The 55,604-nt window shown below is 70.4% G+C and carries 53 protein-coding genes (2 of these 53 cut by a window edge); 35 read left to right on the forward strand and 18 right to left on the reverse strand.

Translation table 11 applies throughout. The features are described 5' to 3' along the window. The 16 genes from AB8810_RS15915 to AB8810_RS15990 form a co-directional block, all read left to right on the forward strand. Window positions 1–341, forward strand: partial view of a VOC family protein gene (locus tag AB8810_RS15915; protein ID WP_191824772.1) — the 3' portion only. The gene continues 55 nt to the left of window position 1, outside the view; 341 of the gene's 396 nt are visible here — the last part of the coding sequence; its start codon lies beyond the left edge, outside the window; it ends in the stop codon at window positions 339–341. Window positions 342–586: 245 nt separating this feature from the next. After that, on the forward strand, window positions 587–1,039 hold the full coding sequence (locus AB8810_RS15920; RefSeq protein ID WP_191824773.1) for a DUF2147 domain-containing protein: 453 nt from the start codon (window positions 587–589) through the stop codon (window positions 1,037–1,039). A 173-nt stretch (window positions 1,040–1,212) separates the two neighbouring features. Further along, on the forward strand, window positions 1,213–3,282 hold the full coding sequence (gene metG / locus AB8810_RS15925) for a methionine--tRNA ligase (RefSeq protein WP_369914175.1): 2,070 nt from the start codon (window positions 1,213–1,215) through the stop codon (window positions 3,280–3,282). A 104-nt stretch (window positions 3,283–3,386) separates the two neighbouring features. Continuing rightward, window positions 3,387–3,977, forward strand: a complete 591-nt coding sequence (locus tag AB8810_RS15930) for an HAD family hydrolase (protein ID WP_369914176.1) — start codon at window positions 3,387–3,389, stop codon at window positions 3,975–3,977. A gap of 43 nt (window positions 3,978–4,020) precedes the next feature. After that, window positions 4,021–4,437, forward strand: coding sequence for an Rnf electron transport complex subunit RnfB (gene rnfB, locus AB8810_RS15935; RefSeq protein WP_369914178.1), 417 nt, complete (start codon window positions 4,021–4,023; stop codon window positions 4,435–4,437). A gap of 294 nt (window positions 4,438–4,731) precedes the next feature. Then, complete coding sequence (locus tag AB8810_RS15940) at window positions 4,732–5,520, forward strand: hypothetical protein (RefSeq protein WP_369914179.1); 789 nt, start codon at window positions 4,732–4,734, stop codon at window positions 5,518–5,520. A gap of 88 nt (window positions 5,521–5,608) precedes the next feature. Then, on the forward strand, window positions 5,609–5,980 hold the full coding sequence (locus tag AB8810_RS15945) for a DUF4345 domain-containing protein (RefSeq protein ID WP_369914180.1): 372 nt from the start codon (window positions 5,609–5,611) through the stop codon (window positions 5,978–5,980). Between the two features lie 58 nt (window positions 5,981–6,038). After that, window positions 6,039–6,596: a sigma-70 family RNA polymerase sigma factor gene (locus AB8810_RS15950; protein ID WP_179563760.1), complete on the forward strand. Its 558-nt coding sequence runs from the start codon at window positions 6,039–6,041 to the stop codon at window positions 6,594–6,596. Continuing rightward, window positions 6,593–7,375: an anti-sigma factor domain-containing protein gene (locus AB8810_RS15955; RefSeq protein WP_206259863.1), complete on the forward strand. Its 783-nt coding sequence runs from the start codon at window positions 6,593–6,595 to the stop codon at window positions 7,373–7,375. The genes AB8810_RS15950 and AB8810_RS15955 overlap by 4 nt, the downstream gene beginning before the upstream one ends. Window positions 7,376–8,187: 812 nt before the next feature. Beyond that, entirely contained in the window at window positions 8,188–9,180 is a 993-nt protein-coding gene (locus AB8810_RS15960) for an acyl-CoA desaturase (RefSeq protein WP_179563758.1), read from the forward strand. Continuing rightward, complete coding sequence (locus AB8810_RS15965) at window positions 9,177–10,439, forward strand: NAD(P)/FAD-dependent oxidoreductase (protein ID WP_179563757.1); 1,263 nt, start codon at window positions 9,177–9,179, stop codon at window positions 10,437–10,439. The genes AB8810_RS15960 and AB8810_RS15965 overlap by 4 nt, the downstream gene beginning before the upstream one ends. Continuing rightward, window positions 10,436–11,299, forward strand: coding sequence for a DUF1365 domain-containing protein (locus tag AB8810_RS15970; RefSeq protein WP_369914182.1), 864 nt, complete (start codon window positions 10,436–10,438; stop codon window positions 11,297–11,299). The genes AB8810_RS15965 and AB8810_RS15970 overlap by 4 nt, the downstream gene beginning before the upstream one ends. After that, the gene (locus AB8810_RS15975) at window positions 11,296–12,642 is read left to right on the forward strand and encodes a class I SAM-dependent methyltransferase (RefSeq protein ID WP_369914183.1); all 1,347 of its coding nucleotides are present in this window, start codon (window positions 11,296–11,298) and stop codon (window positions 12,640–12,642) included. The genes AB8810_RS15970 and AB8810_RS15975 overlap by 4 nt, the downstream gene beginning before the upstream one ends. After that, the gene (locus tag AB8810_RS15980; protein WP_369914184.1) at window positions 12,639–13,190 is read left to right on the forward strand and encodes a DUF2878 domain-containing protein; all 552 of its coding nucleotides are present in this window, start codon (window positions 12,639–12,641) and stop codon (window positions 13,188–13,190) included. The genes AB8810_RS15975 and AB8810_RS15980 overlap by 4 nt, the downstream gene beginning before the upstream one ends. Further along, window positions 13,187–13,969, forward strand: coding sequence for a DUF1295 domain-containing protein (locus AB8810_RS15985; RefSeq protein ID WP_206258469.1), 783 nt, complete (start codon window positions 13,187–13,189; stop codon window positions 13,967–13,969). Before AB8810_RS15980 ends, AB8810_RS15985 begins: the two co-directional genes overlap by 4 nt. 23 nt (window positions 13,970–13,992) lie before the next feature. Continuing rightward, window positions 13,993–15,069, forward strand: coding sequence for a cyclopropane-fatty-acyl-phospholipid synthase family protein (locus AB8810_RS15990; protein WP_185820547.1), 1,077 nt, complete (start codon window positions 13,993–13,995; stop codon window positions 15,067–15,069). A gap of 171 nt (window positions 15,070–15,240) precedes the next feature. On the opposite strand, the gene AB8810_RS15995 is transcribed toward AB8810_RS15990, so the two are convergent. Both AB8810_RS15995 and AB8810_RS16000 read right to left on the reverse strand, forming a co-directional pair. Continuing rightward, window positions 15,241–15,585 carry a RidA family protein gene (locus AB8810_RS15995; RefSeq protein WP_179563752.1) on the reverse strand — a complete coding sequence of 115 codons (345 nt, stop codon included), beginning with the start codon at window positions 15,583–15,585 and terminating at the stop codon, window positions 15,241–15,243. Then, window positions 15,582–16,268: a DUF998 domain-containing protein gene (locus tag AB8810_RS16000; protein WP_179563751.1), complete on the reverse strand. Its 687-nt coding sequence runs from the start codon at window positions 16,266–16,268 to the stop codon at window positions 15,582–15,584. The genes AB8810_RS15995 and AB8810_RS16000 overlap by 4 nt, the downstream gene beginning before the upstream one ends. Window positions 16,269–16,549: 281 nt before the next feature. Here AB8810_RS16000 and mprF point away from each other — a divergent pair, with 281 nt between their 5' ends. Next, a complete protein-coding gene (mprF, locus tag AB8810_RS16005) occupies window positions 16,550–19,120 on the forward strand; it encodes a bifunctional lysylphosphatidylglycerol flippase/synthetase MprF (protein ID WP_191824784.1) in 2,571 nt (856 codons plus the stop codon). 219 nt (window positions 19,121–19,339) lie between these two features. Here mprF and AB8810_RS16010 read toward each other — a convergent pair whose 3' ends face one another. The 5 genes from AB8810_RS16010 to AB8810_RS16030 form a co-directional block, all read right to left on the reverse strand. Continuing rightward, entirely contained in the window at window positions 19,340–20,791 is a 1,452-nt protein-coding gene (locus AB8810_RS16010; RefSeq protein ID WP_179563749.1) for a virulence factor family protein, read from the reverse strand. A gap of 133 nt (window positions 20,792–20,924) precedes the next feature. Further along, window positions 20,925–21,113, reverse strand: coding sequence for an oxidoreductase-like domain-containing protein (locus AB8810_RS16015; protein WP_191824786.1), 189 nt, complete (start codon window positions 21,111–21,113; stop codon window positions 20,925–20,927). Between the two features lie 70 nt (window positions 21,114–21,183). Next, window positions 21,184–21,789, reverse strand: a complete 606-nt coding sequence (locus AB8810_RS16020; RefSeq protein ID WP_179563747.1) for a hypothetical protein — start codon at window positions 21,787–21,789, stop codon at window positions 21,184–21,186. Further along, window positions 21,786–22,427 carry a 2'-5' RNA ligase family protein gene (locus AB8810_RS16025; protein ID WP_191824787.1) on the reverse strand — a complete coding sequence of 214 codons (642 nt, stop codon included), beginning with the start codon at window positions 22,425–22,427 and terminating at the stop codon, window positions 21,786–21,788. Before AB8810_RS16025 ends, AB8810_RS16020 begins: the two co-directional genes overlap by 4 nt. A gap of 223 nt (window positions 22,428–22,650) precedes the next feature. Continuing rightward, the gene (locus AB8810_RS16030) at window positions 22,651–23,106 is read right to left on the reverse strand and encodes a PA2169 family four-helix-bundle protein (RefSeq protein WP_179563745.1); all 456 of its coding nucleotides are present in this window, start codon (window positions 23,104–23,106) and stop codon (window positions 22,651–22,653) included. A gap of 573 nt (window positions 23,107–23,679) precedes the next feature. Here AB8810_RS16030 and AB8810_RS16035 point away from each other — a divergent pair. Next, window positions 23,680–24,675 (forward strand): tetratricopeptide repeat protein, encoded by a 996-nt coding sequence (locus tag AB8810_RS16035; protein WP_369914186.1) that lies wholly within the window; start codon window positions 23,680–23,682, stop codon window positions 24,673–24,675. Window positions 24,676–24,802: 127 nt separating this feature from the next. Here AB8810_RS16035 and AB8810_RS16040 read toward each other — a convergent pair whose 3' ends face one another. Further along, on the reverse strand, window positions 24,803–26,011 hold the full coding sequence (locus tag AB8810_RS16040; protein WP_369914187.1) for an MFS transporter: 1,209 nt from the start codon (window positions 26,009–26,011) through the stop codon (window positions 24,803–24,805). A gap of 432 nt (window positions 26,012–26,443) precedes the next feature. Here AB8810_RS16040 and AB8810_RS16045 point away from each other — a divergent pair, with 432 nt between their 5' ends. After that, window positions 26,444–27,532: an alkene reductase gene (locus AB8810_RS16045; protein ID WP_206228670.1), complete on the forward strand. Its 1,089-nt coding sequence runs from the start codon at window positions 26,444–26,446 to the stop codon at window positions 27,530–27,532. A gap of 45 nt (window positions 27,533–27,577) precedes the next feature. Here the strand turns inward: AB8810_RS16045 and AB8810_RS16050 are convergent, their stop codons facing one another. Further along, complete coding sequence (locus tag AB8810_RS16050; protein ID WP_369914188.1) at window positions 27,578–30,085, reverse strand: alpha/beta hydrolase family protein; 2,508 nt, start codon at window positions 30,083–30,085, stop codon at window positions 27,578–27,580. A gap of 83 nt (window positions 30,086–30,168) precedes the next feature. Further along, entirely contained in the window at window positions 30,169–31,047 is an 879-nt protein-coding gene (locus AB8810_RS16055; RefSeq protein WP_369914189.1) for a LysR family transcriptional regulator, read from the reverse strand. A 112-nt stretch (window positions 31,048–31,159) separates the two neighbouring features. Here AB8810_RS16055 and AB8810_RS16060 point away from each other — a divergent pair, with 112 nt between their 5' ends. Together AB8810_RS16060 and AB8810_RS16065 are read left to right on the forward strand one after the other, a co-directional pair. After that, the gene (locus AB8810_RS16060) at window positions 31,160–32,353 is read left to right on the forward strand and encodes a serine hydrolase domain-containing protein (protein ID WP_369914190.1); all 1,194 of its coding nucleotides are present in this window, start codon (window positions 31,160–31,162) and stop codon (window positions 32,351–32,353) included. Then, complete coding sequence (locus tag AB8810_RS16065) at window positions 32,350–33,561, forward strand: MFS transporter (RefSeq protein ID WP_369914191.1); 1,212 nt, start codon at window positions 32,350–32,352, stop codon at window positions 33,559–33,561. Before AB8810_RS16060 ends, AB8810_RS16065 begins: the two co-directional genes overlap by 4 nt. A gap of 134 nt (window positions 33,562–33,695) precedes the next feature. Here AB8810_RS16065 and AB8810_RS16070 read toward each other — a convergent pair whose 3' ends face one another. Further along, a complete protein-coding gene (locus AB8810_RS16070) occupies window positions 33,696–34,037 on the reverse strand; it encodes a zinc ribbon domain-containing protein YjdM (protein ID WP_179563738.1) in 342 nt (113 codons plus the stop codon). Between the two features lie 101 nt (window positions 34,038–34,138). On the opposite strand from AB8810_RS16070, the gene AB8810_RS16075 reads away from it, so the two are divergent. From AB8810_RS16075 to AB8810_RS16115, 9 genes are all read left to right on the forward strand, one after another. Continuing rightward, on the forward strand, window positions 34,139–35,095 hold the full coding sequence (locus tag AB8810_RS16075) for a cation diffusion facilitator family transporter (RefSeq protein ID WP_179563737.1): 957 nt from the start codon (window positions 34,139–34,141) through the stop codon (window positions 35,093–35,095). A 123-nt stretch (window positions 35,096–35,218) separates the two neighbouring features. After that, window positions 35,219–35,689, forward strand: a complete 471-nt coding sequence (locus tag AB8810_RS16080) for a peptidylprolyl isomerase (RefSeq protein WP_179563736.1) — start codon at window positions 35,219–35,221, stop codon at window positions 35,687–35,689. Between the two features lie 170 nt (window positions 35,690–35,859). Further along, window positions 35,860–37,218: an Hsp70 family protein gene (locus AB8810_RS16085; RefSeq protein ID WP_369914192.1), complete on the forward strand. Its 1,359-nt coding sequence runs from the start codon at window positions 35,860–35,862 to the stop codon at window positions 37,216–37,218. Window positions 37,219–37,460: 242 nt separating this feature from the next. Then, on the forward strand, window positions 37,461–38,141 hold the full coding sequence (locus tag AB8810_RS16090; RefSeq protein WP_179563734.1) for a methyltransferase: 681 nt from the start codon (window positions 37,461–37,463) through the stop codon (window positions 38,139–38,141). Beyond that, complete coding sequence (locus AB8810_RS16095) at window positions 38,138–38,473, forward strand: YkgJ family cysteine cluster protein (RefSeq protein WP_179563733.1); 336 nt, start codon at window positions 38,138–38,140, stop codon at window positions 38,471–38,473. Before AB8810_RS16090 ends, AB8810_RS16095 begins: the two co-directional genes overlap by 4 nt. Before the next feature lie 16 nt (window positions 38,474–38,489). Next, a complete protein-coding gene (locus AB8810_RS16100) occupies window positions 38,490–38,687 on the forward strand; it encodes a hypothetical protein (RefSeq protein WP_179563732.1) in 198 nt (65 codons plus the stop codon). 97 nt (window positions 38,688–38,784) lie between these two features. Further along, complete coding sequence (locus AB8810_RS16105; protein WP_191824796.1) at window positions 38,785–39,579, forward strand: EAL domain-containing protein; 795 nt, start codon at window positions 38,785–38,787, stop codon at window positions 39,577–39,579. A gap of 132 nt (window positions 39,580–39,711) precedes the next feature. Continuing rightward, window positions 39,712–40,290, forward strand: coding sequence for a mechanosensitive ion channel family protein (locus AB8810_RS16110; protein ID WP_179563730.1), 579 nt, complete (start codon window positions 39,712–39,714; stop codon window positions 40,288–40,290). A gap of 104 nt (window positions 40,291–40,394) precedes the next feature. Further along, window positions 40,395–40,667, forward strand: a complete 273-nt coding sequence (locus AB8810_RS16115) for a DUF2789 domain-containing protein (RefSeq protein ID WP_179563729.1) — start codon at window positions 40,395–40,397, stop codon at window positions 40,665–40,667. Window positions 40,668–40,673: 6 nt separating this feature from the next. Here the strand turns inward: AB8810_RS16115 and AB8810_RS16120 are convergent, their stop codons facing one another. Together AB8810_RS16120 and AB8810_RS16125 are read right to left on the reverse strand one after the other, a co-directional pair. Then, window positions 40,674–40,940 (reverse strand): DksA/TraR family C4-type zinc finger protein, encoded by a 267-nt coding sequence (locus tag AB8810_RS16120; protein ID WP_179563728.1) that lies wholly within the window; start codon window positions 40,938–40,940, stop codon window positions 40,674–40,676. Window positions 40,941–41,115: 175 nt separating this feature from the next. Beyond that, a complete protein-coding gene (locus AB8810_RS16125; protein WP_369914193.1) occupies window positions 41,116–42,048 on the reverse strand; it encodes a LysR family transcriptional regulator in 933 nt (310 codons plus the stop codon). A 271-nt stretch (window positions 42,049–42,319) separates the two neighbouring features. On the opposite strand from AB8810_RS16125, the gene AB8810_RS16130 reads away from it, so the two are divergent. Then, a complete protein-coding gene (locus AB8810_RS16130; protein WP_369914194.1) occupies window positions 42,320–43,099 on the forward strand; it encodes an SDR family NAD(P)-dependent oxidoreductase in 780 nt (259 codons plus the stop codon). 172 nt (window positions 43,100–43,271) lie between these two features. On the opposite strand, the gene AB8810_RS16135 is transcribed toward AB8810_RS16130, so the two are convergent. After that, window positions 43,272–43,808 (reverse strand): DUF2058 domain-containing protein, encoded by a 537-nt coding sequence (locus AB8810_RS16135; RefSeq protein WP_179563725.1) that lies wholly within the window; start codon window positions 43,806–43,808, stop codon window positions 43,272–43,274. Window positions 43,809–43,932: 124 nt separating this feature from the next. Between AB8810_RS16135 and AB8810_RS16140 the strand changes: the two genes are divergently transcribed. The 3 genes from AB8810_RS16140 to AB8810_RS16150 all read left to right on the forward strand — a co-directional run bounded on the left by AB8810_RS16140 (window position 43,933) and on the right by AB8810_RS16150 (window position 46,477). After that, window positions 43,933–44,439, forward strand: a complete 507-nt coding sequence (locus tag AB8810_RS16140) for a YgjP-like metallopeptidase domain-containing protein (protein WP_179563724.1) — start codon at window positions 43,933–43,935, stop codon at window positions 44,437–44,439. A gap of 70 nt (window positions 44,440–44,509) precedes the next feature. Next, entirely contained in the window at window positions 44,510–45,220 is a 711-nt protein-coding gene (locus tag AB8810_RS16145; protein ID WP_369914195.1) for an rRNA pseudouridine synthase, read from the forward strand. Window positions 45,221–45,379: 159 nt separating this feature from the next. Beyond that, entirely contained in the window at window positions 45,380–46,477 is a 1,098-nt protein-coding gene (locus tag AB8810_RS16150; RefSeq protein ID WP_369914196.1) for a S41 family peptidase, read from the forward strand. Window positions 46,478–46,586: 109 nt separating this feature from the next. Here the strand turns inward: AB8810_RS16150 and AB8810_RS16155 are convergent, their stop codons facing one another. Further along, the gene (locus AB8810_RS16155) at window positions 46,587–47,357 is read right to left on the reverse strand and encodes an SGNH/GDSL hydrolase family protein (protein WP_369916679.1); all 771 of its coding nucleotides are present in this window, start codon (window positions 47,355–47,357) and stop codon (window positions 46,587–46,589) included. Window positions 47,358–47,666: 309 nt separating this feature from the next. Continuing rightward, a complete protein-coding gene (locus AB8810_RS16160) occupies window positions 47,667–48,803 on the reverse strand; it encodes an ATP-binding protein (RefSeq protein ID WP_369914197.1) in 1,137 nt (378 codons plus the stop codon). Window positions 48,804–49,606: 803 nt separating this feature from the next. Between AB8810_RS16160 and AB8810_RS16165 the strand changes: the two genes are divergently transcribed. After that, window positions 49,607–51,340 carry a PQQ-binding-like beta-propeller repeat protein gene (locus AB8810_RS16165; protein WP_369914198.1) on the forward strand — a complete coding sequence of 578 codons (1,734 nt, stop codon included), beginning with the start codon at window positions 49,607–49,609 and terminating at the stop codon, window positions 51,338–51,340. 167 nt (window positions 51,341–51,507) lie between these two features. Here AB8810_RS16165 and AB8810_RS16170 read toward each other — a convergent pair whose 3' ends face one another. Next, window positions 51,508–52,257, reverse strand: a complete 750-nt coding sequence (locus AB8810_RS16170; protein WP_191824805.1) for a FadR/GntR family transcriptional regulator — start codon at window positions 52,255–52,257, stop codon at window positions 51,508–51,510. 243 nt (window positions 52,258–52,500) lie between these two features. Further along, on the reverse strand, window positions 52,501–55,604 hold the 3' portion of the coding sequence (locus tag AB8810_RS16175; protein WP_369914199.1) for a glycoside hydrolase family 2 TIM barrel-domain containing protein. 112 nt of this gene lie beyond the right edge of the window; only the last 3,104 of its 3,216 coding nucleotides appear in the window; its start codon lies off the right edge, out of view; it ends in the stop codon at window positions 52,501–52,503.

The raw sequence follows: 55,604 nt of genomic DNA on the forward strand, positions 1-55,604 counted from the left end.
CCCGCTCGAAGGATTTCTACTGCCGCATTCTCGGCCTGCGCGTGATCGCCGAGGTCTACCGCGACGCGCGCGACTCCTGGAAGCTGGACCTGGCCCTGCCCGACGGCACCCAGATCGAACTGTTCTCGTTCCCCGCGCCACCGCCGCGGCCCAGCCGTCCGGAAGCCTGCGGCCTGCGCCACCTGGCGCTGCGCGTGGCCGACCTGGACGCCGCCGTCGCCCATCTGCAGGCCCACGGCGTGGTGACCGAGCCGATCCGCATCGACGAATACACCGGGCGCCGCTTCACCTTCTTCGCCGACCCGGACGACCTGCCGCTGGAGCTGTATGAGATCGCGTAAGCGACGCAAGCCCACGTCAATTCGACTGCGTACTCCTAGCGCGCTGCGTTCGCGTCGCATGTTACGCAAGCGACTCCGGGGCGCCGCGACCAAGCAACCCGGCTTCCACTGCCGAACCCTAAGAGCGCTGCCGACTCGCTGAACCGCCCGCGTCCGGCGATTCCCAGCACCATACGCTTGGGTATACAGTCGGCTCCAGGTCGGCATCGCGCCGGCCGCTTCGCACACACCCTGGGAGGGGACACATGCGCACCACCTTCAAGACCCTGCTGCTGGCCCTGCCGCTGAGCGTGGCCGCGTTCGTCGCGCAGGCCGCCGACACCTCGCCGGTCGGCCGCTGGCAGACCATCGACGACGAAACCGGCAAGCCCAAGTCCATCGTGCAGATCGAGCAGGCCGGCAACGGCACGCTGAGCGGCAAGGTCGTCGAGATCCTGCAGTCCAACCACGGCCCGAACCCGATGTGCGACAAGTGCGACGGCGCGCAGAAAGGCAAGCCGATCAAGGGCATGACCATCCTGTGGGGACTGAAGCCGGACGGCACCGCGGTGTGGAGCGGCGGTTCGGTGCTGGACCCGGCCAAGGGCAAGACCTACAAGGCCAAGGTCACCCTCACCGACGGCGGCAAGAAGCTGCAGATGCGCGGCTATATCGGCATCGAGGCGCTGGGGCGGACGCAGACCTGGATCAGGGAGTAAGAGCCGGGAATCGAGAACCGGGAATCGGGAATCGACACGGCAGGCGCCCGCGAGGGCGCCTTTTTTTGTAGCCATCAGCCAGCGGCCTGCGTTTGCTTCGACCAATTCCCCATTCCCGATTCCCCATTCCCCAGTAATGCGATAATCGCGATCCCCCAGGATCGCCGTTCGCCATGACCCGCACCGCTCTCGTCACCACCGCCCTGCCCTATGCCAATGGTCCGCTGCACCTGGGCCATCTGGTCGGCTATATCCAGGCCGACATCTGGGTGCGCGCGCGGCGGCTGCGCGGCGACCGCACCTGGTTCGTCTGCGCCGACGACACCCACGGCACGCCGATCATGCTCGCCGCGGAGAAGGCCGGGGTCACCCCGGAGAACTTCATCGCCAACATCCAGGCCAGCCACGAGCGCGACTTCGCCGCATTCGGCGTGGCCTTCGACCATTACGACTCGACCAACTCGGCCGCCAACCGCGCGCTGACCGAGGCGTTCTACGCCAAACTCGAGGCCGGCGGCCACATCGCGCGGCGCTCGGTGGCGCAGTTCTACGATCCGGCCAAGGGCATGTTCCTGCCCGACCGCTACATCAAGGGCATCTGCCCGAACTGCGGCAGCGCCGACCAGTACGGCGACAACTGCGAGGTCTGCGGCGCGACCTACGCGCCGACCGAGCTGAAGGAGCCGAAGTCGGTGATCTCCGGCGCCACTCCGGAATTGCGCGACTCGGAGCACTTCTTCTTCGAGGTCGGCCGCTTCGACGGCTTCCTGCGCGAATGGCTGGCCGGCGACGTGGCCCTGCCCGGGGTCAAGGCCAAGCTGATGGAGTGGCTGGACAGCGAGGGCGGGCTGCGCGCCTGGGACATCTCGCGCGACGCGCCGTACTTCGGCTTCGAGATCCCCGGCCAGCCGGGCAAGTACTTCTACGTGTGGCTGGACGCGCCGATCGGCTACCTGAGCAGCTTCCAGACCCTGTGCGCGAGCCTGGGCGAAGCGTTCGAACCGCACCTGGCCGCCGGCACCGCCACCGAACTGCACCATTTCATCGGCAAGGACATCGTCAACTTCCACGGCCTGTTCTGGCCGGCGGTGCTGCACGGCACCGGCCACCGCGCGCCGACCCGGCTGCACGTCAACGGCTACCTGATGGTGGACGGCGCGAAGATGTCCAAGTCGCGCGGCACCTTCGTGATGGCGCGCACCTACCTGGACGTGGGCCTGGAGCCGGAAGCGCTGCGCTACTACTTCGCCGCCAAGTCCTCCGGCGGCGTGGACGATCTGGACCTGAACCTGGGCGACTTCGTGGCGCGGGTCAATGCCGACCTGGTCGGCAAGTTCGTCAACCTGGCCAGCCGCTGCGCCGGCTTCATCGACAAGCGCTTCGGCGGCCGGCTGGCCGACACGCTGCCGGACCCAGCGCAGTACGCGCGCTTCGCCGCCGCGCTGGCGCCGATCCGCGACGCCTACGAGCGCAACGACGCGGCCAGCGCGATCCGCCAGACCATGGCCCTGGCCGACGAGGCCAACAAGTACATCGACGAACACAAGCCGTGGGTGATCGCCAAGCAGGACGGCGCCGACGCGCAGTTGCAGGCGGTGTGCACGCAGGGCCTGAACCTGTTCCGCGTGCTGGCCGGCGCGCTGAAGCCGGTGCTGCCGCGCACCAGCGCCGAGGCCGAAGCCTTCCTGTCCGCGCCGCTCACCGCCTGGGAAGATCTCGACGCGCCGCTGCTGGCGCACGTCATCCAGTCCTACACCCCGCTGTTCACCCGAATCGACCCCAAACTGATCGACGCCATGACCGACGCCTCCAAGGATACCCTCGCCCCCGCGCCCGCCGCCGCCAAGCCGGCGCCGGCCAAGACCGAAGCGAAAGCCGCCGCGAATCCCGAATCCCCACTCCCCAATCCCGGCCTCATCGGCATCGACGATTTCGCCAAGCTCGACCTGCGCATCGGCAAGGTGCTGGTCTGCGAATTCGTCGAGGGTTCGGACAAGCTGCTGCGTTTCGAACTGGACGCCGGCGAACTGGGCAAGCGGCAGATCTTCTCCGGCATCCGCGGCAGCTACGCCGAGCCGGAAAAACTGGTCGGCCGCAGCGTGGTGTTCATCGCCAACCTGGCCCCGCGCAAGATGCGCTTCGGCCTGAGCGAAGGCATGATCCTGTCGGCCGGCTTCGACGGCGGCGCGCTGGCGCTGCTCGACGCCGACAGCGGCGCACAGCCGGGGATGCCGGTGCGCTGAAGGCCGGGAATGGAGAATCGGGAGTCGGGAATGGGAAAAGGCAAAGCCTCGTCCGTGCCGATAGATCGGCTTCCACCATTCCCGTTTCTCCATTCCCCATTCCCATGCACTTAGCCCTTTTCGACTTCGACCACACCGTCACCACCACCGATACCTATTCGCGGTTCCTGCGCCGCGTCGCCACGCCGCGGCAGCTGGCGCGGGCGAAGTGGTCGGTGGGGCCGTGGTTGGCCGGCTATCGGCTGGGCCTGGTCTCGGCGCAGGCGATCCGCAGGCGGGTCACCCGGATCGTGTTCGCCGGCCGGGCCGTCGAAGAGATCGCCGCGCATGCCCAGGCATATGCGCACGAGGTGCTGCCGACGCTGCTGCGCCCGGAGACGATGCAGCGCATCGCCTGGCATCGCACGCAGGGCCACAGCCTGGTGCTGGTGTCCGGATCGTTGGACCTGTACCTGCAGCCCTGGTGCGAGCAGCACGGTCTGGCGTTGATCTGCAACCGCCTGGAAGCGCGCGACGGCCGGCTGACCGGCCGCTACGCCGATGGCGATTGTGGGCCGCACAAGGCGCCCCTGATCCGCGCGCGCTACGATGTGGCCGCCTATCCGCGCGTCTACGCCTACGGCGACAGCCGCGAAGACCGGCCGATGCTGGCGCTGGCGCACGAGCGTTGGTACCGCGGACGCCGCATCGCCTGACCCTTGTCCTGCAGCGCGCCGCATCCGGCACGCCGAATCCGCCATGAAGCCCGCCCAAGACAATCTGCTGGAACGCCTCGATCGCCTGCTGCCGCAGACCCAATGCGGCCAGTGCGGCTTCGATGGCTGCCGCCCGTACGCCGAGGCAATGGCGCGTGGCGCGGCGCAGGTGGACCGCTGCCCGCCCGGCGGCGATGCCGGCGCGCGGGCGCTGGCGCGCGTGCTGGGCACCGTGTCGCTGCCCTACGACCGCCGCCGCGGCACGCACAAGCCGCCGCAGGTGGCGTTCGTGATCGAGGCCGACTGCATCGGCTGCACCAAGTGCATCCAGGCCTGCCCGGTGGACGCCATCGTCGGCGGCGCCAAGCACATGCACACGGTACTGGCACCGCTGTGCACCGGCTGCGAGCTGTGCCTGCCCGCATGCCCGGTGGACTGCATCGAGCTGCGCCCGGTCTAGGCGCCGACGCCCCGCACGGATCGCGCCACGTTTGCGCGTGCATGGTGCAAGCAAGCGGAAAGGGATGAGCACGTGTCCGCGCCCGCGAGATGCCGCAGCACCGTACCGGCGCGGGAGCGCGCTTGCGAACCGGGCTTGCCAGGACAGCCGCCGGGTCCGCGCCGCGTGACCTGACGCGGCCTGCCCGGAATGGATGACGCGCCCCGGCGTCCGGCGTCGGCGCGGCCGTCAGCGCATCCGGATCGGCGCCCGCTGCGTATTGCCAGCTGTCACCGACTCGCGGAAGCGCCACGCATGCCCATGCCGATCGCCCTTTCCCCACTCGCCCGCGCGCGCCAGCCGCTGGCCGCCGCTGTGTACCTGACCGTGTTGGGCGTCGCCGCCCCGGCGCAGGCGATGCTGCACTACGACGGGCTGGCCTATGCGCCGAACGGCCAGCAACTGCTGTACCGCGAGAGCCACTGGGTGCGCGACGACGGCGCGCGGCTGGTGCTGTACCGCTGCGCCGACGGCACGCCGTTCGCGCGCAAGCGCATCGCCGACGGCAGCACCGCCCCGGATTTCGAACTGGTCGACGCGCGCAGCGGCTACCGCGAAGGCGTGCGCCGTGCCGGCGGCGGCCGAGTGATGTTCAGCCAGCGCGACGGCGAGCCGGAACGCAGTGCGCCGTTGCCGGCGACGGCGGCGCCGCAGGTGATCGATGCCGGATTCGATGCCTTTCTGCGCCTGCACTGGGACGCGTTGCGCCAGGGCACACCGCAACGCGTCGCCTTCGTGTTGCCCAGCGCCCTGCGCACGCTGGAGTTCCAGATCAAGCCCGCGGCGGCCGACGCCGGCGTGCAGCGCTACACCCTGTCGGTGGACGCCTGGTACGGCGGCGTGCTGCCGAATATAGCGGTCGCCTACACGCGCAACGACCGCCGCCTGCTCGAATTCCGCGGCATCGGCAACGTCCGCGACGCGCGCGGCCGCTACGCGCAGGTGCGCATCGATTTTCCCGAGCGGCTGCGCGGCCAGGCCGACGCCGCCGCATGGAACCAGGCGCTGCAGCAACCGCTGGTCGCGCAATGCGCCGCGCGCTGAATCGCGCCGGCGCCACCTTCACGTCCGTCTGCGTCGCGGCCGCTACACCTATGCAGCGGTCTCCCACACCTCCCGACAAGGAACATCCATGGCCAAGGCCTATCTATGGTTCAACGCTGCGCTCTACGCAGTCCTCGCGCTGTGGTGCACGCTGTTGCCGGCGCAGACCGCCGCCGCGGTCGGCTACATCGGCCTGGACCGCTCCGGGCAGTCCGAATACCTGGTCATCTACGGCGGCCTGCAATTGGGGATGGCGTTCCTGTTCGGCTATTTCGCCCGCAGCGGGCAGATCCGTAACGGGCTGGTGCTGGCGCTCGCCTTCTACGTGCCGATCGTGCTCTACCGCAGCGCCAGCCTGCTGCGGCTGTGGCCGGTCGGACCGACCACCACCGGCCTGTCCGTGTTCGAGATCGCGCTGCTGCTCGCCGCGCTCGCGCTGTGGCGCGGGCAGCGTCGTTGAGCGACGCGCGCGCCGAAAGCCTGTAGCATCGCTGCCACCTTCGCCACCGCTCCCCGGCATGACCGAGACGCCCGATCACGACGAAGCAGGCCAATTGCTGGTCGCCACTGCGGCCGGCGACAGCGCCGCGTTTGAACGCCTGTACCGCACCACGTCGTCGCGCCTGTTCGGCGTGTGCCTGCGCATCGTGCCGCAGCGCGGCGAAGCCGAAGACGTGCTGCAGGAAGTGTTCACCTCGGTCTGGCGCAAGGCCGCGCAGTTCGATCCGCAGCGCGCGCGCGGCCTCACCTGGCTGACCATGATCGCGCGCAACAAGGCCATCGACTACCTGCGCGCGCGCGCACCGGCGCGTCACTCCGTGGCGCTCGACGACGCCGGCGAACTGCACGACGACGGCCGCGACCCGCTGGCCGAAACCGAGTGGCGCGTCGCCGGACGGCGCCTGGACGTGTGCATGGGCGAACTGGAGCCGCCGCGCGGCGACCTGATCCGCACCGCGTTCTTCGAGGGCATCACCTACGAGGAACTGGCTCACCGCAGCGGAACGCCATTGGGCACGGTCAAGAGTTGGATCCGGCGCGGCCTGGCCAAGCTGAAGGCGTGCCTGGAACGATGAACGCATCCGTGCCCGATCCGCAGGAAACCCCGCCGCCGCGCGACGTGCTGGCCGGCGAATACGTGCTTGGCGTGCTCGATGCAAGCGAACGCCGCGCCGCCGAACAACGCATCGACGCCGACGCCGAGTTCGCCGCGGCGGTGACGCAATGGCAGCAGCACCTGATGCCGCTGGCCGACGAGATCGCGCCGGTCGCGGTGCCGGAACGCGTGTGGGTGCGCATCCGCGCATCGCTCGGCCTGGATGCGCCGGTGCCGCGCGCGCCGACGGCATCGCCTGGCTTCTGGGAAAGCGTGCGCACCTGGCGCTGGCTGAGCGCCGGCGGTTTCGCCACCGCAGCGGCGTGCATGCTCACGCTGATGGTCGCGCGGCAGCCGCTCCCGCCGCAAACGCCCACCCCGCCGGTCGCCACGGCGCCAGCCGACACCGGCATCGCGATGACCTCGACGCTGATGCAGGACGACGGCAAGCCCGGCTACGTGGTGCTGATGGACGCCGACAAGAAGCGCATCACCCTGACCCCGCTGGCCGGCAGCCGCGACCCCGCGCGCGTGCCGGAGCTGTGGCTGATCCCGGCCGACGGCAAGGCGCGCTCGATGGGCGTGTTCGACGACGCGCAGGCGCGCGCGGCGCGCATTCCCGACGCGCTGATGCCGTTGCTCAGCGATGGCGCCTTGCTGGCGGTGACGATGGAACCACCCGGCGGCGCGCCCGGCGGCGTCGCCACCGGTCCGATCGTGGCAAAGGGCGGTATCAGCACGCTGCGCCTGGCACCGTAGGCGGGCCGCCGCGGTGCCAGCTGTTCCTTCTCCCTGCGGGAGAAGGTGCCCCGAAGGGGCGGATGAGGGTACGGGCGAAGCCTCAAAGATCCAGACGCGCCCGCCTGTCCGTGCCGACGTACCCTCACCCCAACCCCTCTCCCGGCGGGAGAGGGGCTACTGCGGCTCGTAGACAATGCAACGCAGACTGCGCGCCTCCCTTCTCCCTGCGGGAGAAGGTGCCCCGAAGGGGCGGATGAGGGTACGGGCGAAGCCTCACAGATCCAGATGCGCCAGCCTGTCCGTGCCGACGCACCCTCACCCCAACCCCTCTCCTGGCGGGAGAGGGGCTACTGCGGCTCGTAGACAATGCAACGCAGACTGCGCACCTCGCTTCTCCCTGCGGGAGAAGGTGCCGCGAAGGGGCGGATGAGGGTACGGGCGAAGCCTCACAGATCCAGATGCGCCAGCCTGGCCGTGCCGACGTACCCTCACCCCAACCCCTCTCCCGGTGGGAGAGGGGCTTGAGCGCCGTGCGTCGATGACACGCTCGGCTCTCGCGCTGCGCGTGATCATCAGAAGCACCGCGAACCCGCACGTTCACCCGGCCACCACTCGCGCGCAGGCAGCATCGCCGCAGCCGTCGCGCATGCGCCGGGCAGCCTGATCCTCCGACGATTCGACCTGCGTGGACGCCGCCGCTAGCGGCGACCGCATGCGCTGCCGTGGCCGGCCATCGATGCCGGCCGCAGTGCGCACAGACGCCGCGACGCGAGTGCATCCGTCTTCCGGCTTTGTCCGTATCGCTATCCGAATCCCCACGAGATGCGCTTGTGCCAAGCCCCGTTCCGGACCAGCCCCGTGAACCCACCGCTGCGCCTGCCGAGGCGCCCGCGCGCCGCGGCGGCGTGGCGCGCACGTTGCGGCGCTGGTTCGATACCGGCGCGGAGATCGAACTGGACGAGGCCCGCGCCGATCGCATCGACTGGCTGCGCGCCGCACCCTATTTCGCCCTGCACCTGGCCTGCCTGGGCGTGTTCTGGGTCGGCGCGTCGTGGTTCGCAGTGGGCATGGCGGTGGCGATGTACGCCGTGCGCATGTTCGCGCTCACCGGTTTCTACCACCGCTACTTCGCGCATCGCGCGTTCAAGACCTCGCGCGTGGTGCAGTTCCTGTTCGCCGCGCTCGGCGCGACCTGCGTGCAGCGCGGGCCGCTGTGGTGGGCCGCGCACCATCGCAACCACCATCGCCACACCGATACCCCGGCCGACCCGCATTCGCCGCGGCAACACGGTTTCTGGTGGAGCCACAGCGGCTGGTTCCTGACCCCGCGCGGCTTCCGTACCGACTGGGAGGCGATCCCGGATCTGCGACGCTTCCCGGAACTGCGCTTCCTGGACCGCTTCGACCTGCTGCTGCCGGTGCTGCTGGCGCTGGCGCTGTTCCTGCTCGGCGGCTGGCTGCAACGCCACCATCCGCAACTCGGCACCGACGGGCCGCAACTGCTGGTGTGGGGCTTCTTCGTCTCCACCGTGGCGCTGTTCCACGCCACCTTCACCATCAACTCGCTGGCGCACCGCTTCGGCAGCCGCCGCTTCGACACCCGCGACGACAGCCGCAACAACGCCTGGCTGGCACTGCTGACCTTCGGCGAGGGCTGGCACAACAATCACCACTTCTTCCCCGGCGCGGCGCGGCAAGGCTTCCGCTGGTGGGAAATCGACCTGACCTGGTATGGCCTGAAGGCGCTGTCGTGGACCGGCCTGATCCGCCAGTTGCGGCCGGTACCGGCAGGGCTGGTACGGGCGCAGGCGCGCGCACGATGAGCCGCATCGCGGTAGTGGGCTCGGGCATCGCCGGGCTGGGCTCGGCCTGGCTGCTGTCGCAACGGCACGAGGTCACCCTGTACGAGGCCGCCAATTACTTCGGCGGGCACACCCATACCCATGCGATCGAACTGGGCGGCGTGGAGTACGCGGTGGACAGCGGCTTCATCGTGTTCAACCCGCAGCACTATCCGCTGCTGAGCAAACTGTTCGCGCAGCTCGGCGTGGCAGCGCAACCGACCACGATGAGCTTTTCGGTACACGAAGCGCGCAGCGGCCTGGAATACAACGCAGGCAGTCTCGGCGGCCTGTTCTGCCAGCCCGGCAACCTGGCCAGCCCGCGCTTCTGGCGCATGCTGGGCGATCTGCGCCGTTTCTACCGGCAGGCGCCGCAGGTACTGGCCGATGCGGCGCAGGCGCAGCTGACGCTGGGCGAATTCCTGCAGCGACATGGCTATTCGGACGTGTTCCGCGACGCGCACCTGGTGCCGATGGCGTCGGCGCTGTGGTCTTCGCCGTCGCAGCGGATCCTGCAGTTCCCGATGCGCCAGCTGATCGGCTTCATGGCCAACCATCACATGCTGCAGATCAGCGGCCGGCCGCAGTGGCAAGTGGTGCAAGGCGGCTCCAACAGCTACGTGCGCGCGCTGCGCAGCCGCTGGCGGGTGCACGAGCGCATCGGCACGCCGGTGCGTTCGGTGCAGCGGCTGTCGCAGGGCGTATCGGTGCTGACCGAGGCCGACAGCGATGCCGATGCGCAGCACTACGACCACGTGGTGCTGGCCTGCCACGCCGACGACGCCCTGCGCCTGCTCAACGACGCCAGCGCCGCAGAGCGCGAGATCCTCGGCGCGATCGCCTACCAGGACAACGACACCGTGCTGCACACCGATGCGCGCGTGCTGCCGCGCAACCGCCGCGCCTGGGCCGCCTGGAACGCGCACGTGCCGGCCGATCCGGACGCGCCATGCACGGTCAGCTACTGGATGAACGCGCTGCAGTCGATCGCCTCGCCGCAGCCGTTCATCGTCAGCCTCAACCGCAGCGACGACATCGATCCGGCCAAGGTGCTGCGGCGCATGCGCTACCGGCACCCGCTGCAAACCCACGCCTCGGTCGCCGCGCAGGCGCGCAAGGGCGAGATCCAGGGCCAGCGCGGCACCTGGTTCGCCGGCGCCGGTTGGGGCTTCGGCTTCCACGAGGACGGCCTGCGCAGCGCGGTCGACGTCGCCGCCGGGCTAGGGGTACCCTGGCCATGAATCTGCTGCGCAGCGCTACCGTGTCCGCCCCGCCGGCTGGCGCCGTCTCGACAACGCCGGCGGCGGCGGGCACGACCAAGCGCGGGCTGCACAGCGCGCTCTACAGCGGCTGGGTCCGGCACCGCCGCCATGCGCCCAAGCCGCTGGCGTTCCGCTATCCGATCTTCCTGATGTACCTGGACTTGGCCGAACTCGAGCAGGTGTTCGCGCGGCGCTGGCTGTGGTCGGTCGGCCACCGCAACCTGGTCGAATTCCGCCGCAGCGACTACCTCGGCGATCCGGCGCAGCCGCTGGACGAAGCCGTGCGCGACCGCGTGCAGCAGCACTGCGGCGAACGTCCGCTCGGCGCGGTGCGCATGCTGACCCACCTGCGCTACTTCGGCCACTGCTTCAATCCGGTCACCTTCTACTACTGCCACGACGCGCAGCAGCGCCTGCACAGCATCGTCGCCGAGATCACCAACACGCCGTGGAAGCAGCGCCACGCCTACGTGCTGCCGGTGGCCGCCGCGCGCAGCCATGGCAGCGTGCATGCCTGGCGTTTCGACAAGCGCTTCCACGTCTCGCCGTTCATGGCGATGGCGCACGAGTACGCATGGCGCTGCAGCGAGCCGGGCGCGCAGTTGCGCGTGCACATGGACGTGCTGGATCCGCAGCCGGCGGCCAGGCGCTTCGACGCCACGCTGGTGCTGCAGCGGCGCGAACTCTCCGGCGCCAGCCTGGCGCGCGCGCTGCTGCGCTATCCGGCGATGACCCTGCAGGTCGTGGCCAAGATCCACTGGCAGGCGTTGCGCCTGTGGCTGCGCGGCAATCCGGTGCACGACCACCCCGACCATTCCCTTCCGCGAGAACGCCGATGAACGCTCCGCACGCGCCCTCCTCCGCTTCCGTCGCGCTGACCCCGGCCGCGCCGCCGCTGCGCGGCCTCGACCGCCTGCTGCGGCGGCGCCTGCTGGCCACGCTCGACGGCTTGCGCGACGGCCAGCTGCGCATCGAGGAAGCCGGCGCGATCACCACGTTAGGGAGCGCCACGTCAGGGAGCGCCACCCTGGGCAGCGCCACGCAGGCGGACAGCGCACTGCACGCGCACCTGCGCATCCGCGATCCGCGCTTCTACCGCCAGGCCGCGCTGAACGGCAGCGTCGGTGTCGGCGAGGCGTACATGGACGGACTGTGGGAATGCGACGACCTGGTCGCGCTGGTGCGCCTGCTGGTGCGCAACCGCGAGCGCCTGGACGCGCTGGAGACCGGCCTGGCCCGTCTCGGCGGCATGGCGATGCGCGGCCTGCACGCGCTGGCGCGCAACACCCGCGCCGGCAGCCGCCGCAACATCGCCGCGCACTACGACCTGGGCAACCCGCTGTTCGAACTGTTCCTGGACCGCAACCTGATGTATTCCTCGGCGATCTTCCGCGATGAAGACGCCGCGCTCGGCGACGCCGCGCTGGAGCGTGCCGCCGAGCGCAAGCTGCAGCGCATCTGCGCCAAGCTCGACCTGCAGCCGCACCACCATGTGGTCGAGATCGGCACCGGCTGGGGCGGTTTCGCGCTGCATGCGGCCAGACATCACGGCTGCCGCGTCACCACCACCACGATCTCGCGCGAGCAGTACGAACTGGCCCGCCAGCGCGTGGACGCGGCGGGCGTGTCTGATCGGGTCGAGGTGCTGTTGCGCGACTACCGCGACCTCGACGGCCGCTACGACCGGCTGGTCTCGATCGAGATGATCGAGGCGATCGGCCACCAATACCTGGACACCTATTTCGGCAAGGTCGGCAGCCTGCTCAAGGACGACGGCCAGGCGCTGATCCAGGCCATCACCATCGAGGACCACCGCTACGCGCAGGCGCTGAAATCGGTGGATTTCATCAAGCGCCACATCTTCCCCGGCAGCTTCATTCCCTCGGTGGCGGCGATGACCGGCGCGATCGCGCGGGCCAGCGACCTGCGCCTGTTCAACCTGGAAGACATCGGCCCCAGCTACGCGCTGACCCTGCGCGCCTGGCGCCAGCGTTTCATGGCCAAGTTGCCGCAGGTGCGCGCGCTGGGCTACGACGAGCGCTTCATCCGCATGTGGGAGTTCTACCTGGCCTATTGCGAGGGCGGCTTCCTGGAGCGCTCGATCGGCGACGTGCACTTGTGGCTGAGCAAGCCCGGCGCGCGCCCGGCGCAGTTCGCGCCGCCATTGGCGCACGACGCATGAGCAACCTGGCCAACTACGTCGCGTTGCAACTGCTGTGGCTGGTGGCCGTGATGGGCGCCGGGCACGGGCTGGCCTGGGCCGGCCCGGCGGCGCTGGCGCTGTTCGCGCTGTACCAGTTGCAGCCGCGCCGCCGCGCGCGCGGCGATGCGGCGCTGATGGCGCTGGCGCTGCTGCTCGGCGCCGGCGTCGATACCGTGCTGGCCGCGGGCGGCTGGGTACGCTACGCCGCGGCACTGCCGCCGGCGCCGTGGCCGCCGTTGTGGATCCTGTCGCTGTGGGCCGGCTTCGCGCTGACCTTCAACCATTCGCTGGCCTGGGTCATGCGACACCCGTGGCGCGCGGCGCTGTTCGGCGCGGTGTTCGGCCCGCTCGGCTACGTGCTGGCCGCGCGCGGCTGGCAGGCGGTGACGCTGAGCGCGCCGCTGCTGCACCCCGTGCTCTCGCTGGCGTTGGCCTGGGCCGCAGCGCTGGTCGTGCTGAGCGTGGCGACGCGGCGGTTGTCCGCGACGGCGCAGCCCGCGCCACGCATCGCAGGCGCCGCGCCATGAACGCCTGGCCGCTGCTGCACGTGGGTGCGTTCACTGCGCTGGTCATGCTCGCCGGTTGGGCCTGGCAGCGACGCAGCGGCAACGCCGGCGTGGTCGATGTGCTGTGGGCGGCATGCATGGCGCTGGCCGCGCTGTACTGCGCCTGGCGCGCCGACGGCGCCGCGCTGCCGCGCGTGCTGACCGCGGCGATGGGCGGCCTGTGGGGCGCGCGCCTGGCCTGGCACCTGGGCGTGCGCGTGTTCGGCGATGCGCACGAGGATGGCCGCTATCGCGCGCTGCGCGAACACTGGCACGGCGACCAGCGTCGCTTCCTGCTGTTCTTCCTCGGCCAGGCGCTGGTCGTGGTGCTGTTCGCGGTGCCGCTGTCGATCGCCGCGCACGCCCCGCTGCCGCAATGGAGCGTGTGGACCACGCTGGCGCTGGCGACCTGGCTGCTGGCGGTGGGGGGGGAAAGCCTGGCCGACCGCCAGTTGGCCGCGTTCCGCGCCGATCCGGGCAACAAGGGCAAGACCTGCCGCCGCGGCCTGTGGCGATACTCCCGGCATCCGAACTATTTCTTCGAGTTCGTGCACTGGTTCGCCTACGTGTTCCTGGCGGTGGGCAGCGGCGCGCTGTGGGTCGGCATCGCCGCGCTGGGGCCGCTGCTGATGTTCGCGTTCCTGTACCGCGTCACCGGCATTCCCTATACCGAACAACAGGCGCTGCGCTCGCGCGGCCAGGACTACGCCGACTACCAGCGCAGCACCAGCGCCTTCTTTCCGTTGCCGCCACGGCAATGACCCCGCTTCCAGGAGATTGCCCGATGTCCAGCACCCTCGCCCCTTCGCCTGCGCCCGCGCTGCCGGCCGAACCGCTGGCCACCCGCGTGGCCGAATCCGGCCTGCTGCCCGATGCGTTGCTGCGCGCCGCGATGCGCAAGCTGTGCACGCAGCGCCTGCGCGATGAGCGCAGCGGCGGCGCCGACGCGGCCTGGGAACGCCAGCGCGCCTTCGTCGAGGCCCTGCGCGGCAGCGCCATCGCGATCGAGACCGATGCCGCCAACCGCCAGCATTACGAACTGCCGCCGCGCTTCTTCGAGCTGTGCCTGGGCAAGCGCCTGAAGTACAGCAGCTGCTACTGGGACGCCGGCACCCAGGACCTGGACGCGGCCGAGGAGCGCATGCTGCACCTGTACGCCGAACGCGCGCAGCTGCGCGACCGCCAGCGCATCCTCGAACTGGGCTGCGGCTGGGGTTCGCTGACCCTGTGGATGGCCGAGCACTATCCCGGCGCACGCATCACCGCGGTGTCCAACTCGCGGCCGCAGCGCGAGCACATCGAGGCGCAGTGCCGCGCGCGCGGGCTGCGCAACGTGGAGGTCATCACCCATGACGCCAACACCCTGACCCTGCCGCACGCGAGCTTCGACCGCGTGGTGTCGATCGAGATGTTCGAGCACATGCGCAACTACCGCGAGCTGCTGGCGCGCATCGGCCAGTGGCTGGTGCCGGGCGGTCGGCTGTTCGTGCACATCTTCTGCCACCGCGACCTGGCCTACCCGTTCGAGGTGCAGGGCGAGGACAACTGGATGGGCCGGCACTTCTTCACCGGCGGGCTGATGCCGGCCGCCGACACCCTGCTGCAGTTCCAGGACGACCTGGCGCTGGAACGGCGCTGGCTGCTGTCCGGCGAACACTACGAGAAGACCGCCAACGCCTGGCTACGCAACCAGGACCGGCATCGCGCCGAACTGATGCCGGTGCTGCAGGCCACCTACGGCCGCGACGCGAAGATCTGGTGGCAGCGCTGGCGCATGTTCTGGATGGCCTGCGCGGAGCTGTTCGGCTACGAGCAGGGCCAGCAGTGGGGCGTGGCGCATTACCGGTTCGTCAGGCGCTGAAGCGCCGGGATTCGGGATTGGGGATTGGGGATTCGCAAAGGCGAGGTTGCGTGCTCTGAAGCGCGACGTGATGCCGATCGGCTCTTGGACCGACCGCATGGTTCAGGCAACCGGAAGTGGGGATCGCAGGTTCGAATCCCGAATCACGAATCCCCAATCCCGGCCTTCCACTCACACGGCAGCGGTGATCACGATCTCGATCTTCCACTCCGGGTTGGCCAGCTTGGCCTGCACGGTGGCGCGCGCCGGGGTGCTGCCCGGGCAGACCCAGGTTTCCCAGACCTTGTTCATCTCGGCGAACTCGGCCAGGTCGGTCATGTAGATCTCCGCGCGCAGCACCTTGCTCTTGTCGCTGGCGGCGCGCGCCAGCAGTTCGTCGATCGCCGCCAGGACCTGGCGGGTCTGGCCGGCGATGTCGGCGCTGGCGTCGTCGGCGATCTGCCCGGCCAGGTAGGCCACGCCGTTGTGCACGGTCATTTCCGACATGCGCGGGCCGGTATCGAATCGCTGGATCATGAGGCGGTGTCCTGAAGAGGGGAAACCCGGGCATTGTCGCGCGATTGCGCCAAGCCTGCAGGCCGCCACAGCCGGTAGGCGACCAGCAGCAGCCAGGCCAGGATCAGCACGATCGCCAGCTTCTGGGTCAGCCCGCGCGGCGGCGCGCGCCACAGCACATGCACCCACAGCGCCACGAACGCCGCCACCGCCAGGGCCATCACCGTGCCGGCATGGCCCTGCCACGGCGCTTGCCGGCGCAGCCAGGCGCTCTGCAGCAGCATCGCGCTGGTCGCGCACAGGAACGCGGTCTGCGCGAACAGCGCGTGCAACAGCGGCGCCAGCAAGGGAGCGCGCTGCGGCAGGTAGCTGTCGCCGATCGCCACCCCGCACAGGCCCAGCCCGGCGACCGCGAACAGCAGCAGGGGCGCGGCGCTGCGTGCCGGCGGCGGGGCCTGTGCATACAGGCCGGCGGCCAGCGCGACGATGCCCGCCGCCAGCAGCACGTAGACAATCCGCAGCAGCAGCCCGCCGGGGCCGTGCAGGTACAGGCTCAGCGTCGCCTGCTGCCAGTGCAGGTCGGCGCGCAGCAGCTGCAGCGCCAGCGCCACGCCGAGGAACAGCAGGCACAGCAGCGTGGCGAGGGCGCCGGCGGCGCGCGGCCAATGCGGCGGCGCGGCGGCGCGGGCCAGGGGCGTCGGCATGGGATCGGCTCCGGGTCGTAGCGGGGAACGCGATGCGCGACGCATGCGCGCGCCCGCACCCTCCGCGCACACCGACGCGGTGCCGACGTGCGATTCCACTATGATGCGCGTCGCCGGTGTCGCCGGTACAGCCCTAGGCCACCCGATATCGCGATGCACCAGCCCCGTTCCGCCTGCAGGCGCGCCATCGCGCTGGCCCGCACCGCCAACGCCACATGCCTGCGCGACGCCGCTGGCGCCTGCGCACAGTTCCCTCTCTCCTTCGCTTACGCTCCCCTGCAATGACCGACGCCGCGCCCTCCGTTTCCCCGTCCCCCTCCGCCGCTGGCTGGCGCCGTGCGCTGCCGGTGGTGTTCAGCCTGGCGATCCTGGCGCTGGCGCTGCGCGCGCTGGCCACCGAGTTCAGCACCCACGGCTACGCCGCGATCCGCCATGCCTTCAACCAGCTCAGCGTCGGCCAGATCGCGTTGACCCTGCTGCTGGGGCTGAGCAGCTACGCCTGCCTGATCGGCTTCGACGCGGTCGGCCTGCACCGCAGCGGGCGCAAGCTGCATCCGATGCGGATCGGCGTTACCGCGTTCCTGGCGCACGCGGTCGGGCAGACCCTGGGCTTCGCCGCGCTCACCGGCGGCGCGGTGCGCCTGCGCGGCTACGGCCGGGTCGGGCTGAGCCTGGCCGAGATCGGCCAGGTGGTGCTGATGAGTACGCTCGGTTTCGTGTTCGGCGCCTGGCTGCTGCTGGCATTGGCGCTGACCCTGGAACCGGCGTCGGCGGCGCTGGCGCTGCCGCTCGGCGCCTCGGCGGTGCGCGCGTTCGGCATCGCGCTGCTGGCGGGCTTCGGCCTGATGCTGCTGCTGGCCGGGCGCGAAGGCCGCACCCTGCGCTGGCGCACCCACGAACTGTGGTTGCCGGACCGGCGCACCGCGCTCGGCGTGACCGCGCTGAGCGTGGTCGAACTGGGCCTGGCCAGCGCCGCGTTCTACGTGCTGCTGCCGAACGAATCGGGCATCGAGTTCGTCGGCTTCGTCGGCCTGTACCTGGTCGCGGTGGTGGCCGGCCTGATGTCCACCGTGCCGGCCGGCCTGGGCGTGTTCGAATGGAGCCTGCTCAAGCTGCTGCCCGGCGTGGCCCCGGCCGCGGTGCTGGCGGCGGCGCTGATCTACCGCATCACCTACTACGTGGTGCCGCTGCTGCTGTCGGTGCTGATGGCCGCGGTCTCGGGCCTGCGCCGGCCGCTGGCGGCCAGCGCCGGCGGGGTGCGCGTGGCCTGGGGCACGCTGCGCCCGTGGCTGCCGCAGATCATCGCGATGGCGGTGTTCGCGGTCGGCGCGGCACTGGTCATCGACGGCACCCTGCCGACGCCGAAGCGGCGCCTGGGCATGGCGCCGCTGTCGATCGTGGAGACCTCGCACCTGCTGGCCAGCCTCGGCGGCGTGGTGCTGCTGCTGATCGGCCAGGGCCTGCAGCGGCGCAGCCATGCGGCCTGGGTGCTGGCGATCGGCATCTGCGTGCTGCTGCCGCTGCCGGCCTGGCTGCGCGGCGGCCACGCCTCGGTGGCGCTGTCCTCGCTGGTGGTGGCGGCCGGGCTGTGGGGCGCGCGGCGCGAGTTCTACCGCCAGGGCGCGCTGCTCGACGAGGCCTGGTCGTGGCCGTGGCTGCGCAACCTGGGGCTGGTGCTGATCGCCACGGTGTGGCTGCTGTTTTTCGTCTACAGCCACGTCGAATACCAGAACGAACTGTGGTGGCAGTTCGCCACCTCGGCCAATGCGCCGCGGGCGCTGCGCGCGGTGCTGCTGGTCAGCGTGGCGGTGGTGGTGTTCGGGCTGGCGCGGCTGCTGCACAGCACGCGTTCGCCGCTGCCGGCCGCCGACGCGGCGCAGCTGGACGCGCTGGCGCCGGTGCTGGCCGCGGCCACCGACACCCAGGCCTGCCTGGTGCTGACCGGCGACAAGGCGCTGCTGCCCGACGAAGGCGGCCAGGGTTTCGTGATGATGCAGCGCTACGGCGGCTCGCTGGTGGCGATGGGCGACCCCGTGGGGCCCCCGGAGGTCGCGCGGGCGCTGATCTGGCGCTTCCGCGAGGAAGCCGACCGGATGGGCCTGCGCCCGGTGTTCTATCAGGTCGGCGAGCAGCACTGGCAGACCTACCTCGACCTGGGCCTGACCCTGGTCAAGCTCGGCGAGGAAGCGATGGTGTCGCTGGAAGACTTCCACCTGGAAGGCCGCGACCGCGCCGACCTGCGCCAGGCCTGGAACCGCGGCAAGCGCAGCGGGCTGAGCTTCCGCATCGTGCCGCTGGAGGAGATCGACGCGCTGATGCCGGTGCTGGCCGACGTCTCGCAGCAATGGCTGGAGGAAAAGGCCGGCGAAGAGAAGGGCTTCTCGCTGGGCAGCTTCGACCCGGCCTATCTGCGCCGCTTCCCGATCGCGGTGGTCGAGGCCGAGGGCAAGGTCGTGGCCTTCGCCAACCTGTGGCAGGCGCCGGCCGGACACGAGCTGTCGGTGGACCTAATGCGGCACATCGCCGATGCGCCGAAGGGCACCATGGATTTCCTGTTCATCGAGCTGTTCCTGTGGGGCCGCGAACAGGGCTACAAGCGCTTCTCGCTGGGCATGGCGCCGCTGTCGGGCCTGGCCCAGCACCGCCTGGCCGGACGCTGGAACCGCTTCGGCAACCTGATCGTGCGCCATGGCGAGCGCTTCTACGGCTTCACCGGCCTGCGCCGCTTCAAGTCCAAGTTCGCGCCGGCCTGGCGCACCCGCTACCTGGCCGCGCCCGGCGGCATGCATCTGCCGGCGGCGCTGCTGGACGTGACGCGGCTGATTTCGCTGGATCCGCGTAAGCCCGATTGACGGCCGGGATTGGGGATTGGGGATTGGGGATTGGGGATTGGTAGCCATTCGGCTGCGGAAGCAGGGATTCGGGGACCTGGGAAGAGGTCTCTGCGGCAACTGGGGTTTGTGGGAGGGGCTTCAGCCCCGACGCTTCAGCGGCACTGCGTCGGGGCTGAAGCCCCCCCCCACACATGCCGCTCTTGCGAATCCCCAATCCCGAATCCCCAATCCCGGCCTTCAATCGATGCGCTGCAGGATCTGCTTGGCCAGTTCCGCGTAATCGCCCTTGAAGTGATGGTCGCCCGGCAGCTTCACCTGTTGCGCGCCGCCGTGCGGCAGGTCCGGGCACAGCGTGTCGTCGTCGTCTTCGCCGTAGATGCACAGGGTGTGCGCGCCCGGCATCTTCGCCACTTCCGGGGCGATCGGCAGGCCGTCGTCGCCGGAGCTGATCCAGTTGGAGACGTGGAATTCGTAGTCGGCGGTCTTGCCCAGCGACAGCAGCGCGGTGGCCTGCACCTGCTCGCGCATCGCCGGCGGCAGTTGGTTGTAGGCCGCCGGCAGCACGTCGGCGCCCTGCGAGAAGCCGATCAGCACCACGCGTCCGCGCTGCCACAGGTGGCTGTAGTGGCGGTAGATGCGGTCCAGGTCGGTGGCGAAGCCCTGCGGGGTGCGCTCGCTCCAGAAATAGCGCAGCGAATCCACGCCGACCACCGGGATGCCGGCCTGGGCCAGCGCGCCGGCGACCTGCTGGTCGAGCCCGGCCCAGCCGCCGTCGCCGGAAACGAAGATCGCGAACACCTGGTCGTTGGCGTTGCCGGTGGCCGCTGCGCCTGCCGCGGCCGGCGCAGCGACCGCAGGCACCTCGACCACCGGCAGCCCGGCCAGGTCGACCGGCGTCGGCGGCAGGCTGACCCCGCGCTGCGCGCCCAGCGAACGCACCGCCGCGCGCAGTCCGGGCAGCGGATCGCCGCTGGCGCTGCGGCGGAACTGCCGCGCCTGCGGCACCTTCTGCAAGAACGCATCGCTCTGCTGGGTGCAGCGGCGCTTGCCTGGCGCATCGATCGCCGCCAGCCACGGCAGCGGCAGCGTCGCCGGCTGCAGCGCGCGCGCCGGCGCGGTGATGCCGGCGCCGCAGATCTGGTCGTCCAGCACCTGCACCGGACAGAAATCCTCGGTGACCAGGCCGGCCAGCAGGTGCTTGGGCGCCTGCGCCGCGACCGCGTAGGCCAGCGCAGCGCCGTCGCCATCGCCGACCAGCAGCGGCAGGCGGTAGGTCGGCACATGGTAGTAGGCCTGCACGTAGCGCGAGAAGTTCTCCACGTCGCCGGCGGAGAAGCCGCAGGTGCCGGGGATCTTGGCCAGCACCGCCTGCAGGTGCGCGCCATCGATCACCACCACCATCGCGCCGTCGTCGCGCAGCGCCTCGATCTGGCGCATGCGCGCCGCCTCGCCGTGCTTTCCGCCGGCGAACCACAGCACCACGCGCTGCGCCTCGCCATGCGGCAGCAGCACCGGGACCTGTTCGAAGCGGCCGTGGCTGAGTTTCTCCGGGACCGCAGCCGGTGTCGCCGCTGGCGCGGCTGGCGCTGGCGCCGCTGCCGTCGTCGCAGGCGCCGCCGAGGCGGCAACCGCGGCGGCCAGGCCGGCCAACGCACATCCCCACATCCATCCGCCACGCATTCGCATCATCCGGCAATCCTGAAAAGGCGTGTAAAGATAATCCCGAACGGCGGCGGCGCGAAGCACGGCGCGGGCGCCGGTTCATGCGGGGTACGCCGGGACGTTGCACGCGGGGCCGGCACGGCCGCCCGCAGGCGGGCGCTCACGCGCCCGGGTCGGCCTCGGGATGGCGCAGCCGCCACGCCGCCAGCGCCAGCCGATAGCGCGCCACTTCGTCGTTGTACAGGTCGTGGACGCACAGCGGGCAACCGCTGTTGCAGCAATCGCTGGGCAGCGGCGGCTGCGGCGCTTGCGGGCACGGATCGGCAGTGGCGGAATCGGGATCGGACATCACGGTGCGCGGCGGGTGGCACGCCAGCGGCGTGAACAGGTGCGCATTGTAGAACGCCGGCGCGGCCGGCTCAGCCGATCGCCTGGCGCAGGTTGGCGCGCGCCGCCGCGTCGTAGCGCGCATGGAACCAATCGCTGAGGAAGATGCGCGGCTGCGCCAGCACCGTCTTCAGGAACGCCCGGCGCTTGCGCCGGTACAGCCAGCCCGGCACCACGCCGCGGTATTCCTCGGCGATGGCGCGATCGTAGGCGGCGAACCCGGCGGGATCGGCGCCGAGAATGGCCATGTCGCAATCCAGGAACAGCGCCGCCTCGGCATCCACCGCAGCGGCGGACAGTTGCCCATGGCGCGCTGTCAGCTCGATCAGCGCGGCGACGCGCGCCGCGTCCAGCCCGGCAGCGGGCAGCCACTGCGCGATCGCCGCCTGCGCCATGCGTGCCGACTGCGCCTCGTTGTCGCCACGCCCGGCCTGATACACCGCGTCGTGATAGAGCACGGCCAGGTAGACCTCGCGCGGCTGCCGCCAGCCCAGGGCCGCGGCGACCTCGGCATAGTGGCCCAGCACCGCCTGCACATGGCCGAAGTGGTGATAGGCGCGCGGCGGCGTGGCATAGGCCGCCTGCAACTGCTCCCATTGCGCGGCGGGCAGGGTCAGCGGCGGCGCCGGTTCGCTCATCGGATCGCCTCGCCGCCGGCAGACGCAGGCCCGGCCGCATCCGCCGACAGCGGCCAGGTCGCCTCGTGCACATAGCGTCCCTGCCCTTGCACGCTGCGGATCAGGCTCAGCGCGGCGACCGTGCAGCGCAGTTCCGGCACGGTTTGCGGCGGCACCGTCTGCTCGTCGTAGCTCAGGGTGATATGCGGGACATAGGCCGTGTCGGCGCGCGTGGCCACGCCCTGGCGGCCGAGTTGCCGCTGCAGCGCCTCGCGCAGCCGGCGCAGCGCGGGCGGCTCGGCGTCGCCAAGCAACACCAGCGGCCGCGTGCGCGCGCGGCCGCCGAAGCTGGCGACCCGATCGAAACACAGCTCGAACGGCGCCGCCGCCAGTGCCTGTCCGGCGGCATGCGCCTGCTGCAACAGCCGCGGCGGAATGCCGGCGTATTCGCCGAGGTAATGCAGGGTCAGATGCAGACGTTCCACCGGCAACGCGCGACCGCGCAGATCGTGCGCGGCACGCAGGCGCTCGCCAATCGCGAAGGCGCGCTGCGCAGTGGCCGGGTCCGGCAGCACGGCGAAGAACAGGCTCTCGCGCGGCGCGGGCGCAGCGAAGCCGAGCGAGAACTGCGCGTTTGCGGAAGAAGGATCGTGGGCCATCGGCAGGGTGCGGACGCCGCAGGCGCTGCGGCGACGGGACAGGGACCGCCATGGTAGCAAGCGCGTTGCGCCCGGCGCGCGACCGCTCGCTGCGCAACGCAAAAGGCCGACCGGACGGAATCCGGTCGGCCTTTGTGCCTTTCGGCATCGGCACGCTGCGATCCGCGCGGATCGCAACGTGCGTTGCCGTCGATGAAGGCCAGGCGGGAGCCCGGCCCGCGGCTCAGGCCGCGTTCTTCATCGCCAGCTTGCGGTTGCGCATCACGTCGTGACAGGCACGCACTTCCGGCAGCAGCTTGGTGGCGGCATCGCGCGCGGCGACCGGGGTATCGCTGTCGGCGATGGTCTCGTTGAACGCCTTCAACAGGCGATCCTCGGACTCTTCCAGCTCGGCCACGTAGCCGTACTTGGTGTCGCCCAGCGTCGCGCGCACCTTGCCATACATCTGCTGCATGCTGCCGACCAGCGTGCCGTGCTCGTCGGGCTTGCCACCGACCGCCTGGACCACGGCGCTCAGGCTGCTGACGATGTCGGACTTGACCCCGGCAATGCGCAGGAACAGCGCGGACAGCTCGGTATCGCCGACCTTCTGCGCCGCTTCTTCGTAGAAATCCTTGCCGTCGCGGGAAATGGCGATCAGGTCGTTGAGGCTGTGGGTGGTCTTGCTCTGAATGCTCATGGATGGAACTCCTTCTGCAATGGGCCGGCGAACATCGCGCAACGGGCACGTCGGGTCGTGTTCCCTGGATGTCGCTTGGCCGCGGGATGAAGAGTCTTGCCGCGTTGCGTCGTGGGAGAGATGCTGGACGCCGGGGCATAAAGTGCACGTGAGCCGAAACGGCTGCGTCCTCACGCGACGCTGGCAGGCATGAACGAACATTCATCGCCAGCGCGCGGGATTCGCTGGCGATATTTTCGCCAGGCCGTGCATGCGCCCGGCACGGCACGCCGCGGCGGAGTTATCCACATGCTTGCCCCGCACTCATCCACAATCGCTGTGGATGAATACGCGGCGCCGGCCAGCCGGCAGGCACGCCATCGGACGCGGCCGCGATGGCCGCATTCCCTGGCACGTGCGACGCGCCGGCAAAGGGCTATATTTGCCGAAAGACCCTCCCATCCGGGATTCCCAACGAGGTGCGCCATGTTCGGCTGGACCGCATTCGCCCTGGTCGCCGCGACGGCGATCGCGCCGCCGCCCGCACCGCCGTCGCCGCCCGCTCCATCTGCGCCGCTCGTCCCCGAAGAAATCATGCGCGTCCCGCCCGCGCTGCATGCGCTGGTGCAGCAGCGCATCGACCGCCACAGCCCGCCCGAGCAGCGCCTGCAGCAGTTGGTGCGGCTGGCCTTCGACGTGGACGGCCTGGATCTGCAGTACGACGCCAAGGCCACCAACAGCGTTGCCGAGAGCTATACAACGCGGCGCGTCAACTGCCTGTCCTTCACCCTGCTGTTCGTGGCCCTGGCGCGCGACGCCGGGGTGGACGCGCAGGTGCAGGAAGTGGGCCGCGTCCTGAGCTGGTACGAGGACGGCAACGCGCTGTACAACGCCGGCCACGTCAACGTCCTGGTGCGCATCGACGGCAGTCGCCGCAGCGTGGACCTGGACCGCAGCGTGCTGATGGACCGGCGCGGTCCGCAGCCGATTTCCGACCGCCGCGCACTGGCGCACTACTACAACAACCGCGGCGCCGAGCTGATGGCCAACGGCGACCTGCCCGCCGCGCAGCAGCACATGGAGATGGCGCTGCGGATGGACCGCGACTTCGCCGCCGTCTGGAACAACCTCGGGGTGCTGGCGCTGCGCCAGGGCGATCCGCAGACTGCCGCGAACAACTACGCGACCGCACTGTCGATCGATCCCGGCCACGTGTCCGCGCTGTCCAACGCCGCCATCCTGTACCGGCACCTGGGCGACAGCCGGCACGAAGCGGCGATGCTGGCGCGGCTGCAACGGGTGCAGCTCACCGATCCGTTCCATCAGTATCTGCTCGGCAACGAGGCGGAACGGCGCCAGGACTATGCCGCGGCGATCGGCTACTACCGGCATGCGCTGCGCCTGTACGACAACGCGCACCTGCTGTATTTCGCCCTGGCCCGCGCCTATCTGCTCAATGGCGATCCGCGCCGCGCCAACTGGGCGTTGCAGCAAGCCGTGGAGCACGCCGACAAGACCGCGCAGCCGCGCTACCAGGCCAAGCTGGAGGCGTTGCGGCGGTTGACGCACAACACCCAGGCGCAGCGCTGAGCCGCAGCGGGCGAGCCGATCGGGCGGCGCGCGTGGCGTCGGCGTCGCGCATCCACGCAGCCACCCCTACCACAACGCGCCGCCCCACACGCCTGGCGCGATCGCACCAGGCCCTATGCCGCCCGGCTCAACAGGCTTGCGCCAGGCGCTGCGCACGGCGCGCGTCGTGGCGCGCCCACAGGTACACCAGCAGGCCACCCAGCGCCGCCGCCGCGCCGACGTAACCGGTCGACGTCCAGCCCAGCCCGGCGCTGATCGCGATCCCGCCCATCCACGGTCCCAGCGCGTTGGCCAGGTTGAAGGCGGCATGGTTGGACGCCGCGGCCAGGGTCTGCGCCTCGCTGGCCACGTCCATCAGCCGGGTCTGCAACACCGGCGCCAGCGCACCCATCGTGCCGACCGCGACCACCGCCGGCAGCACCGCCCAGGGCGAATGCGCGGCCAGCGGCCAGGCCAGCAGCACCGCCATCGACCACAGCAGCACCAGCGGCACGGCGCGGAACTGCAACCGGTCGAACAACCAACCGCCGGCGAGGTTGCCGAGCAGGCCGCCGAAGCCGAACGCGCACATCGCGAACGGGATCCAGCGTTCGGACACGCCGGTAACCTGGGTCAGGGTCGGCGCCAGATAGCTGAACACGCAGAACATGCCGGCGAAGCCGACCGAGCCGATGCCCAGCGCCAGCCACACCTGCGGCCGGTTGAACGCGCGCAGTTCGCGCAGCGGCTGCTGCCGCGGTTCCTGCGGATCGGCCGGCAGCAGGCGCATGACCAGCACCACGGTCAGCACTGCGATCGCCGCCACCAGCGCGTACGCGTAGCGCCATTGCGCCACCTGGCCCAGCCAGGTCGCCAACGGATTGCCGATCAGCACCGCCAGATTGAGCCCCAGCAGCACCCGGCTCACCGCCGCGCCGCGCTGGTCGGGGCGGCTGATCGATGCGGCGACCAGCGTGGCCACGCCGAAATAGGCGCCATGCGGCAGCCCGGCGATGAAGCGCACCAGCAGCATGCTGTGGTAATCCGGCGCCAGCGCACTGGCCAGGTTGCCGACCGCGTAGAAGCCCATCAGCGCCAGCAGCAGCGTGCGCCGCGGCCAGCGCGCGCCGACGATCGCCAGCAACGGCGCGCCGACCACCACGCCCAGCGCATAGGCGCTGATCAGGTGCCCGACCTGCGGCTCGTCGATCGCCAGCCCGCGCGCGATGTACGGCATCAGGCCCATCGTGGAGAACTCGCTGGTGCCGATCGCGAAACCGCCCATCGCCAGCGCGAACAGGATCAGCACGTAGCCGCGGCGCGACAGCGGCGCCTGGGGAGTGACGGGAGTGGACATGCCCGGGACCTGATGAGGGGCCGCCCATTATTGTGCATCGCAGCATGCAAGGGCACCCATGCGCGTGCAACAGCGCGTTGCAGCGTGGCACGTGGGCATTGAGTTGCAGCCACGCTGTACGGCTTCAGCAAGCGACCTCACCAATACCCCCTGGCGCGCAGCGCGTCGGGGCGATGCCGCGGTGGCGGCGGACATGCGCAGCACCTTGTTCACCGCATCGCTATCGCTCGGATCGCAACGGCGTCGCGGCCAACTCCACGCGTCGGCTCCAACACGGAGGCACCCTCGCTGGCGAGCCGACCGCCGGCAACGCACTGTCCCATCATGGCGACGCGCAACCGTGGCGGTCGTCCCCATGTCTTGACGGGTGACGACCGGCGCCGCCGGCGCCGTGCCGTCCATGCCCCCATTCCTGTTTCGAGAAACGTACCGATGACCGCTACCGCTTCCCCGTTGTTCGCCCCGCTGCGCCTGGGCGCGATCGAACTGGCCAACCGCATCGTGATGGCGCCGCTGACCCGCAACCGCGCCGAAGGCGAAGGCCGCATCCCCTCGCCGCTGGCGCCCGAGTACTACGGCCAGCGCGCCGGCGCCGGGCTGATCGTCGCCGAGGCCACCCAGATCAGCCCGATGGGCCAGGGCTACATGGATACGCCCGGGATCTACAGCGAGGCGCAGGTCGCCGCCTGGAAACAGGTCACCGCCGAGGTGCACCGCCGCGGCGGCAGGATCGTGCTGCAGCTGTGGCACGTCGGCCGCATCTCCCACGTCAGCCTGCTGCCGGACGGCGCCGCGCCGGTGGCGCCGAGCGCGCTGCGCGCCAACGCCAAGACCTATACCGCCGAGGGCTTCAGCGACGTCTCCGCACCGCGCGCGCTGCGCCTGGACGAGATTCCGGCGCTGCTGGAGGACTTCCGCCACGCCGCGCGCAACGCCATCGCCGCCGGCTTCGACGGCGTGGAAGTGCACGCCGCCAACGGCTACCTGATCGACCAGTTCCTGCGCGACGGCAGCAACCACCGCGACGACGCCTACGGCGGCAGCATCGAGAACCGGACCCGGCTGCTGTTCGAGGTGGTGCAGGCGGTGGCGCAGGAAATCGGCGCCGAGCGCACCGGCGTGCGCCTGTCGCCGGTGACCCCGGCCAACGACGCGCACGACAGCGACCCGCAGCCGCTGTTCGAGCGCGCGGTCGAACGCCTGGATCCGCTGGGCCTGGCCTTCCTGCACGTGATCGAGGGCGCCACCGGCGGCCCGCGCGACAACATCGCCTTCGACTACGCCGCGCTGCGCGCCAAGTTCCGCGGTCCGTGGCTGGTCAACAACGGCTACGACAAGGCGCTGGCCGAACGGGTGCTCGGCGCGGGCGCTGCCGACGCGGTCGCGTTCGGGCGTCCGTTCATCGCCAATCCGGATCTGGTGGAGCGGCTGCGCCGCGACGCGCCGCTCAACCCCCTGGATGCGGACACGCTCTACGGCGGCGGCGCCAAGGGCTACACCGACTACCCGACGCTGGACTGAGAAACCAGACGCGCGGCGGCACACGCGTGCCGCCGCCGCTGCAACTCAAGGCGTCGCCGCCTGCTGCGGCGGCGCATCCGCAGACAGATGCGCCTGCAGGAAGCCGGCCACGCCGCTCCACAGCGCGGCACGGTGATCGACGTCGGCGAAGCCGTGGCCCTCGCCCGCGAAGGTCAGACCCACCGGCGGGTTGCCGGCCATCTCCAGCATCCGCAGCATGCGCCGGGTGTGTTCGTAGTCCACGCGCCGGTCCTCCAGCCCGTGCGCCAGCAGCACCGGCACCTTGATCGCCTCGTAGCGGTACAGCGGCGAAGTGCGGGTCATCTGCTCCAGCTGCGTGTTCGGATTGCCCAGCAGCCGCTCCAGGTCGGCGCGACTGTCGGCATCGCGCGCGCCGTCGCTGGCGGTATAGATCAGGATCCGGTCGGCGACCCCGGCGATCGACGCCACGCAACGGAAACGCGCCGGCCAGCGCATCGCCATCACCAGCGCCGAGTACCCGCCATAACTGGCGCCGAGCACGCACATGCGCTGCGCATCCAGCGGATAGCGCGCCAGCGCCTGTTCGATCGCCGCGTCGATGTCGTCCTCGATCAGCGTGCCGAAACCGTCGCGCCCGGCTTCGCGGAACGCGCGACCGTAGCCGTCGGAGCCGCGGAAGTTGACCCGCAGCACCGCATAGCCGAGCGAGGCCAGGAACTGGGTGTCCGGATCGAAGCCCAGCGAATCGGCCACGCCGATCGGCCCGCCGTGCGGGAACACCACCAGCGGCTTGCGTCCGCCGCCCGGCGGCAAGGTCAGGAACGCCTCCAGCGGCAACCCGTCGCGGCCCTTGAACTTGAGCACCTCGCTGGGCGCGAAATGCAGGCCCTGCAGCCACGGCATGTCCTCGGCGATCGGCGTGGCGGCGCGCTTGTCCAGGTCCAGGTGGTACAGCTGCGGCGGCTGGTCGGCGGCGTCGGCCCACAGGATCATCTGCCGTCCGTCCGCGTTGCGCGCGGCGATCTGCACGTTGCGCCCGGGCAGTGCGGCGCTCAGCGCGCGGCCGAGGCGTTCGTCGGTGCTTTCGAAGTAGTGGCTGACCAGGCGCCCGCTCTCGTAGTAGGTGACCCCGATCGGCGTGCGCCGCGGGCCCTGGATCAGGTCGACCACATCGACCCCGGGCTGGCTGAACAGGGTGCGCACGATCTTGCGCGCGGCGACGTCGTAGGCGACCAGATCGCGCTGGCCGCGCCCCTCGTCGGTCACCGCGTAGATCTCGCCGGCATCGAAGGACAGCCCGACCGGCTGGAAATCGCGCAGGTCGCTGAGCCTCATCACGTCGCGGTAGGTCGCGCCCATGCCGTCGCGGTACAGCAGCACGTAGTCGTCGTCGCGCCGCACCACCGCCAGGCGCAGCCGCCCGTTGCCGTCGGTCAGCCAGCCCAGGTCGCGTTCCAGGCCGATGTTCAGCCGTTCCTGGAAACGCGGCCGCCAACGGTCGATCGCCGCCTGGCTGGACACGTCCATCAACTGCACCGCGTTGTCGCCGTTGCGCAGCGTGGTGGCGTACAGCACCGTGTTGGGCGCCTGCGGCAAGGCATCGACGATGTAGCCGCCATCGGGCAGGGTCAGCGCGCTCCACTTGCGCTTGCCGTCGGCGCCGACATCCACGCGCATGCCGCGCACCACGTCCTGGCCATGCGGCACGCGCACGGTGAACAGCAGCGCATCGTTGCCGGCCCACAGCAGCTGCTTGATCGGCTCGACGCTGGTGGCCAGCAGGCGCTGCTGGTTGCTGGCCAGATCCAGCAGTTCGATGCGCCATTCGTCCTTGCGCTCGTGCAGCTGCAGCGCCAGCAGGTCGCCGCGCGGATTCAGCTCCAGCGCGTTGACCAGACCGCCGCGGAACACGGTGGCGGGGGCGATCGGCATTGCGGCCGGCGGCGGCGGCGCGCGCAACGCCACCTTCGCCGCCGGCGTGGCGTTGGGATGCTGGGCCAGCGCCTGGCGGTAGAACTGCGGGAACGGATCGGGATAGTGCCCCGAATAGCCCAGTTCGTAGTGCGTCCACACTGCCGGATGGGTCTGCTGCAGCCAGTCCATCGCCGCCAGCGAACGGTTGACCATGCCCAGGTCGAAATTGAACAGGGACTTGGGCCGGAACAACAGGTCGCCCGGATAGGTGATGCGTCCGGGCTGGATGCGGAAGCGGAACTCGTCGCTGTCGCGCATGTTGTAACTGAATCCCGGCAGCAGCGAGATCTTGCGCCAGGCGTAGTTGCCGACCGGCGCGATGTACAGCCGGTAGCTGATGCCCGGCTTGAGCTGGGACATGGTGCCGGCGCCGAAGATCTTGCCGTCCTTGTTCAACTCCACGCCGTACAGGTCGACATCGGTATCCACCGCGACCAGCACTAGGCCCTCGTCGGGCGCCAGCTGCGGCGTCTGCCCGGGTTTGACTTCCTGCATCCGCGCCCACGCCGGCAATGCCAGCGTGCACAACGCCAGCAGCAACAGCCACGCCAGCCGGCGCCCCACGCGACCGCCGGCCGCGACAACCTGCTTTTCCATGGTGTCCCCTGTTTCCTTGCCGGGCGGCAGCCCCCTGCGCCCAGCGCGCATCATAGCCGCGCCGCAGCCGCCTACGGCAGCCGCTAGAGCACCAGCCGCGCGCCGAGGAAATCGACGAACACGCGCAGCTTCGGCAGCATGTGCCGGCCGGACGGCCACAGCAGGTGGAAGGTGCCGGTGGAGTCGACGTAGTCGTCGAGCAGCGTGCGCAGCGTGCCGGCCGCAAGCTCCGCGCGCACCGAGTGCTCCGGCAGGAAGGCGATGCCGCAGCCGCGCAGGGCGAAGCTCAGCCGCGTCTCGATGTTGTTGCAGACCATCGACACCGGCAACTGCAGGCCGGCTGCCGCCGCGCCCATCGGCCAGGCTTCCAGGCGCCCGCTGCTGCGGAAGCGGTAGTGCAGGCACTGGTGGGCGAGCAGGTCGGCCGGCCGCAGCGGCGTGCCGCAGCGCTGCAGGTAGTCCGGCGCGGCGACCAGGCAGCGGCGGAAGCGGCCCAGGCGGCGCGAGGCCAGCCGCGAGTCGTCCGGCTCGGCCACGCGCAGCACCGCATCGAAGCCCTCCTCGATCACGTCCACCAGGCGGTCGTCGAAATCCAGGTCCAGCTGGATCTGCGGATAGGCGCGCATGAAGTCGGCCAGCACCGGCAGCAGCACGTTGTTGTTCATCGGCAGGCTGATCCGCAGCCGCCCCTTCGGCGTCGTGGCCAGGCTGCCCAGCTCGCCGCGCGCCGCTTCGGCCTCGGCCAGGATGCGCCGGCAGCGCGGCAGGAACAGCTGGCCTTCGGCGGTCAGGGTCAGGCTGCGGGTGCTGCGATGGAACAGACGCACGCCCAGCGACTGCTCCAGCCGCGACACGCTCTTGGCCATCGCCGACGCGGACAGGCCCTGCACCCGCCCGGCCTCGGCGAAGCCGCCACTCTCCACCACATGTACGAAGCCGCGCAGGCTGCCCAGACTGTCCATCGCACCGCCACCATTGCGGACATTTACGTCCTCGTAGCCAGGAACTCTACCCGTCTTTTTCCGCAATCGGCATGCGCCCACGCTGCACCTCCCTCCCCCGCGAGTCGCGCCGATGCCCACGTCCCCCACCGCCGCTCCTGCGCCGACGCTGTCGCCGCACCACGCCGCACCGCTCGATGCCGCGATCGACGCCGCGCTGCGCCAGCAACGCCTGGTCGGCGCGGTGGTGCTGGTCGCCCACCGCGGCGCCTGCCTGTACCGCCGCGCCGCCGGCTGGGCCGACCGCGAGGCGCAGCGGCCGATGCGCGAGGACACGACGTTCCGCCTGGCCTCGGTCAGCAAGCTGGTGGTGGCGACGGCGGCGCTGGTGCTGGTCGCGCAGGGCCGCCTGGCGCTGGATGCGCCGGTCGCGCGCTGGCTGCCCTGGTTCCGTCCCGCATTGCCCGACGGACGGGTGCCGGACATCAGCCTGCGCCAGTTGCTCAGCCACAGCGCCGGACTCGGCTATCGCTTCCTGGAGCCGGCGGACGGCGCGCATGCGCGTGCCGGCGTCTCCGACGGCATGGACAACAGCGGGCTGAGCCTGGAAGACAACCTGCGCCGCCTCGCCGGGGTGCCGCTGCAGTACGCGCCCGGCACCGGCTGGGGCTATTCGTTGTCGATCGACGTGCTCGGCGCGGTGCTGCAGGCGGCCAGCGGCCAGGCGTTGCCGGCATTGGTGCGCGACCTGGTCACCGCGCCGCTGGGCATGCACGCCACCGCCTTCCATGCCGAGGACGCGGCCCGCCTGGCCGTGCCCTACGTCAACGGCGCCCCGGCGCCGCATCGGCTGGGCGAAGGCGAAGTCGTCGCGCCGTTCGCCGAGGGCGCCGGCATCGTGTTCCATCCCTCGCGTGCGCTGGACCGCGACGCGTTCGCTTCCGCCGGCGCGGGCATGGTCGGCAACGCCGGCGATGTGCTGCGCCTGCTCGAGACGCTGCGCGGCGGCGGCGCGCCACTGCTGCCGGCCGCGCTGGTCACCGAGATGGGCCGCGCGCAGGCCGGCGACTTCGGCCCGCCGGACGGGCCCGGCTGGGGCTACGGCCTGGGCTTTGCGGTGCTGCGCGATCCCGCGCCGACCGCGACCCCGGAAGCGCCCGGCACCTGGCGCTGGGGCGGCGCCTACGGGCACAACTGGTTCGTCGATCCGGCGCGGGAGCTGAGCGTGGTGGCGTTGACCAACACGCTGTACGAAGGCATGTCCGGGGCGTTCGTGGTCGAGCTACGCGACGCGGTCTACGCCAGCCTGCGCGGGGTATCGGCATGAGCGGCCAATGCCTCGTGCCGCGCCCGGCCGCGTCCGCGGCGACCGCGCCGCCGGCGGTGCGGCGCCTTCCCTGGAACGGATTGCTCGCGCTGGCCTGCGCCGGCTTCATCACCATCCTCACCGAAGCGCTGCCGGCCGGCCTGCTGCCGGCGATGGCGGCGGGGCTGGGCGTCGGCGAAGCCTGGGTCGGCCAGTTGGTCACGCTCTACGCGCTCGGCTCGCTGCTGGCGGCGATCCCGCTCACCGCCGCCACCCGGCGCTACCGGCGGCGCCCGTTGCTGCTGCTCGCCATCGCCGGCTTCGCGCTGGCCAACACGGTCACCGCGATCTCCGCCAGCTATCCGTTGATCCTGGCCGCGCGCCTGCTCGCAGGGGTCAGCGCCGGGTTGCTGTGGGCGCTGCTGGCCGGCTACGCGCGCCGGATGGTGGCCCCGGCGCAGCAGGGCCGCGCGATCGCGGTGGCGATGGTCGGCACGCCGCTGGCGCTGGCGCTGGGCGTGCCGGCCGGCACCCTGCTCGGGCAACAGTGGGGCTGGCGCTGGACGTTCGGCGCGATGTCGCTGCTGAGCCTGGGCCTGCTCGGCTGGGCGCGCGGCGCGCTGCCCGATTTCGCCGGCCAGGCGGCGACTGCGGCGCTGCCGCTGCGTCGCGTGCTGGGCCTGCGCGGCGTGGCCCAGGTGCTGGCGGTGATGCTGTTGTTCGTGCTCGCGCACAACCTGCTCTACACCTACGTGGCGCCGCTGCTGGCGCTGTCGACCGCGGCGGCGGCGCTGGACCGCTACCTGCTGTTGTTCGGCGCGGCCTCGCTGCTGGGCATCGTCGTGGTCGGCGTGTGGATCGACCGCTGGATGCGGCCGCTGCTGCTGGCCAGCATCGGCCTGTTCGCGCTCGCCGTGCTGGCGATGGCGCTGTGGCCGCGTTCGCCGGCGTTGCTGGCGGTGGCGCTGGCGACCTGGGGCGTGGCGTTCGGCGGCTGCGCCACGTTGTTCCAGACCGCGATCGCGCGCCGTGCCGGCGACGCCGCCGATCTGGCGCAGTCGCTGGTGGTCACCGGCTGGAACCTGGCGATCGCCGGCGGCGGCATGCTCGGCGGCGCATTGCTGCAGCGTTCCGGCGCCGCCGCCCTGTCCTGGGTGGCGCTGGCGCTGCTGGCGCTGGCGTGGGCATTCGCGCAACGCCGGCACGGCTGGGCGAACGCCGACGAGTGAGCCGCAGCGCCACCACCGGCGCCGGCCATGCGCGTGCCGAGTGCCGGCGTCCCGTGCGCAACGCCCGCTACGCGGCGCCGCGCACCGCCGCTGCTCGCCGCGAACGCGATGCCGGCGCCGGCGGCCGACGCGGCTCAGGCCTTGCGCAGGAAGCAGGTCTTCAGCACGAGGCCCTTGATCTTGTCCGAATTGCCTTCGATGTGCTCGGCATCGTCCTCGACCAGGCGGATGCCGCGGATCACCGTGCCCTGCTTCAGCGGGATCGACGAGCCCTTGACCTTCAGGTCCTTGATCACCACCACGGTGTCGCCGGCCTGCAGCACGTTGCCGTTGCTGTCGCGCACCACCGTTTCCGCGGCGGCTGCGGTGTCCGCCGCCGCCGGCCATTCGTAGCCGCAGTCGGCGCAGATCCACAGCGCCCCGTCGACATAGGTGTTTTGCAGGGTGCATTGCGGACAGGCGGGTGCGGCGGACATGGCGTTCCTTGATACGGCGACGACGGGAGGACGCCTATTGTAGCCGCCCGCTCCACGCCGCCGCGTGCCGCGGCCCCGGCCGCTCTTCCCGCAGGAATCCCATGTCCGCCGCTTCCGGTTCCCGCTTCGCGATCTATGCCGCGCTCGCCGGCAACCTGGCCATCGCCATTGCCAAGTTCGTCGCTGCCGCGTTGTCCGGCAGTTCGGCGATGCTCAGCGAAGGCGTGCATTCGCTGGTCGATACGGTCAACGAGCTGTTGCTGCTGTACGGCCTGCGCCGGGCCGCGCGGCCTGCCGATGCCAGCCATCCGTTCGGCTACGGGCGCGAGCTGTATTTCTGGAGTTTCATCGTCGCCCTGCTGGTGTTCGCGCTCGGCGCCGGGGTGTCGCTCTACGAAGGCATCGCGCATGTCCGCAATCCGGAGCCGGCCAGCAACCACACCCTCAACTACGTGGTGCTGGGCCTGTCGATCCTGTTCGAGGGCGGTTCGTGGTGGGTGTCGCTGCGCGAGTTCCGCGCGCGCAAGGGCGCCATGGGCTACGTGCAGGCGTTCCGCGAGAGCAAGGATCCGAGCCTGTTCACCGTGCTGCTGGAAGACAGCGCCGCGCTGATCGGTCTGTTCATCGCCTTGCTCGGCCTGCTGGCGGCGCAGTGGCTGCAGATGCCCGAGCTGGACGGCGTGGCCTCGATCGGCATCGCCGCGGTGCTGGCCTGTTCGGCCTTCGTGCTGGCGCGCGAGAGCAAGGGCCTGCTGATCGGCGAACCGGCGGCGCGGCCGCTGAGCGATGCCTTGCGCCGCATCGCCGGCGCCGATCCGGACGTGCGCGCGGTCAACGGCGTGCTGAGCGTGCAGATGGGGCCCGAGCAGGTGGTCGCCGCGCTCAGCGCCGAGTTCGAGGACCAGCGCAGCACCGCGCAGATCGAGGCCTGCATCGAACGCATCGAACGCGCCGCGCGCGCCGAGCACCCCGAATTGCAGTCGCTGTTCGTCAAGCCGCAGACGCCCGAGGCGTGGCGGGCGCGACGCAGCGCGTTGCGCGCCCCGCCGCCGGCCTGAACGCGCGATCCGGCGCGCAGACTTGCGATCCGCCGCCGCTTTTCGTTAGGGTATTCGGGTAGCACCTCCCATCGCGCTGTGACTGTGCCGGCGTATCCCACTTCCTACTGAATGAGGTTTCCCATGGAGATCGCCAATGGCCTTGTCGCCACCATCCACTACACCCTGACCGACGACGCCGGCGAGGTGATCGATCAATCCGCGCCGGACAATCCGCTGAGCTATCTGCACGGCGCCGGCAACATCGTGCCGGGGCTGGAAAAGGCGCTGACCGGCAAGCGCCCCGGCGAACGCGTGCAGGTCGACGTGATTCCGGCCGAAGGCTACGGCCCGCGCCACGAGCAACTGCAGCAGCAGGTGCCGCGCAGCTCGTTCCCGGATGCCGAGGGCCTGCAGCCCGGCATGCAGTTCCAGGCGCAGACCGACCAGGGCCCGCTGCTGGTCACGGTCACCGAGGTCGGCGCGGAGCTGGTGACCATCGACGGCAACCATCCGCTGGCCGGGCAGGTGCTGCATTTCGCGGTGGAAGTGGCCGGCGTGCGCGATGCCACCGAGCAGGAAAAGAACCAGGGCCACGCGGGCGCGGCGCTGTAACCGCCCGCATCCCGGCTGCAACCGCACGAGGCCCGCAATCGCGGGCCTCGTGCATTGTGCGGCGGCGGCAGCCACAGGCGCGGCCATCTCCCTGCAGCGGCCGCCGCCGGCTTGCGCCGCGCTGCGGCTTGCCGCACAGTGCGCGGCCCCCTGCCCGGCCCCGCAGCGACATGAGACTCGGCATCGACTTCGGTACCAGCAACTCCGCCGCCGCCGCGGTGATCGATGGCCGCGTGGTGCCGATCGGCTTCGGCGACCAGCACCAGTTCCGCACCACCGTGTACTTCCCGGAAGTGATGCGCGATCCGTCCGATTTCGAGCTGACCCCGGTGCTGGAGCGGCAGGTGGACGAGCTGATCGAGGCCGGCCGCCGCGATGCGGCCGCCGCCGGCCGCGAGCGCAGCCGCGACGAGTTGCGCCGCGACGCGATCCGCGTGGTGCGCCGGCAATGGATGGAAGCGCAGATGCGCGAGCCGCGCAGTTCCGCGGCGCTGCTGCAGAACGCGGTGTACGGCGACGCGGCGCTGGACGCGTATTTCGTCGAAGGCGAAGGCAGCCTGGTGCAGAGTCCGAAATCGATGCTCGGCTACAACCTGCATCCGCGCGCCAAGCAAACCATTACCGGCATCGCCACGCACATCCTCGAACACATCCGCCTGACCGCCTCGCAGCAACTCGGCATGCAGGTGCGCAGCGCGCTGCTTGGGCGCCCGGTGCAGTTCCGCAGCTCGATCGGCGAGGCCGGCAACGCGCAGGCGCTGGATATCCTGCACAGCGCCGCGATCGCCGCCGGCTTCGACGACATCGCGTTCCTGGAAGAACCCGCCGCCGCGGCGATGCACTACCACGCCGGCAGCGGCGAGCGCCACGACGCGGTGGTGGTGGACATCGGCGGCGGCACCACCGACATCGCCCACGCCAGCGTCGGCGGCGACGGCGCGCCGCAGGTGCATCGCGCCTGGGGCATCGCCCGCGGCGGTACCGACATCGACCTGGCGCTGAGCCTGGCCAGCTACATGCCGCTGTTCGGCCGCGGCAGCACCCGCGTGCCGGCGCACCACTACGTCGAAGCGGCGATGGTGCAGGACACCACGCGCCAGCGCGATTTCCGCCAGCATCGCTACGACGAAGTGCCGCACCCGTACGACACGCGGCTGCAGGCATTGCAGGACACCGGCAACACCGCGCGCCTGTACCGCGCGGTGGAGCGCAGCAAGATCCTTCTCAGCGACAGCGCGCAGCACGAGGAGGCGCTGGATTACATCGAAGCCGGGCTGCAGGTGCAGGTGCGGGCCGACGAGCTGACCCACGCCGCACGCAGCTATCTGGAAGCGCTGGGCGAACTGCTCGCGCAGGTCCGCAGCGACATCGCCTGCGATCCGGCCGCGGTGTTCCTGACCGGCGGCATGTCGCGCGCCGGCTACATCCAGCAGGTGGTCGCCGCCGCGTTCCCGCAGGCGCGCCTGGTGCACGGCGATCCTTCGTTCGGCGTGGTCCAGGGTCTGGCCCTGGCCGCCGCGCAGCGCTGACCGGCGCAGCCCGCGGCGTCTCGCCAACCGCGCCGCAGCGCGCGCTGGCGCGGCCGCGCGTGCGCAAGGCGCTAGCGCAGGTTCCGTTCATACGCAAGAGGCGCGACTGGCGTAATATGCGCGGTCACGCTTCAGCGTCACGTTTCTACACGCGTCTCGTCCGGCCGTTTCTGTCGCCCGACTCGCCCCTCTTCTCGCGCCAGCCTCCGTCCCGCTTCGGGCCGGATCCACCGGGAGCGCCTGTGTCCGGCTACACCACCCAGATCAACACGCTCAACCTGGGCGGCCAGGACTATCGCATCCGTTCGCTGCTCGACACCCAACAGTTCTCCGATCCCGACGCGCAAGCCGAAGCGGCCGGCATTTCCTCGGCGCAATGGAGCCTGTTCGGCAACGTGTGGCCGGCCGGGCGGCTGCTCGCCGAAGCGATGGCGCTGTACGACTTCGGCGGCAAGCGCATCCTCGAGATCGGCTGCGGCCTGGGCCTGGCCAGCCTAGTGCTGCGCCGCCGCGGCGCCGACATCGTCGCCAGCGACCGCCATCCGCTGACCGAGGTGTTCCTGGCCTACAACGCCGCGCTCAACGAAATGCCCGCGGTACCGTACCGCCGCCTCGACTGGGACCAGCCCAACCTCGAGCTGGGCCGTTTCGACGTGATCATCGGCAGCGACGTGCTGTACGAACACCAGCATCCGGCGCTGCTGGCCGAGTTGCTGGCGCGGCATGCGACGGCGAGCGCGGAAGTGCTGATCGCCGATCCGGGCCGCGGCAACAGCGCCGCGCTGACCCGCGCGCTGGCCACGCAGGGCTATGCGCTCAGCGAACAGCGCGAAATGCCGTTGGGTCCGGACGATCTGCCGCCCTACCGCGGCCGCGTATTGCGCTTTCGCCGCGATGCCATGCCCATCGGCGGCAACGCGTGAGCGCGCAACCGGCAACACCGCGCGCCCCGGCCGAAAAATCCGTCGCCTGCGACCGCTGCGACGCGATCTGCTGCCGCCTGACCGTGCTGCTGATGCCCGACGACAAGGTGCCCGACCACTACACCGAGCACACCGCCGAGGGCCTGCACGTGATGGCCCGCGACGAGGACGGCTGGTGCGTGGCGGTGGACAGCAAGCGCATGTGCTGCTCGATCTACGAACAGCGCCCGGCGATCTGCCGCAAGTTCACGATGGCCGGCCCGTATTGCCGCGACATCCGCCGCATCCACAACGATCAGTTGGCGCGCGGCATTCCCCTGACGATGTACTGACTCCAGGAGATTCACCATGGCACGTCCCACCAGCAAGACCCCGCCCCCGACCGCCAAGACCGCACGCAGCGGCGCCGGCGACAAGGCGCAGAAAGGCCTCAGCCGCGAGCGTATCGAGGCCGACATGGCCGCGTTCCGCAAGGCCGGCGGCCGCGTCGAAGTGCTCGGCACCACCCGCGTGCTGAAGAAAGTCGACGAAGCCGAAGCCGGCTGAGCCCGCGCGCTGCGGCAGCGCCGCAGCCGATGTCGGCGCCGTCTTCACGGCGCCGGCCGATAATCCAGGCCTCTTCGCTGCGGTAGACGCACGTAGCATGCTCCTGCGATCCCTCTCCGCTGAACTGGGCCAGCCGGCCTGCGGCAATTGCCGCGATGGCGAACCGCTCGACTTCGGCATCCGCATGGCGTTCCAGCCGATCGTCGATGCGCGCGCGCGCACGATCTACGCCTACGAGGCGCTGGTCCGCGGCGAGGACGGCAGCGGCGCGGCCGCGGTGTTGGCGCGGGTCGGCCCGCAGCAGCTGTACCGCTTCGACCAGACCTGCCGGGTGCAGGCGATCGCCACCGCGGCGCGGCTGGGCCTGCGCACCCGGCTGTCGATCAATTTCATTCCCAATGCGGTCTACGAACCGGCGACCTGCATCCGCCTGACCCTGGCCGCGGCCGAGCGCTACGGCGTGCCGACCGGCGATCTGATCTTCGAGATGAGCGAGTCCGAGCACATCCGCGATCTCAGCAAGGTGGTGCGGATCCTGCGCGACTACGCGCAGCGCGGATTCCTGACCGCGATCGACGATTTCGGTGCCGGTCACTCCGGGCTCAACCTGCTCGCCAATTTCCAGCCGCATCTGCTCAAGCTGGACATGGCCCTGATCCGCGACATCGATACCAGCGCGCCGCGCCGGCATATCGTCGCCGGCATCGTCGGCATGGCGGCCGCACTGGGTTGCCAGGTGCTTGCCGAGGGCGTGGAAACGCCCGCCGAGTACCGCGCGCTGCGCGCGTTGGGCATCGACCTGTACCAGGGTTTCCTGTTCGCGATGCCTGCGCTGGAGGCGCTGCCGGAGATCCCTGCGGAACGCTGGGCCAGCCTGGAACAGGCCGCCTGAGCGACGCCCGGCCGCGCGCCTGCGCTGCAGCGTCGGCGTGGCGGCGATGGCGCCGGCCGGACGCCATCCGCACTTGCCCGATGCGGCGACGATTGCGACCATCGCGCCTCCCCCGCCATGCCGAACCCGCCGATGTCCTCGCTGCACACCATGCTGCCACCCTGGGCCCACCGCTGGCTGGACCTGATCGTGCCGAGCGCGCAGATCGCGCTGATCGTGCTCGGCGCATGGCTGTTGCGCACGTTGCTGCGGCGGTTGGTGCGGCGACTGAGCGAGCACCACGCGCTGCCGCCCGAACTGACGATGCTGGCGCGCCGCGGCAGCGGCTTCGTGATCTACAGCACGGCGCTGCTGCTGATCCTGGACCGGCTCGGCGTGTCCGGCACGGTGCTGTGGACCGCGTTCACCGGCTTCGCCGCAGTGGCGGCGGTGGCGTTCTTCGCGGCCTGGAGCGTGCTGTCGAACATCTTCTGCACGCTGCTGATCTTCGCCACGCGGCCGTTCCGCCTGCACGACCACATCGAACTGCTCGAGAACGGCGAAAAGCCCGGACTCAAGGGCCAGGTGGTGGACATCAACCTGATCTACACCACGCTGCGCGAGAACCGCGGCGACGATGGCGACAGCGTGCTGCAGATTCCCAACAGCCTGTTCTTCCAGCGCAGCACGCGGCGCTGGCGCGGCCACCCGGTGCCGCCGGGACTCGGCTAGCGCGCAAGCGCACGTCCTAACAAGACACTGATCGCACGAGCGGTATCGTGCCTGGCTCGTGCGCCGCCGCATCGCGGCACGCGCCCCCAACGACAAGGTGCCCCATGGAACAACCCGTCCACCCGTTCGCCGAGCTGTTCGCCCAGTTGGGCCTGCCCAATAGCGAAACCGAGATCCGCCAGTTCATCGGCCGCCATTCGCCGCTGCCGGACACGATGCGGCTGGAAGAAGCGCCGTTCTGGACGCCGGCCCAGGCGCAGTTGCTGCGCGAGGAACGCATCGACGACGCCGACTGGGCGATGGTGGTCGATCAACTCAACATCGCGCTGCACTCGCGGCCGGTACCGCCGGTCAGCACCGCCGCCAACGACGACTGAGTCGCCTCAGCGCAGCTGGCTGTCCTTGCTGCCGCGGCGGTTATAGCCGCTGTGCTCGTGCCGTTCGTGGTCGTGCGCTTCCTGGCAGGCCACGCACAGGCGCACCCCGGGCACCGCCTTGCGCCGCGCCTCGGGAATCGGCGCATCGCAGGCTTCGCAGTGCTCCAGGCTCGGGCCCTGCGGCAGCTGGCTGCGCGCACGCTTGATCGCATCTTCGACGGTGGCGTCGATCTGGTCCTGCACCGCGCCGTCGTTTGCCCACCCTGTGGCCATCGCCGTCTCCTGCTGTGTCGCCTGTTTCCGATGATGCGGCCGGCGCCCGCCAATGCAATGGCAGGCGCCTTCACATTGCTTGGGGATTCAGTCGCGACCCCGGGCGCGGCAAAGCCGGCCACTGCACCGATGCCGGGAACCCGCGCGTATCGCGCACTAGATCCGTAGCGCAAGATCAGGCGTCCCGGCTCCCCAGTTCCGGCTCGCGCCCAGCCAGAAACCGCTGCAACCGCGGCACCACGAAATCCAGGAACACGCGCACGCGCTGCGGCAAGCGCGGGCCGCCGCGATAGAGCGCATGGATCTCCTCGGTATCGCCTTCCACCGCTTCCTGCAGCACTTCCACCAGGCGGCCCGCAGCCAGATCGTCGCGCACGTGATAATCGCCCAGCCGCGCCAGGCCGATGCCGGCGACGGCCATGCGCCGCACCGTTTCGCCGTTGTTGGCGAGCAGCGCGCCCTGCACCGTGCGATCGACGATGCGGCCGCTGTGCGCGAGCGGCCACACCGGTGCGGCGCGACGGAAATTGAAGCCCAGGCAGCTGTGCCGCGACAGCGCGTCGATGCTGCGCGGCGTGCCGTGGCGCGCCAGATAGGCCGGCGCGGCGACGATCTTGCGCCGCGCCACGCCGACATGCCGCGCCATCATGCTCGAATCCTGCAAGGCGCCGACGCGGAACGCGACGTCGGTGCGATCCAGGTACAGATCGACCATCTCGTCGGACAGCGAAAGATCGACCACGATCTGCGGATGCGCCTGCCAGAACGCCGGCAGCAGCGGCTCCAGGCCGAGAATGCCGAACGCCACCGACGCATTCACCCGCACGCTGCCGCCGGCGCTGGCCGCGCCGCGGCCGAGGTCGCGCTCCACGTCGTCGAGTTCGGCGAGCAGCGACAGGCTGCGCTCGTAGTAGACCTGGCCTTCGGCGGTCAGCGACAGGCGCCGGGTCGAACGCTCCAGCAGGCGCACGCCAAGACGGGTCTCGACGCGGCCGATCAGCTTGCTGACCGTGGACGGCGTCATGCGCAGCAGGCGTGCCGCCGCAGAGAAACTGCCGGCCTCCACGACCCGCAGGAACACCTGCATTTCGCCGGCCCGATTGTCCATTGCGTCCAACCTGTGAATACGCTTCACAGATCATAGGCGTGCGCGGCGGATTATCAAATCCGCCGCCGCGGCCTATCGTGGCGCTTCCGATCGAACCGCAAGCCCGCGCCCTCCACCAGCGCAGCATCGATCCCCGGACGAACAGCGCGGCCACGCCTGGCGGCAGCGCGGATGCCGGACCCGCGCGCGCAGCGCCCGCCGCACCCCACCTTTTCCGCCGGATGCGGCCAGCGCCGCACCGCTTCCCTCTCTCTCACCGAAGGATGACCTCATGGATCTGCAACTCGACGGCAAGACCGTTCTCGTCACCGGCGCCACCGCCGGCATCGGCCTGGCCATCGCCCGCACGCTCGCCGCCGAAGGCGCCGAGCTGATCATCTGCGGCCGCAACCAGGCCAATCTGGACACTGCCGCCGCCAGCATCGGCGGCAACGTGCGCAGCGTGCTGGCCGACCCGGCGACCGCGCAAGGCGCCGCGGCGCTCACCGCCGCGCTGCCGCAGGTCGACGTGCTGATCAACAACCTGGGCATCTACGAATCCAAGGAATTCGGCGAGATCAGCGATGCGGACTGGCTGCGCTTCTTCGAAGTCAACGTCCTGAGCGGCGCGCGCCTGGCCCGGCATTACCTGCCCGGCATGCTGGCGCGCGACTGGGGCCGGATCATCTTCATCTCCAGCGAAAGCGCGGTCCTGGTCCCACCCAACATGATCCATTACGGCATGACCAAGACCGCGCAGCTGGCCATTTCGCGCGGCCTGGCGGCGACCACCAAGGGCACCCGCGTCACCGTCAATGCGGTGCTGCCCGGCACCACGCGCTCGGCCGGCATCGAGGAGTTCATGCGCAGCGTCGCCAGCGATCCGGACATGCCACCCGAGGCGATGGAACGCGAGTATTTCGCCAAGGAACGCGCCAGCTCGCTGATCCAGCGCATGATCGAGCCCGAAGAGGTCGCCAGCCTGGTCGCCTACGTGGCGAGTCCGCTGTCGGCGGCGACCAATGGCGCGGCGCTGCGCGTGGATGGCGGCATCACTCCGACCATCGTGTGAGCCGCGGCGCGACGTGCGCGCAGCGGCAATGGATCGATCCGTATCGCCGCCACGTTCATGGGCGAGATCCGATGCGGCCATTCCAATACGCGGCGCGGCGCATCGTGTCCGCGCACGCCGCACGCCGCTTTTCGCGCACGCCGAGGGGTGTCGAGCGTGGCGGTGCCGGCGGCTACCAGATCAGGTCGTCCGGCACCTGGAAGCGGCTGTAGTACGCGTCGTCCTCGTCGCTGGCCGCCGGCGCGGCCTGGGTGGTGTCGAGCACGATCGCGGCGGGATCGCGGCTGGCCACCTTTTCCACCACCGCGCGCGGAATCGGCGCATAGCCGGCATCCAGCCGCGCGATCACCGCCGCGCCGCTGATCAGCTGCGCGCGCAAGGCCGCATCCACCCGCAAGCGCTGGATCTTGCCGGCATCGGTGAAGTGGTAGTCGATCTCGCCATCGGCCTTGAGCTTGTGGCTGTCGACGAGTTGCCGCGCCTGCGCGCGCTGTTCCTGCGCGCGCACCTGCGCATTGCGCTCGGCGGCCAGCGCGCGGTCGCGCTCTACCCGTTCCAGCCGCAGCCGCTCGCTCTCCAGCTGCTCGGCGCTGGGCGGCGGCGGCGCCTTGCCATGGCGCGCCTTGGCCTGCTCGCGCGCGACCTGCGCCACCTGGTTCTTCTTCACCAGGCCGGCCTTGAGCAGTTGTTCCTGCAGGGGATTGCGCATCGGGAAAATCCAGTCGATCCAAGACGTTGGCCGCTATCTTACCCGCTGCGGCAGACCCCTGGCCGCGGCTGCGCGGCGGCGGCCACCGCTCGTGCCGGCGGCCATGGCGCGCTATCGTGGCGCCATGCAAGCGCTGAAATACCTCGTCGGCTATCCGCCGCATGTGCAGGACCAAGTCCGCGAACTGATCGCGCGCGATCGCCTCGGCGAATGGCTGCGCAAGCGCTACGACACGCCCAATCCGGTCCGCAACGACCGCCAGCTGTACGACTACACGCTGGCCCTGAAGGACCGCCACATGCGCAGCTCCGAGCCGCTGCACAAGGTCATCTACGACAACCGGCTGCAGGCGGTGAAGCACGCGCTGGGCACCCACACCAGCGTCTCGCGGGTGCAGGGCAGCCGGCTCAAGGCCAGCCGCGAGATCCGCATCGCCGGCGTGTTCCGCGACGCGCCGGCGGCGTTCCTGCAGATGATCGTGGCGCACGAACTGGCGCATCTGAAGGAAAGCGCGCACAACAAGCCGTTCTACCAGCTGTGCACGCACATGGCGCCGGACTACCACCAGCTGGAATTCGACCTGCGCCTGTACCTGACCCAGCTCGACCTCGCCGGTACCGCGGACCGCTGAGCGGTACCACGCATGGCAGCGCGGCGACGGCTGCACGTACACTGCCCTGCCCTGATCGCCGAGCCATTCGATGTCCGCCCCTACCCGCCTCGACAAATACGTGGCCGCCATGCTGCCGTGCTCGCGCAGCGAAGCGCAGCAGTACATCGAGGGCGGCTGGGTCAGCGTGGACGGCGTGGTGGTCGAGGAACCGCAGGCGGCGGTGACCACGCAGCAGGTGACCCTGGCCGCCGACGCGCAACTGGGCGCGGTCGAGCCGGCCACCCTGCTGCTGCACAAACCGGCCGGGCTGGGCCTGGACGCCGCCCTGGCCCTGGTCACGCCCGCGACGCGCAGCGGCCTGGACATGGCCGACGTACGCGTGCTGAAACGCCACTTCATGCGCCTGAACGCGCCGCTGCCGCTGGAAGACGCCGCCAGCGGTCTGCTGGTGCTGAGCCAGGATGGCCGCGTGCTGCGCCGCCTGACCGAGGACGCGACCTCGATCGAACAGGAGTTCGTGGTCGAGGTGCGCGGCGAACTGCGGCCCTACGGCATGTTGCGGCTGGCGCACGGCCTGGTCTACCGGCAGCGCAGCCTGCCGCCGTGCAAGGTCAGCTGGCAGAACGAGGACCGCCTGCGCTTCGCGATCAAGCACGTGCAGCCCGGGCAGCTGCAGCACATGTGCGCCGAGGTCGGGCTGGAAGCGATCAGCTTGCGGCGCCTGCGCGTGGGCCGCATTCCGTTGGGCAAGCTGGCACCGGGCGAATGGCGTTATCTGCCCGGCGGCGAGCGCTTCTGAGCGGCGGCGGCCGGAACCGGTGACGCGCCGACGCACGGCGCACGCAGCCGTGCCGGCGCGCACAATCGAGCCTGGCGGCGCGAAGTCCCCCTGCCTTGCGGCCTATTGCGCGCGTCGCGACTGGCGGCCGACACTCGCCGCGGGCAAAAGGGGACACGCATGATCGCAACGATTCTGGCCGCGGCACTGGCCGTGGCGCCGACCGATGCCGCGGTGGCGCAAGCCGACCTGCAGTTCGCCGCCGCGCGCATCGCCGCCGATCATCCGGGCCTGGCCCCCGGCGCGGATCCGGCGCTGGCCGCGCAGGCGCGGCAGGCAGCGAGCGCGGCGCAGGCCCAGGCGCGGCGCATCGTCGATCGTGCCGGCTATGCCCAGGTCATGCAGGCCTATGTCGCCTCGTTCGGCGATCCGCATGTCGCGATCGAACTGGCCTCGCCCGACACCACCGCCGCGAGCGCGACCGCACCCGCACCCGACACCGCCGCGCAGGGCGCATTCGAACGCCTCACGCCGACGGCCTGGAAACTGACCCTGCCGACCTTCTATGCCGGCGATCCCGGCTTCGAAACGACGCAGGCCGCGATCGCCGCGGCGGCGGACGCGCTGCGCCAGCACACGCCCGCACTGCTGGTCCTGGACCTGCGCGGCAACGGCGGCGGCGCCGCGGCGCCCGGCGACGCGGTGCTGGCCGCGATCTGGGGCGAGCAGGCGCTGCCCGCGCTGGACCGCCGCCGCGCCAGCGCCTCGCTGTGGCGGGTCTCCGACGGCGTGATCGACAACCTGCAGACGCGCCGCGCGCGGATCGCCGCGCGCTATCCGCAGGAACTGCCCGGCTTCGACCGCTTGCTGGACGGCCTGCGCGCGGCGCAACGCCAGGGAGAGGCGCTGTTTCGCGACCCGCTGCCGAGCGCGGCGGGCGGCACCCCGCCGCGCGGCGGCCCGGCACGCATCGTCGCGATCACCGATGGCGCCTGCATCAGCGCCTGCCTGGATTTCATGGACCGGCTGCTGGAAGGTCCCGGCGTGGAGCAGGTCGGCCAGCCGACCGGCGCCGACACGCTCTACACCGAAGTGGAAAGCGTGCCGCTGCCGAGCGGACGCGCGACGTTGCTGCTGCCGATGCAGCGCCTGGAGGGGCGCCAGCGCGGCGCGATGCAGGCCTATGCGCCGCATGTGTACCTCGCCGACGACGCGGCGGTGAGCGCCTGGCTGCGCCGCGAAGTGGCCGCGGTGTCGCCCGCCAACGGCGCGCCCTAGCGCCTTGGCGCGATCGCGATCGGCTGCTCCGGCTGCGCCGAACGCCTGGCCGCGGCAACACTCAAGGCGTGTCATCGCTCCACGAGCAGGTGCTGTTGCGTGACACGCTCTACGGCTGCGCCAACGCGCGCTCCACCGCCTGCTGCGCCAATGGCGCCATCAGCGCGTAACCGGCCGCGGTGGGATGCACCCCGTCGTTGGCCAGGGCCTTGTCCAGGCCGCCCTGGCGATTGCTCATCTTGCCGTGGTAGTCCAGGTACACCGCGCCATGGCTTTGCGCGTACTGCTTGATCCACGCGTTGAGCGCGCGGATCTTTTCCGCCGGCTGCAGGCCCGGCCGCCACGGGTAGTCGCTGACCGGCAGCACCGACGCCAGTACCAGCTTGATGTGGTTGGCCTGCGCCAGCTCGGCCATCGAGCGCAGGTTGTCTTCGATCATGCGCTGCGTGGACAGGCCGGTGTTGCCGGCCAGGTCGTTGGTGCCGGCCAGGATCACCACGGCTGCCGGCTTCAGGTCGATGACGTCCTGGCGAAAGCGCACCAGCATCTGCGCGGTGGTCTGCCCGGAAATGCCGCGATTGACGTAGGGCTTGCCGGGGAAGAACTTGGCGCCCTCGCTACGCCCCCACATGTCGGTGATCGAATCGCCGTAGAACACCACGCGCCGCTCGCCCGCGGCCGGCGGCGCCAGCGCGGCGTTGTCGGCGCGATAGCGACCGAGCTGCGCCCAGTCCAGCAGGCGCTGCTGCAGCTCGGCCACGTCCTTGGCCTGCAGCGTGTCCGGCGCCTGCGTGTACAGCGCGTCCACCTTGCCCTGCAACGCGTCGGCGGCAGGCGCGGCGGTCTGCGCGAACGCAGGATGGGCGACACTCAGGCACAGCGACAACAGTGCGGCATGCGACAAGGGCTTCACGATCCACCTCCAGCTCGGGGAAACGCGTCACCCTAATCCAAATCGTGCGCCTGCGCGCGGGGCGGTGGCTTGGGCGGTGTGCGCGGAGCGCACAAGCAGTGTGCGCGGCATTGCCGATGCAGCGTTACCCGCGGTTTCTGCGCACGGAGCTCGCTCGTATTCTCGCCTCGGCGATGCTGCGCCCGTACCCTCACCCCAACCCCTCTCCCGTGGGGAGAGGGGCTTGTGCTCCGGTGGGAACGCGCCGTCGCTGGTAGCGCGGCAGGCCGGCTTCGCTCAGTTGCTGGCGGCGGCCTGCCGCGGCAGCGTCGCCAGGAAACGGGTGCCATCCTGCTGCGAGGAGCTGACCTCGATGCGCCCGCCATGCGCCGCGACGATCCGGTCGACGATGTACAGGCCCAGGCCCAGATTCGCGCCGGCGACCTGTGGCGTGCCGTCGGCGTGCGCGGTCGTGGTCAGCGGCTCGAACACCGAGGCCAGCATCGCCTCGGGAATCGGCGGCCCCAGGTTGTGCACGCTCAGGCCCACCTCGTCCGCCGCCAGGCCGTTCAATGCGATCGTGATCTGCTGATCGCGGCTGCCGTATTTCAATGCGTTGTTCAGCAGGTTCGCGATCACCCGGCGCAGCCGCATCGCGTCCCAACTGCCGCGCAAATCGCCGACCGTGAGCACCTGCATCGCCCGTTTCGGATAGATCGTGGCCATCTCGTCGACGACGTCCTGGGCCAGCGCGTCCAGGCTGGCCGCTTGCGGACGCACCGGCGTGGACACGCCCAGGTTGTCGCCGGTGAAGTCCATCAGGTCGTCCAGGATCGCCTTCATCTGCATGGCGCTGCGCAGCAACACGCGCGCCTGCGGCGCTTGCGCCTCGCCCTGCCCCAGCATCAGGTCCGCGCAGCTCATCACCGCCGACAGCGGCCCGCGCAGGTCGTGGCCGAGGATGCCCATGAACAGGTGCTGGGTCTGCTCCACGCTCTCCATGAAGGCGCGCACCGAATCGGCCAGGATCTGGTCCAGCGCCTCGTTGAAGCGGCTCATGTCCGGCAGATCCTGCACCCCCGGCGTGTGCCCGGATCGACTCCACAGACGCATCACGCTGGCACGTAGCGCACGGAATTCCGAGACCAGCTGCATCATGCCGAAGCCGTGCTTGACCCGTTGCCGGGCATGCAGGCTCGCGGCGCCGTCGGTCTCGAATTGCTCCGAGCCGGCATCCAGCGACCTGAGCCGCAGTTCCGTCGCGCTCATCGGCGCGCGCATGTCGGCGACGATTTCGGCCAGCAGCTGCGCGGCGTGATCGCGCAACTGGAATGCGCTCATCGCTTCGCCTTCCGCACCGCGGGTGCGCGCGAACGCGATCCAGTCGTCGCACAACGGCTCGATATTCGCCTCGATGAAATCGGCCAACTTCATGCCCGCCCCCTCGCACTCGGGCGGCCGCGCCGTAGCCGCCGAGCACGACCGTTCGCCGCGAGCACGCCCCCGGCGCCGCTTGCCGCCGCCCCGCGGCCTTCCAAGCAAAACGTCTTCATTGCGTCAGCCCCCAGCGTCGATGCGCCAGCTTAAACATTCCCGGTTGAATGCGTACACCTGGGCCTGCCGGAACGGACGAGGCGATGCCATGTACCGCCGCCCGGTGTTCGCGGTGGCGCGCGGTACCACACGCGGCCGCTGAACGGATCGATTCTCGTGTGCGGCACCGAAGCGACAAGGCGCACGGCCGTACCGATGCGACATCGGGAATGTGCGCAATGGCGATCCGCCAGGGATCCGCACGCGAACGCGGCACACGCCAGCGATGCGACGCGCAACCTGTCACCAAAACGCCACGCGGCAGCCTCCGCTCGGGCCGATCGCAGGCGTGCCGCCGCGCCACACGCCCGGCATTCAGTCGCCACTCATGCGCCGGCGCCTGCCCCGCATCGGCACGCCTACCGCGCAAGGACGAACGCCCGCATACCGGATGCCGGAGGCACAAGCCGTTGCCCGACAAGGGAAGCGACGAATGCCGAAGCGCAGACGCTGCGGCATGCCTGCCATCGGCAATGCACACGTTTGCTACGCGATGCCGCGAGCGCGATTGTTTTTCGCTATCCATGCAACCTTTTCGCCGGCCCTAACTTTTTTGTACGTACATGACACGCGCCGTTTTCCGTTCCTACCATTGCGTCGGTAGTGAAGGGGGGGTCCCCACTCCAAGCCCCGAAGGACACCGCATGAACAGGCATTACGCGCACCGGAAACTCTCTCTGCTGTGGCTGGCGTTGGCTCCCGGATTGATGCTCGCCACGGCGGCGTCGGCACAATCCGCAAGCCCTGCCCCGGCGCAAGCTCCGAACGACAGCGCAGCGTCCGCCAGCCCGCAGGGCGGCAGCTACGGCGACAACGCAAGCTCCGGTTCCACCGCTGGCTATGGCACGGCATTCGGCGGCGGCGCGCCCTATGCCACGCGCAGCAGCTGGGAAAACGCCGGTGGCGGCTATCTCAACACGCGCTTCGCCCCGGCCGAATGGCAGATCACTCCGTTCAACGCGGCGCGGCTGAAGACCGCATGGACCTTCACCACCGCAGGCGACGTGTCCGCCACGCCGACCGTGCAGGGCAGCGCGCTGTACGTGCCCGACTGGGGCGGCCAGCTGTATCGCATCGACACCACGCTGGGCAAGGCGGTGTGGCAGGTGAAACTGTCCGACTACACCGGCAATGCCGCCTCGCTGTCGCGCAACAGCCCGGCGATCGCGCGCAACAGCGTCCTGGTCGGCGACCAGGCCAGCGGCACGGTGGTGGCGATCGACAAGAACACCGGCAAGCTGCTGTGGAAGACCCTGGTCGAAGCCAATGCGCAAGCGCGCATCACCGCTTCGCCGGTGGTATACGGCGATCGCGTCTACGTCGGCGTGTCTTCCGGCGACTGGGGCGGACTGAGCCCTGGCTACAAATTTTCCTTCCGCGGCAGCGTGGCCGCGCTCGACCTGAAGACCGGCAAGCTGCTGTGGAGCTTCCGCACCGCACCGGAAGGCTATACCGGCGCCTCGGTGTGGGGCACGCTGGCGATCGATCCGCAACGGCAGCGCGTCTACGCCACCACCGGCAACAACTATTCGGTGCCGCTGGACGTGGCCAGCTGCGTCAAGAACGCCAACGGCGACAAGACCGCACAGCTGACCTGCCTGGCGCCGGACAACTACGTGGATTCGGTGCTGGCGCTGGACATGCGCAGCGGCAAGCCGGTGTGGACGCGCCGCCTGCAGGGCGCCGACGCCTGGTCGCTGTCGTGCCTGGTCGCGCCGACCGCCGGTGTGTGCCAGGAACCGCAGGGGCCGGACTACGACTTCAGCGGCGGCGGCGCCAACCTGTTCACCGCGATCCGCAACGGCAAGCCGCAGGCCCTGGTCGGCGCCGGGCAGAAGAGCGGCGTGTACTGGGCCTTCGACGCCGACAGCGGACGCACCGTGTGGTCCACCCAGGTCGGTCCGGGCGGCACCGCCGGCGGCATCGAATGGGGCTCGTCGGTGGATCCGCTCAAATCGCGGGTCTACGTCGCCATCAACAACAACAACCACACCAGCTACACCCTGGCCCCCGGCAACACCGAGACCTGGAACGCTGGCTCGTGGGCGGCGCTGGACGCGGCCAGCGGCAGGATCCTGTGGCAGGTGAAGGTGCCGGGCATCGATCCGATCCAGACCACGTTCGGCGCCGGCGGCCGTGGTCCGCTCGCGTCCTCGCCCGGACTGGTCTACGCAGGTTCGATGTCCGGCGCGATGACCGTGCTCGACGCCGAGACCGGCAAGACCCTGTGGAGCTTCGATGCCGGCGGTTCGGTGTCCAGCGCGCCGGCCGTGGTCGACGGCGCGGTGTACTGGGGCGCGGGCTATAGCCGCTTCAACTTCGGCACCGGCGTGCACAAGCTGTACAAGTTCGTCCCGGCCACCTCGCACGCTCACTGATCGCGCGGCGACGCAGCCGAGACAGGCTAGAACCGACAGTCCTCCTGCGCCTGCAGGAGGGCTGTTTTCGTAGACGATGCAGCCGCTGCGAGGCAGGCCGGCGGCCGACGGCGCGACAGCGGCGCTTCCACCACGCAGGCGACAAGCGCGCAGCCCAGCGCCAATCCTTACGACCGCTTCTTCTTTTTCGCTTCCCGGCTTTCTTCGCCCGCAATCAGCGACAGCACGTCGTGGATGATGGTGAACATCGCCGCCTGCGCCTTGTCCCCGTCGCCGCTCTTGATCGCGTTCAGGACCCGACGGTGCGCCGGGATGCTCGCCGTATGCCCGCCGATGCGGTTGGTGAACTGGATCGAAAAACTCAGCGCGGTGTTCACCAGCTCGTGGAATTGCATGTAGAACGGATTGCCGGTCGCGTCGAGGATCGCGACATGGAAGGCCACGTCCGAGGACAGGTGATCGTCTTCGCCGCGGCCGGCCGCGATCATGCGTTGCAGCGCGTGCTGGATCTTGCCGATCGCCTCGGCATTGCCCTGCTGCGCGGCCAGCTTGGCCGCCATCGGCTCGATGCCCTGGCGCATTTCGGTGAACGAACGCAGCAGGCTGTGCGAGAACTTGCGTTCCAGCATCCAGCGCAGCACGTCCGGATCCAGCAGGCTCCAGGTCTGCTCGGGCCGGACCACGATGCCGCTGCGCGGGCGCGCGGACAGCAGGCCCTTAGCGGTCAGCATCTTGATCGCTTCGCGGGTCACGCTGCGGCTGGTGGAGTACGCCGAGGAAATCTCCGCCTCGGTGGGGAAACTCTGCAAACCGTAGATGCCGGCCACGACATCGCGCCCCAGCGCATCGAGCAATTGCGAGCTGAGCGTCGTGCTTCCGAACTGTCGCGCCCCCCTGCCCAGATGGTGCGATTTCATTGCAGGCAGCCGTTTTTACAAGGAAAGATCGAGAGTAGCACGGCGATTTCGGCGCGGAAGTCTTGATTTTTTCACGGCAAATCCGGTGGCCCGGGACACCCGCGGACACGTCCTGGGCACCGGCCGCGCACGCGTGCCGCCGGCCGCCAAACGCCTCACGGCAGCCGTGCGAAAGCGGTCGCGCCGCGACCGGCGATGGGCCCGCACCACGCGCCCCGCCGTGCTGCGCTGCCCTGCCACCGCTCATTCGTCGCGCCCAGGCGCGGCCTGCTCCGCGACGCTGCCCGGCGTCGCGCTCGGCTGCAGGCGGAACCGGTAGCTCGCCGGCTGCAGCGCGATGCGATACGCCGCGTGCGGCTGGCCCCATTTGCTCCACTGATCGTCGCCCCCCAGGCCGATCTGGCGATCGTCGATCAGCAGCGACACCCGGCCATGGGCACGGATGTCGGAACTGTGCGCACTGCCGACCGGCCTGCGCTCCAGGTCGGAATACGGGAACGCGAGCGCGTTGACCGACAGCGGCGCGCGCCCGCTCACGGTCAGCGCCGCACCCTGCTCCGGCGCCAGCCGCAGCCAGCGCACGCCGACCTTGTTGCCGGTCTCCTGCGGGCGGATGTAGTCGTGGTGCTGCTCGGCGATCTTGCCCGCGTACAGCGCGATCTCGCCGCTGCTGTAGCGATCGGCGTAGGTCTCGTGCGGACCGCGGCCATACCAGGCCAGGTCGACGAAGCGGCTGGGCATGGTGAATGCCAGGCCGACGCGCAACGGATCCGGCAGGCCGGGATAGCGCGGGTCGAAGCGCGCGGTCACCTCCACCGAGCCGTCGCGTGCCATTACGTAGGCGACGTCGTAGCGCACGTCGGCCGTCGCGCCATCGCCGCCGAGATCGAAACCGATGTCGATCCTGGCGCTGCCGTCATCGGCCTTGCTGGCGGCGATGGAGCGGACCCGGCGCGTTTCCGACAAGGTCTTCCACACCAGGTGCGTCGCGTACAGGCCGGTGCCGATGTCGTTGTCGGTCGGCGCGCGCCAAAAATTGGGCGCACCGCCCTGCAGCAATTCCTGGCCGCGGTAGGCATAGCGCGCGACCAGTCCAGTGCCGCGGTCGATGCGCAGTTCCGCACCCGCCGCGCGCAGGCTCAGCTCGTCCGGCGCGTCGCGCAGCGCGACCGCGGCGCCGTCCGCCCGCGCCACGGCCGCCGCCGGCGGCGAGGCCAGCGCAAACTGCTCCCAGGACACCACGTGCCCGGCCGGCACTAGCGGAATCGTGCCCTCGCGCGCGTGGGCGCGCACGCTGATCAGGTACTCGGCGCCGGCCTGCTTGTGCAATGCCGGCAGGTCCAGCTGCAGCTCGCCGGCGGCGCCGGCGGCGATCGCCAGGTCCGGCGCGCGGCCCTCCTGCACCACCCGCCCGTCCTGGCGGATCTGCCAGTCGAAAGAGAACCCCGACAGGTCGATGAACGCATGCCGGTTGCGCACCAGGAAGCGCCCGCGATCGGCGTCGATGGCCTCGAACTGGATCGGGCCGTAGACCTTGGCCAGCTCGTGCAGGTGCGGGTTCGGGGTGCGGTCCGACTGCAGCAGGCCGTCGCCGAACTCGATCGCGCTCTGGCCCGAGGGGTTCGGCCCGTAGTCGGCGCCATAGCCCCAGTACGGGCGGCCGTCGGCGGTCTTCAGCAGCATGCTCTGGTCCACCCAGTCCCAGATGAAGCCGCCCTGCAGGCGGTCGTGCGCATAGATGGCGTCCCAATAGGCTTTCAGGTCGCCCAGGCTGTTGCCCATCGCATGCGCGTACTCGCACATGATCAGCGGCTTGTGCGCATACTCGGTGCTTGTCGCGTAATCGACGATGCGCGCCACCGAGTCGTACATCGGCGCGTAGATGTCGGCATAGGCATTGGGCGCGTGCTGCGCGTACAGCGTGCCCCAGCCCAGGTAGCTCACCAGCCGGGTCGTGTCGCGCGCGTGCAGCCAGTTGGCGGCCTTCTCGAAACTCGGGCCGATGCCGGCCTCGTTGCCCAGCGACCAGAAGATGACCGACGGATGGTTCTTGTCGCGTTCGAACATCCGCTGCACCCGCTGCAGGTGCGCCAGCTCCCAGGTCGGGTCGTAGCCGAGCTGCACCTTCTCGCGCGGACGCATGCCCTCGTTGCCGGCCTGCATGTAGGCATGCGATTCGATGTTCGCCTCGTCCATCACGTACAGGCCGTATTCGTCGGCCAGCGCGTACCACAGCTCCGCGTTCGGATAGTGCGAGGTGCGCACGGCGTTGATGTTGTTCTGCTTCATCAACGCGATGTCGCGCCGCATCGAGGCCTCGGAGATCACGTGGAACGTCTGCGGATCGTGCTCGTGCCGGTTCACGCCGCGGATCTTGACCGGCTTGCCGTTGACCTTGACCAGCCCGTCCTTGACCTCGACGGTGCGAAAGCCGATGCGGCTGGCGCTGGCCTGGATCAGCCGCGCATCGGCGTCGTGGACCTCCAGCAGCAAGGTATACAGATTGGGCGTTTCCGCGCTCCACGGGCGCACCTTGCCGATCGCCCCGGACAGCGTGAGCGCCGCCTCCTGCGTGGCCGCCGCCACCGTCGCCTGCCGCACCAGCACTGGCGTGTCGCCGTCGAGCAGCGTGGCGGTGACCCGCGTGCCCTTGGCCGCGTGCACCAGGCCGACATCGACATCCAGCGCGCCGCCGACATAGCGCGCATCCAGCGTGGCGCGCGCGAAGAAATCGCGCAGCCAGGTCTGCGGCGTGGCCAGCAGGTAGACATCGCGCTCGATGCCGCTGACCCGCCAGAAATCCTGGTCCTCCAGATAGCTGCCGTCGGACCAGCGATAGACCTCGATGGCGACAGAGTTGCGCCCCGGACGCAGCTGCGCGGTCACGTCGAATTCGGCCGGCAGCTTGGAATCCTCGCTGTAGCCGACCCGTTGGCCGTTGACCCAGACGTAGTAGGCCGCGCCGGCCGCGCCGATGTGCAGCAGCACCCGGCGCCCGTCCCAGCCCTGCGGCACCTCGAAATCCCGCCGGTAGGAGCCGACGCTGTTGATGGCGTGGGCGATGAACGGCTGGTTGGCCGGGAACGGGTAGTCGATGTTGTTGTACAGCGGCTGCCCGTAACCCTGCGCCTGCCAGTCGGACGGCACCGGAATGGTCTTCCAGGCCGACACGTCGTAATCGTCGCGGTAGAACTGCGCCGGGCGCCGCTCCGGCGTGGGCGAGAACATGAAGCGCCAGTCGCCGTTGAGGGAGAGGTGGTAACGGGAATCGCCGATGCGGCCGGCCTTGGCCAGTTCCACCGATTCGTATGGGAAGGACGTGGCCCGCGCCGGCAGCCGGTCGATCT

This window comes from Xanthomonas sp. NCPPB 3005 (assembly GCF_041228095.2).
In the GTDB taxonomy this organism is placed as follows: Bacteria; Pseudomonadota; Gammaproteobacteria; order Xanthomonadales; family Xanthomonadaceae; genus Xanthomonas_A; species Xanthomonas_A bonasiae.

What these genes read in the sequence shown, in the direction of transcription:
- AB8810_RS16150 (WP_369914196.1), top strand. Translation starts at nt 45,380, where the DNA reads ATGATCGCAACGATTCTGGCCGCGGCACTGGCCGTGGCGCCGACCGAT.
- AB8810_RS16110 (WP_179563730.1), top strand. Translation starts at nt 39,712, where the DNA reads ATGTCCTCGCTGCACACCATGCTGCCACCCTGGGCCCACCGCTGGCTG.
- AB8810_RS16165 (WP_369914198.1), top strand. Translation starts at nt 49,607, where the DNA reads ATGAACAGGCATTACGCGCACCGGAAACTCTCTCTGCTGTGGCTGGCG.
- AB8810_RS15975 (WP_369914183.1), top strand. Translation starts at nt 11,296, where the DNA reads ATGAACGCTCCGCACGCGCCCTCCTCCGCTTCCGTCGCGCTGACCCCG.
- AB8810_RS16025 (WP_191824787.1), bottom strand. Translation starts at nt 22,427, where the DNA reads ATGGCCCACGATCCTTCTTCCGCAAACGCGCAGTTCTCGCTCGGCTTC.
- AB8810_RS16130 (WP_369914194.1), top strand. Translation starts at nt 42,320, where the DNA reads ATGGATCTGCAACTCGACGGCAAGACCGTTCTCGTCACCGGCGCCACC.
- AB8810_RS16040 (WP_369914187.1), bottom strand. Translation starts at nt 26,011, where the DNA reads ATGTCCACTCCCGTCACTCCCCAGGCGCCGCTGTCGCGCCGCGGCTAC.
- AB8810_RS16075 (WP_179563737.1), top strand. Translation starts at nt 34,139, where the DNA reads ATGTCCGCCGCTTCCGGTTCCCGCTTCGCGATCTATGCCGCGCTCGCC.
- AB8810_RS15970 (WP_369914182.1), top strand. Translation starts at nt 10,436, where the DNA reads ATGAATCTGCTGCGCAGCGCTACCGTGTCCGCCCCGCCGGCTGGCGCC.
- AB8810_RS16125 (WP_369914193.1), bottom strand. Translation starts at nt 42,048, where the DNA reads ATGGACAATCGGGCCGGCGAAATGCAGGTGTTCCTGCGGGTCGTGGAG.
- AB8810_RS16020 (WP_179563747.1), bottom strand. Translation starts at nt 21,789, where the DNA reads ATGAGCGAACCGGCGCCGCCGCTGACCCTGCCCGCCGCGCAATGGGAG.
- mprF (WP_191824784.1), top strand. Translation starts at nt 16,550, where the DNA reads ATGACCGACGCCGCGCCCTCCGTTTCCCCGTCCCCCTCCGCCGCTGGC.
- AB8810_RS16080 (WP_179563736.1), top strand. Translation starts at nt 35,219, where the DNA reads ATGGAGATCGCCAATGGCCTTGTCGCCACCATCCACTACACCCTGACC.
- AB8810_RS15950 (WP_179563760.1), top strand. Translation starts at nt 6,039, where the DNA reads ATGACCGAGACGCCCGATCACGACGAAGCAGGCCAATTGCTGGTCGCC.
- AB8810_RS16030 (WP_179563745.1), bottom strand. Translation starts at nt 23,106, where the DNA reads ATGAGCATTCAGAGCAAGACCACCCACAGCCTCAACGACCTGATCGCC.
- AB8810_RS16170 (WP_191824805.1), bottom strand. Translation starts at nt 52,257, where the DNA reads ATGAAATCGCACCATCTGGGCAGGGGGGCGCGACAGTTCGGAAGCACG.
- AB8810_RS16105 (WP_191824796.1), top strand. Translation starts at nt 38,785, where the DNA reads ATGCTCCTGCGATCCCTCTCCGCTGAACTGGGCCAGCCGGCCTGCGGC.
- AB8810_RS15945 (WP_369914180.1), top strand. Translation starts at nt 5,609, where the DNA reads ATGGCCAAGGCCTATCTATGGTTCAACGCTGCGCTCTACGCAGTCCTC.
- AB8810_RS16045 (WP_206228670.1), top strand. Translation starts at nt 26,444, where the DNA reads ATGACCGCTACCGCTTCCCCGTTGTTCGCCCCGCTGCGCCTGGGCGCG.
- AB8810_RS15980 (WP_369914184.1), top strand. Translation starts at nt 12,639, where the DNA reads ATGAGCAACCTGGCCAACTACGTCGCGTTGCAACTGCTGTGGCTGGTG.
- AB8810_RS16050 (WP_369914188.1), bottom strand. Translation starts at nt 30,085, where the DNA reads ATGGAAAAGCAGGTTGTCGCGGCCGGCGGTCGCGTGGGGCGCCGGCTG.
- AB8810_RS16135 (WP_179563725.1), bottom strand. Translation starts at nt 43,808, where the DNA reads ATGCGCAATCCCCTGCAGGAACAACTGCTCAAGGCCGGCCTGGTGAAG.
- AB8810_RS15990 (WP_185820547.1), top strand. Translation starts at nt 13,993, where the DNA reads ATGTCCAGCACCCTCGCCCCTTCGCCTGCGCCCGCGCTGCCGGCCGAA.
- AB8810_RS15940 (WP_369914179.1), top strand. Translation starts at nt 4,732, where the DNA reads ATGCCCATGCCGATCGCCCTTTCCCCACTCGCCCGCGCGCGCCAGCCG.
- AB8810_RS16120 (WP_179563728.1), bottom strand. Translation starts at nt 40,940, where the DNA reads ATGGCCACAGGGTGGGCAAACGACGGCGCGGTGCAGGACCAGATCGAC.
- AB8810_RS16000 (WP_179563751.1), bottom strand. Translation starts at nt 16,268, where the DNA reads ATGCCGACGCCCCTGGCCCGCGCCGCCGCGCCGCCGCATTGGCCGCGC.
- rnfB (WP_369914178.1), top strand. Translation starts at nt 4,021, where the DNA reads ATGAAGCCCGCCCAAGACAATCTGCTGGAACGCCTCGATCGCCTGCTG.
- AB8810_RS16100 (WP_179563732.1), top strand. Translation starts at nt 38,490, where the DNA reads ATGGCACGTCCCACCAGCAAGACCCCGCCCCCGACCGCCAAGACCGCA.
- AB8810_RS15995 (WP_179563752.1), bottom strand. Translation starts at nt 15,585, where the DNA reads ATGATCCAGCGATTCGATACCGGCCCGCGCATGTCGGAAATGACCGTG.
- AB8810_RS15985 (WP_206258469.1), top strand. Translation starts at nt 13,187, where the DNA reads ATGAACGCCTGGCCGCTGCTGCACGTGGGTGCGTTCACTGCGCTGGTC.
- metG (WP_369914175.1), top strand. Translation starts at nt 1,213, where the DNA reads ATGACCCGCACCGCTCTCGTCACCACCGCCCTGCCCTATGCCAATGGT.
- AB8810_RS16065 (WP_369914191.1), top strand. Translation starts at nt 32,350, where the DNA reads ATGAGCGGCCAATGCCTCGTGCCGCGCCCGGCCGCGTCCGCGGCGACC.
- AB8810_RS16035 (WP_369914186.1), top strand. Translation starts at nt 23,680, where the DNA reads ATGCGCGTCCCGCCCGCGCTGCATGCGCTGGTGCAGCAGCGCATCGAC.
- AB8810_RS16115 (WP_179563729.1), top strand. Translation starts at nt 40,395, where the DNA reads ATGGAACAACCCGTCCACCCGTTCGCCGAGCTGTTCGCCCAGTTGGGC.
- AB8810_RS16055 (WP_369914189.1), bottom strand. Translation starts at nt 31,047, where the DNA reads ATGGACAGTCTGGGCAGCCTGCGCGGCTTCGTACATGTGGTGGAGAGT.
- AB8810_RS16015 (WP_191824786.1), bottom strand. Translation starts at nt 21,113, where the DNA reads ATGTCCGATCCCGATTCCGCCACTGCCGATCCGTGCCCGCAAGCGCCG.
- AB8810_RS15930 (WP_369914176.1), top strand. Translation starts at nt 3,387, where the DNA reads ATGCACTTAGCCCTTTTCGACTTCGACCACACCGTCACCACCACCGAT.
- AB8810_RS16070 (WP_179563738.1), bottom strand. Translation starts at nt 34,037, where the DNA reads ATGTCCGCCGCACCCGCCTGTCCGCAATGCACCCTGCAAAACACCTAT.
- AB8810_RS15920 (WP_191824773.1), top strand. Translation starts at nt 587, where the DNA reads ATGCGCACCACCTTCAAGACCCTGCTGCTGGCCCTGCCGCTGAGCGTG.
- AB8810_RS16140 (WP_179563724.1), top strand. Translation starts at nt 43,933, where the DNA reads ATGCAAGCGCTGAAATACCTCGTCGGCTATCCGCCGCATGTGCAGGAC.
- AB8810_RS16060 (WP_369914190.1), top strand. Translation starts at nt 31,160, where the DNA reads ATGCCCACGTCCCCCACCGCCGCTCCTGCGCCGACGCTGTCGCCGCAC.
- AB8810_RS15955 (WP_206259863.1), top strand. Translation starts at nt 6,593, where the DNA reads ATGAACGCATCCGTGCCCGATCCGCAGGAAACCCCGCCGCCGCGCGAC.
- AB8810_RS15965 (WP_179563757.1), top strand. Translation starts at nt 9,177, where the DNA reads ATGAGCCGCATCGCGGTAGTGGGCTCGGGCATCGCCGGGCTGGGCTCG.
- AB8810_RS16145 (WP_369914195.1), top strand. Translation starts at nt 44,510, where the DNA reads ATGTCCGCCCCTACCCGCCTCGACAAATACGTGGCCGCCATGCTGCCG.
- AB8810_RS16160 (WP_369914197.1), bottom strand. Translation starts at nt 48,803, where the DNA reads ATGAAGTTGGCCGATTTCATCGAGGCGAATATCGAGCCGTTGTGCGAC.
- AB8810_RS16010 (WP_179563749.1), bottom strand. Translation starts at nt 20,791, where the DNA reads ATGATGCGAATGCGTGGCGGATGGATGTGGGGATGTGCGTTGGCCGGC.
- AB8810_RS16085 (WP_369914192.1), top strand. Translation starts at nt 35,860, where the DNA reads ATGAGACTCGGCATCGACTTCGGTACCAGCAACTCCGCCGCCGCCGCG.